Below are 45,403 nucleotides of genomic sequence, written 5' to 3'. Positions count from 1 at the left end.
TTTTACTGTGATCCTGCACCGGTTGTCCGAAGATTGCCTGACTTCGGACGGCTTCCCACTTAATTTCACGTCCGCTGTCTGAAGTTGGTGCAGCTTTAGACTTTTCTAATTGTAATCAAGAAACAGTTGTCCGAAGTTCCGGTGACTTCGGACTATTTTTACTTATTACCTATCAGTTTGTCTGAACTTTATTTCAATCAAGCTAGGACTGCTTAATTGTAAAACTCATGCCCTTCTAAAAAGTGACAAAAAGCCTCGTTTTATTTTTAGGATTTGGACATATATTTGTACAAAGCCCGATTCTTTACCACTGGAATTGTTATTTATTCATGCACCAAGAAATTTTCGAAACGGGAGGGTTTTCTGTGTTACGAAGAAGGCGATGGAAGGTGCGGTCCAATAGAGGTCCTCTTCCATTAAAATATGTCGTTTTGATTACCTTTATCATTTTCTCGCTTTTAACTGTAGTCAGCTTAATCATTATTAACAGAAATCTTGAACCGACACTAATGAATATCGCCGAGACCCGGGCACGCCAATTTGCGGCACAGGCCATCAATGATGCTATCGATAAACATATTTCGCAGAATGTGGATATTAATGAGTTAATTGTTAAGCATGAAAATGCGGGTGAACCAAGCTACAGCTTCAATCCGCAAATATACAACAAGGTCATTTCCGATGCACAGAATCGAGTACAAACCTATTTAGATTTAGTAGAAGCTGGGGAAATTGAAAAACTGGAGGATTTTAGGAATGATATCAATATAGATAAAGAAAAAACCAAAGATACCCGCGGTATTGTCTACCATATCCCATTAGGCATGGCGACAAAAATGACATTATTTTCAAACCTCGGACCAGAAATACCTGTCCGCCTGCAAATTCTAGGTGACGTGAAATCCGATGTGGAAGCAAAAATTGCGGAGTCAGGCATAAATAACACTTTTCTCGAAGTCTATATTAATGTGAAAGTTCATATGACAGTCATTATCCCGCTCATTGAAAAGCCTATTGAAGTCGCCAACCAAGTCAGAATAGGCGACCTTTTCCACCCTGGCAAAGTCCCGCAATACTATAACGGCACCGGGACAGGCAACCCAGTCGTCATCCCTCCACCACAATAACGCGTTAACCAACTGGGGGCCTGTCCCCCACCAAACTAACGCATTAACGCATTGGGGGTCAGGCCCCCTACCTATTAACGTGTTAACGCATTGAGGGTCAGGCCCCCATCGCGTTAAAGCGAGGGGGGCCTGACCCCTTTTTATGGTTTATTTTGTTTGGCCTTCGTTGGATGCATAGTAGAATTTTGCAGTGATAGAACCGTCTTTATTTTCGACGATGTCTGTGACATGGATGCCTGAATCAGCTGGTGTTGTGCTGTTGCCCTTCCAGAAGTAGTAGGATCCTGTGTGTACATTTCCAGACACTGGTGTGATTTCACTGCCAGTCTTAAAGAAGTCGCCAGCATCGCCGCGGTTTTTGTTCTTTTCCAAATCATATTTTCCATCAGCCTGAAGGACTGACAGGCCATAGTGAGTAACAACTGTACCGTCTGCAGCTGTTTCCGATTGATTGTATTGGAAACGTTTATTCATCCAGTTTTCAACATTGTTTGGACGGAAGCCTGCTGTCTGGTATAGGCTGATTATATTTTCATCCACATGCCAAGCCACTAACCCATGGGCATCTTTCCCTTGGCGGATCATCCCTTTATTAAAGCCGTCCTGCTGAAGATTTTCAAAAAGGAAGTATTCTGTTCCATTGGAGCCTGGAACCTCCATTTTGACAATGCCATTATCCGCATTCGCTTTATTAACAGCTGGTAAAGTAATTTCCTTAACTCCATCCTCAGGCTTTACTACGATTGGATCTGCCCAGCCAAGAAATACTTTTGAGAATGGATCAAAATGTGTTGGCGAGTTCCCTGAATAGGCCGCAGCATCTGGGTAGCGCATCCATGAACCTCCAGCCATCATTGAATAGTTGCCGACACCTTCAGAGCTGTAAACCGTATCATAGAAATCAGGCAATCCTAGTGCATGTCCAAATTCATGTGCATACACACCGGTTTGTGCCGGGAATGGACCGGTCTCTTTGGCAGGATCATACGAATCTGTTGCTGGATCATAGCCGGCTACGTTTCCGCCGATGGCAGGCTGAACGTTATAGTTATTTACAATAACGCCATCATAGGTCATGTCTTCAGCAACTGTTTTATTAACCCAATCCTCTTCGCTCATACCCGCATGGGCATCTGCTGGTATACCCGTTTCATAGTATTTGCCATAATATAAAGCACTTAACAGATTCCATTTATGTGACCAAATTTGTGCTGGGTCTCTGCTGAACTCAGCTCCAGTTGCTTCGTGAACAATGAATACGTTTGGCACTTCGCCGTTTTCCGCATATTTAGAGAAGTCAACTTGATCATCGGCAGCTTTTAATACGTCACGGACAAATTCACCCATGTGTGCATCGCCATTGACGTTGCCGATCTCATACTTGCCATTTTCCGCATATGTTCCTTCCTGATCAAGATAATAGGAAGCGCCCTTCGGCAGTTCTACCCAGGTAAATTCCGTATTTTCCTTACGTACTAGATTGGTTTTTCCATTACTGGACTCTTTATACACATTCTGCATGGTCCGGTCAGTCGGAGCATTTTCGCCATTATATTGTGCGTATTGTTTAAACTGTTCCAGTTCATATGGATTATATTCTGTTCCAAAAATTAAATCCTCATAATAATGGGCTGGAACTTGTCCAGGCATATCACCTATTGGTTCATCACCATCTTTATATTTTGCTAGTATAACAAGTACAGGAATATCCCCTTCCGCCTTCCTATAGGCTACATGGCTATCCCCTGCCTGCTGAAACTTTTTCCCTTGATTAGCTATCCTCTCAGCAGGATCAGCTTTTGATAAATCAATGCCTAGCCTTTTCGCCTGTTCAGCAAGCTCCGGGGAAGCACCCACATGATGAGCCAGGCTTAGCTGGTATGTATTTTTTTCCTTCACTGGGGCATCTGCACTGATTGATGACCCTCCTGCAAAAATCGTACTTCCTACTAATGCTAATGATAGAGCAGAGCTAGATAGAACCTTTAACAAATACCTCACTCCTTCAAAATTCTGTTATATTTTCAATAATATAGATTTTTCACCCTATTCTGAATAGTGTAAAGGAACCTATTCTAGAAAAATATTCTATGAATATTTGATTATATTTTTTATAAACACCTATAAAAAATATATCCTTTTTCCTACAACCGCTAATTTTCCAAGTACATAGTATAATAAAAAAGCGAGGGAAATCCCCCGCTCCTATCGTATTTGGCTTATGATTTACGAACTAAGATAGATTCCCTCCAAATAAATGAGTCAAACTTTAGTCAAGCCAGCAGGAATGGAACCCATGTCTGATAGGAACAATCCCCTATTTCAATGAAATTGTAAATTCTTCATCACTGCCTGGCGTTGGAAGCCGCCCGTCATGCTGATTTACTAGCAAGATATTACTAATTACCAGATTATTTGGTGTGCCTGCTGCATTTGCAAACTTAAAGGAGTAGATTTTTTCTTGTCCCGCACCGATTTTCTCCATATGCGGAAATTCAGCCTTGAATCTGCCTTCGCTCGTTTCAAGCGTTGCTATTCCTGCTCTTCCCCAGCCAAAAGCCACATCAAATTCCTCATTCTTATTTTCCACTCTCATTTCTAAAGAGTATCCATCACTATGTTTTTCTAGAGAGAAGTTTGAAAAAATAAGATTGCTAGTGACGTAAGGTTCAACAGATGAAACGTCCAGAATGTTGGATGATGAAGCGCTTTTTTCAGCCGGGGCTTCTTTAACAACTTCTGGTTCTGAATCTGTCTTTTGTACTTGTACAAGTTCGTTTTTCACTTCTTCTTTAATCTCATTTTTTAAATCATCTTTCATTTCTTGTTCAAGCTCTGCTTTTACTTCCTGGCGAATCTCTTCTTCTGTTTTTGCCGTTACTTCTCCCTTAGAGCATCCCGCAAGCAATCCTAGCAGCATTAAACTTCCTAATACTAATTTTAATTTCATTTTTACAAATCTCCTTTTTTGTCAAAGTTACCTTTTAATCAATGCTTTCGCTTTATTTAACACTTCATGGTTTATTTTTCTTTTTGAGCTATGCGTGGTTAAATACGTTTGCAATTCATTTGATGATGTAAAAACATTAGTTCGTTCTGATGTTACATTTACATTGGCTTGAGGATTCGAGAAATAGACGGCCCCCTCAATCCAAAGATTTATCCCGTTTTGCTTAAAATAGCTGGATAAAATATGTACTTGTCTTCTTACTTGCTTAACAGGGTTTCTCATTTCCTTTGTGTATTCTCCGCCTTTTCTTCCCACTTTGTGCTGAATCCAGGAGTGATCCTCATCTCTTCCTTGGATGGTGCCGTTATGATTTTTTACCTCAACGACAAAGACGCCATTTTCACCCACAATCACATGATCAAGCTCGGCCATTCCTTCATTTGTTGAAAGCTGAACAGAACTAAACACCTCATAACCTTTGGGAAGTTCTCTCAGAATACTAGAAGTTCGCTCTTCCCCTTTAATTCCAGCACTTAGAACGGAGTATTTTTTCCAAAAGAATATAGCAGCCCAAAATAGCATGACCGGAAAAAGATGAAAAATCCCTTTAAAGTAAAATCCCTGTATAAAAGCCACAAAGTATACAATTGGTGCAATCGCTAATAAAATAGAAATTAATAAATAGTTGTTCGCCTTCGTTTTTAGTGCGTTTTTCCCTTTATGGATGGTTGCCATAAAATATCATCCCTTTTTGCTAAAATAAAAAGACTGCTTGCATAGGCAGCCAAGCAGTCAGATAACAATACAATACTGTATCGGTAACCCGACGATCATCGTTCTGTCTCACAGAACATTAGACTCGTGGCTTTGCGTCCCGCCCTTTCGGATGGTTTGCCATTTACTCTATTAAAATTGGTGATGGTCATTAAATGAGTGATCAAACCCTTGATCATGACCATGATAGTAATGATCAATAATGGGATCCAAACCTACATTTTGAAATGGATCCATTGATTGATCCATCATTTGCTGAAGATTCATTTGGTCAATTAGCTGGTTTTGCAAAGCGAAATCCTGCATTTGCTGTAAATCCATTTGCTGCATTTGATCGATCATATCTTGATTTAGCTGCTGCTCGAGTTCGAGCTGCTGAAGAAACGCAATACTTGCCGTTCCGCCAACACCTGCAGCAGCTAAACTTGCTCGACGGGATAATGTGTTTTTTCTTTTAGCTCTTTTAATAATAAAAATAATAGTACCGAAAATAATGATTGGCAGTAAGTCCATTATAAATCTCCCCCTAAACGTTCTTTGTTTGTTAATTTTATTATCACTTAGGGGCCTATTATTTTCTGTAATCCAAACTACAAAATTATACTTTTTTTGAAAAATAGATTAATTAATCTTCAATAATACCCTCTTCAAAATTAGCCATGTCCTTAATAAGAATTTTCTTATTCTGCAAAGTAATCCATTCTTCTTGCTGTAATTCGGCCATGATTTTTGAAACAGTCTCCCGAACAGCCCCAATTAAATCGGCCATTTGCTGATGGGTTAATTTATAATTGATTAATAGTCCGTCTTCTGTATGTATTCCATAATCCTTCGCCAGTTGAACAATTAGTTTATAGACTCGTGTTCGCACATCAAAAAATGTTAAATGCTGAATTTTATCATTTGCTCGCCTTAACTTTTCCATTGTTAGACTCAACAACTTAATTAACAGTTGCGGGTTTCGCATTAACAATGACTTCCATTCATTTTCCTTTAAGATAAATAATGTCGTATTTTCCAGAGCAACAGCAGCCGCTGATCTGCTATTATTCGGATCTAGCATTGCCATTTCCCCAAAGTAATCCCCATTATTTAGTAAGGAAAGAATCGATTCCTTTCCATTCGTTATTCGATAGATTTTTACTCTTCCTTGTTTGATTAGATAGAATTCTGTCCCTACATCTCCTTCAAGAAAAATATGGCCTCCCTTTTTTATATTTTTTTCGATAAAAAGAGATCCTAGTAATTCATATTCTTTTTCATTCAACCCCGCAAAAAAAGGGACATTTAACATAAATTGAGCATCCATTTTTTCCATTTCTCCCATAACAATAGTATTATCTTACTATTATATAGTTAAAATGAACTATGAACCACACCTCTGCTGATTTCCTCCCAAGCAAATACAAAACGAACGAATATTTTTTTCATCCGTTCGTTCCAAGTTCAGTTACTATAAATAAATAGAAGAATTTGCCCGAAATGAAGCAATTGATCGATCATTAGCCCTTTCCCCAGTGGATTAAGCTTTTTAAAAATCCCCACTGGTTTTGCTTTTAAATAGTCAACAGCCGCATGTACAAAGAATAGCCACGCCAGATCCATTCCATCTATAGCAAATCCTAGCAGATACCCCGCTGTTGCTATACAGCCTGTCCAAATTCCAGCATGAACGGACAGCAAATACAAATTCTTCCCCTTTGTTTTTGATAAAAATTCCCCCTGCAGCGGAAAGTCTCCTATTAGATGCGCAAATATAAGAATGATGAAGGTCAAACAACCACCTCATTGTTTATGGAACTAATAGATTTAATTATGTATGATAAATATAGGTTTTTTCTGTAATCTGGGTTACAAAAACATCAGAAATATTTTATCTATTAGGCAGGGAGCATGAATGACAGATAACGAATTATTAAAGGCAGCAAAGAAATTACGTTTTCCTAAACAGCTTGAAAAGGAATTTATTGATCGATATGACACCAAAACAGTGAGTTATGGGAAATGGGTGATCCCTATGGCATTTATCGCAACTCTTTCTCTGCCATTAATTGATGTCCTTTCTTTTGAAAGCAGTCTGCAAATGGTTCTTTTAATAAGATTTCTATCCTTTGCAATGTTCCCAATCTCGTATCTATTAAACAGTTCGCCAAGGTTTTCTAGATACTCACAAATATACAATTCAATGAATATTATTATAGTTAGCACGGGGTTTTATATTATTTTAGCCATAAGCCCTCCTGGAAGTTTTGCCTATAATCACTATTACATAGGTACATTCTTACTAATAGCAGTTACTTACACCACAGCAAGACTTCGCTTTTTTTATGCTAATATAGTTGTTTTCATTATTTTTACTTCTTATATATATGTAATGATTTTTCATCAGCAAGCACTCATTGATCCGAGTACAAAAAATATATTAATCAATGTTTCTATATTCCTTGTGTATTTCATATGTCTTTGCGGTCTGACAGGCTATTTTTTCGAATATTATAGCCGCAGGGAGTTCGTCCATCTTAAAATGGTTAAGCAGGAAAAGGAAAGATCTAAAGAATTATTATTGAATATCCTGCCCCAGCATATTACGGAAGGATTGCTGAAAGAACAAAGAACAATTACCGAAAGGCATTCAAATGTAACAGTCCTTTTTGCTGACTTAGTAGGCTTTACTCCATTTACCCGAACAATTGAACCCGATAAACTACTCTTTTATTTAAATCAAATCTTTACACATTTTGATGATTTAACAGAACAATATGGCTTAGAAAAAATAAAAACCATTGGCGATTCCTATATGGTTGCATCTGTCGGAGCCCAGCGTGAGAAAGGAATGGATCCGGCCAAAAACGCAGCACGGCTGGCCCTTGATATGCAAAGCTATCTAGCGGAATTAAGCAAAAGCTCAAACATTCCTTTATCTCTAAGGATTGGCATCAACTCCGGCCCAATTATCGCCGGGGTTATCGGAAAGAAGAAATTTACTTATGATCTTTGGGGAGACACCGTAAATATTGCTTCACGGATGGAGTCTGAAGCGATTAATGGGACTATTCAGGTTACAGAATCCACCTACCACTTGCTTGCAGATTCCTTTCAGTTAACGGAAAGAGGAATAATTATGGTTAAAGGGGTTGGGCCTATTAAAACTTATATCCTGCGAGAGGCTAGGGACCTGCCTAAGGGCACTCATGCCTTGTCCAAATGAACCAATACTGAAATAATCTATGATTATTTGTGGGCCTTTTTTTAGTTCTATGTACTATTCCTGCTGCACCCATAGATTGGTATGAATATACTTTTATGGAAGCTCCTGTTTGCAATACAGTATGTCCACTATTTATAATTACTGATATCTCATATACTATTGCGGGGTGCTCCAGGAACATGTCGTTTATCTTATTATTTTTAGGTTTTGGGCTCTTAATCGCAGGGGCAAATTATTTTGTTGAAGGTGCTTCTAAAATTGCAGGATTTCTTCAGATTTCCCCGCTCCTAATCGGACTGACCATCGTCGCCTTTGGAACAAGTTCTCCGGAGGCAACGGTTAGTATCTTAGCCGCATTAAAGGGTAATGCCGATGTGGCTATCGGTAATGTTGTCGGAAGCAATATATTCAACATTACTCTTGTTGTTGGAGTAACGGCGATTATTTTTCCGTTAAAGGTTGAAAATGAAACGCTTAGGAAGGAAATTCCTTTCACGTTGCTTGCAAGTGCTGCTTTGCTGATTTTAATCAGTGACCGGTTTTTGGAGTCTGTCAGCACAAATATTGTTACAAGAAGTGATGGTTTAATCCTTTTATTGATTTTCTCAGTCTTCCTTTACTATCTTTTTGAGGTAGCAAGAAAGAACCGGAATGATACCCAAATACAAAAAACACAAGTTTCATCAGGCATCTGGGCAAAGCACATTATTTATACCGTCTTAGGTCTTGGGGCAATCATTTTTGGCGGGGACTTAGTCGTTGATCATGCAACTGAAATTGCCCTTTCCTTTGGAATGAGCGAGACATTAGTTGGGTTAACGATTGTTGCGGTAGGTACTTCCTTGCCGGAGCTGGTAACATCAATTACGGCTGCCATTAAAAGAGAAAGTGAAATCGCTTTAGGAAATATTGTTGGCAGCAATATCTTTAATATCTTATTTGTTCTTGGTGCAGCGGCTGCCATTTCTCCTCTTGGAGTCGATTCGAAAATTTTTATTGACCTGGCTATCATGATTTTAATCACCTTCCTGCTGCTGATCTTTTCCAGGACCTATTATAAGATTGGAAAATATGAAGGATTGATTCTAGCCTTGGTTTATGTTGGCTATCTCATTTACATCATCATTAGAAATTAAGCTATGGAAGCTCTGTGAATATTCAGCCCCTTATTTGAATAGGTATTCTTGTAGACATCTTTGACACTTTAAAAAAGGGGCGGTAAACCATGCCGAAATACAGTCATCAAGTGGAAGTTAATGTACCTATTCAAACGGTCTGGAAATTTGTCAGCAATATTGACAATTGGGCTCCTCTAGTGCCGGGCTATATTGATCACAGCATCATTAGCGAAAAAGAATCAACCTGGTGCTTTAAGAGCGATATGGGAATTATGAAGAAAAAGATCGAACTGAAAGTAGATATTACCAGCTGGCAGGAGCCTTCTGCAGTTACTTTCAACCTGAAAGGAATCAACGAAAAGTTTACAGGCCACGGCTATTTTAAAGCAAAGCCTTCAGGCTCAAAATCGTTGATGATTGGACATCTCGATATTACTGCTGAAGGAATGATGGCGAAAGTAGCGAATTCCATTTTGACCACCTCCCTTCCCGAGACCACTGCAGAACTGACGGAGGCGGTTTCAGCCAAATTAGAAGAACAATATCATATGAATACAAAATAAAGAACCCCTTCATTGGAGTTCTTTATTTTGTATATTTATTTGCATAACTTGAAGCGACAAAGGCCTCCGGTTTTATTTTTGGCTCAACCCCCATCGATTCCATCCTTGAGACCATTTCCTTTACAAAAGCCCTTGTCTTATTTCTTTTTCCGGCACCAATATCAATATGGCCCTCCATGGTAAATGTCGCTCCTTGGAAAATATATGGAAGAACAATTTCAATCAGCTCATTCTTCTTTTCCATCGTAAAAAGTGCGACAATTTCCTCTGTTAGTGAGGTTTCATAAGAAATTCGTTCATGCAAATGGAGCATTTTCCTTGGAATAACCGTTTTCCTGATACATGCCCATGCACCTTTTCCCTTATTCTGAATGACAATTCCTGTTATGAAAACCGTACGGTCACAATGAACCTGTGAATCTGTTCCGATCATTAGCCGAAAATGTCCGCGAGGATCCCTATTCATAAACTTTATTATTCTAGAAAAAACATCCGCAAACGTTAAATCCCTTTCCCACAAATTTTTAAACCGATACATATCTTGATCAGCATTCACCTGATATCACCACATTATGATTTTGTATGAATCGATCGGCAAAACACCATCCCCAATAGACAAAATAAACAAGTCATCATTTCTTTTTAAAATTGGCTTTGTACTTTATTATATTGACCATGATGGTTCAAGTTGTTATTTTTTTTGATTTTTTTACTGTTGGAAGCATTCCCTTAAGGCACGAGCATCTTTGAATGATTTTGGGATTGGTTATGCTACTATGGAAGAAATAATATGAAAGAGGTGCGATATGAAGATTGAAGTTTGGTCAGATTTTGTTTGTCCTTTTTGTTATATTGGCAAGCGCCGATTAGAATTAGCATTAGAGCAGTTTCCATATAGAGACCAAGTAGAAGTTGAATTCAAAAGCTTTGAGCTAGATCCGAATTCTCCTAAATATGATGGCAGAAGTATTCACGAAGCCCTGGCTGCCAAATACGGCATGAGTGTTGAACAGGCAAAACAGTCAAATGAGGGACTTGGCAGACAGGCTGCAACAGTCGGATTAACTTTTAATTTTGATGATATGAAGCCTGGAAACACGTTTGATGCCCATCGCTTAGCAAAACTGGGAAAGGCTCAGGGCAAAGAAGCGGTTTTAACTGAAAAACTGCTGCACGCCTATTTTACAGAGTCAAAAAATATTGGTGATCATGAGACACTTGCAGATCTAGCGGAATCAGCGGGAATCGACCGCAATGAAGCCTTAAAGGTTCTTGAGGATTCCTCACAATACGGAAATGATGTTCGAATTGATGAAGCACTTGCCCAGCAATACGGTATAAGCGGAGTACCATTCTTTATTATTAATTCAAAATACGCCATTTCCGGAGCCCAGCCATTAGAAACATTTTCAAACGCCTTAAATAAGGTATGGGAGGAAGAATCTGCGGCGTCTCCAAAATTCCAGGACCTATCCTCAGAACAGGGTGCTTCCTGCACAGATGATTCTTGCATCATCCCTGAAAAGAAAAATTAAATATCCATTTTCATACCCCAAACGCAGGAGAAACCTGCGTTTTTTTATTTGCCTATTAGCCCCTCAATAGTTCCTTCTGCTCAATTTTTAATATTCTCATGTTGAAAACTAAAATAAATCAAACATGAATATTTTGTGACCCGTGTCACGTAAAACTGTGTCTGATTTTTGTAACCTATATATGAATCACGGTTAGTCAATGCATTGGTCTATTAATTCATAAAAAGTTTAATTTTTTGCATGGGAGGTTTTAAAATGATTCAAACAGTTGCTTGGGTAGTCAGTTTGATCTTCATGGTTTTAATCGCTCTAGTTTTTGCTGTTGTCGCTTTCAAATCAAAAGAAAGAAGAGAGTATGAACCAATTAAAAAGAAATGGTATAAGGCTCGAACCGTTTATGGAACAGCGCTGGTAATCGTTTTGTTAACGCTTACTATTTACACACTTCGAGACCTGCCGTATAACCAGCCAGTATATGGCGCAGAAACAGAACCAACAGTCGTTAATGTAGAGGCCATGCAATTTGCATGGAAAATGAGCCAGACAGAATTTAAGGTTGGCGAGCCTGTCGAATTTCATGTTACAAGCATAGATGCAACCCATGGGTTTGGAATTTATGATGAGAACATGACAATGCTTGCCCAGACACAAGCAATGCCAGAATACACAAATAAGGTTTATATCACATTCGATAAACCGGGAACATACGAAATCCTATGTTTGGAGTATTGCGGACTTGCTCACCATTTGATGATTCAAAAAATAGAAGTTACTGAATAACATTGTGGGGGTGTTATCGTTGATTACAGCAAATTCAGATGTGAAATTGAGAAATAAACAAATATCAACTTATTTAGTTATTGGCGGAGTCGTCATCGGGGCAATGATGATATTCGGGATTTTAATGCTTTTGGCTCAAGGCGGGGTTATTGATGTGCCTCCTGCTGCTTTTTACCAGTTCCTAACGATACATGGAACAGGAATGGTTGGCGCCGCAGCACTAGCTGCAGCTGCTGTCATGTGGTACTTCTTATCTAAATATGTTCTATTGTCTCTGAAGGTTTTTAAGTTAAATTTAGTATTATTTTTAATTGGCGTTGTCATGGTTATTATCGGGATCTTTTCATTTAAGTTTGCAGGGGCATGGACGTTCCTTTATCCATTGCCTGCACTATCTGGCCATGCATGGGGTGTGGCAGGTGCATTATTATATCTTGGCGGAATGCTGATTCTCGGGGTTGGATTTTTATTGCTTTATATCGATACCGGCCGTGCGATTATTAAAAAATACGGCAGTCTTGGCAAAGGTTTAGGCTGGGATGTTATTTCCGGCAAAAAGGCTGAAAAAGACGCACCTCCTCCAGCAGTTGTCGCAAGCACTATGGTGACAATCGTCAATACTACTGCTTTAACAGCTGGTGCTACAGTATTAATTATGAATATGATTAATGTCATTAATCCAGCATTTACATTTGATCCATTATTAGCAAAAAACCTAACTTATGCTTTTGGACATATCTTTGCAAACTCTATTATTTACATGGCAGTTATTGCTGTATATGAAATTCTCGCAGAATACACAAACCGCCCATGGAAATCTAATAGGCCATTTTTAATTGCATGGACAATGTCTACTGCCTTTACTTTAGTTATCTACACACACCACCTGCTAATGGACTCTGTTATGCCAAAATGGATGCTAATTATGGGGCAGATCCTATCTTATGCAAACGGGATTCCAGTTCTTGTTATTACAGCTTACGGCGCATTAATGATCGTTTATAAGTCTGGAATTAAGTGGGATATGGCATCAGGACTGATGTATCTTTCTATGTTTGGCTGGGTGGTAGGTGTTGTCCCAGCTATCGTGGATGCTACGATCGTAGTAAACCATGTCATGCATAATACTAAATGGGTTCCAGGCCATTTCCATATGTACATGGGATTAGGCGCATTATCAATGATTTTTGGGTTTATTTATTACTTAGCTAAGGTTGATAAAGGTTTGAGAACTAAAGAAATCGACAATGTTGGACTTGTCTGTTACACACTTGGAATCATTAGCGTAAGCGCAGGATTCCTAATGTCTGGTGCACTCAGCACTCCAAGAAGATGGGCTACCCATTTTCCAGAGTGGATGGCACCTGCTGTATTCGGTGCATTTGGCGGGATTCTAGCCGTTCTTGCCGTAACCATTTTTGTCATCTATTTTATTCGTTATATTATGGCAAGGGGTACGACAGGAAGCGATTTAAATGAAAAGAAATTGGCGTAATCTAACAGCTGCTGTTTTATCGGTCGTATTAGGATGTGTGCTGTTTTATTTTGGCACAGACGGTTTCCGGGCATTTACTGCTGAAAGTGCCCGGACTTATAAATTGCTTCAGAACCAGCCCGAATTTCCTAATGTCACCTTAGAGGACAGTAAAGGACGGGTGTATCCTTTTTCAGACTTTGAAGGTAAGTATGTAATGCTGACCTTTATTTATACAGCTTGTTCTGATATATGCCCTAAAATTGAAACAAATTTAGCAGAAGTATATAAGCAAATACCAAGCAAATATCTTGATAAGGATATCGTTTTTCTTAGTATTAGCTTTGATCCTGACCGTGATGATCCTGCTACACTTGAAAAATATCGATCATATTTTGGCAGTGACGGTGATACGTGGAGAATGGCAAGAATTACAAAAGAAGAAGAATTAAATGGGCTGCTGAACGAATTCGGTGTCACAGTAATTCCTGATGGCGAAGGCGGCTTTACACATAATGCTGCCTTTTATTTAGTAGGGAAAGATGGAAGTTTAAAAGAGGTCATGGATTTCACAAAAATTAGTGAAGCAGCAAGTTCGGTTACAGCACTGCTTGAAAATGAAGCGGAGGTAGTATTAAAATGAAGCAGCCTGGATTTGGCGTCATCATATTAGGTCTACTCATTCTGCCGCCTATCAAAGACTATTTAGAGTCCTATATGCTTCTTCACATGCTTGTCCAGCTTCCATTACTCATTCTTTCAGGATGGCTAATCGGAAAGATCACAGAACATAAATCGATGAATTTTTTAGGTATCTGGAATACCAACGGAGTTCCAGGTATTATCCTTTTTGTCTTTATAACCATGTATTGGATGCTTCCTCGAGCACTAGATGAAGCCGTTACTATCAGCTATATAGAAATCTTTAAATTTGTTAGTCTGCCATTAGCAGGATTTTTTCTTAGAGATAGCTGGGAGAAAATTCAGGCACTTGGAAGAGGGTTTATATTTTTAAACTACTTGTCCATGTTTGGTTTAATGGCATGGCTGTATATTGATTCTCCCATTCAAATATGCAATAACTATTTAGAAACACAGCAAAAAGCTTTAGGATGGGGATTTTTAATCATTACAATTGGAATGGTTTTGTATATTCTGCAGGCTGTTTTTACGGATCATGCAGAGGAAGCAGAAGCATAATACTAAAATTTTGAAGGGCTGCTTGGGAGGTCAAATGATAACTCTCCTAAGCAGCCCTTTTAGATAGTATCTTTATTTATTTATTAACGGATAGTGGCAGGCCGCAAAATGTCCAGGCAGGTGCTCAGTTAGTTCTGGCGCTTTTTGCTTGCAAAGGTCTGTTGCATATGGACATCTTGTATGGAAGTGGCATCCGCTTGGCGGATTGGCTGGGCTTGGCAGATCTCCAGTCAATTTTATATGCTTCTTCTCAAACTCAGGATTTGGCCGCGGAATTGCTGAAAGCAATGCCTCTGTATATGGATGTGTTGTATTTTCAAAAAGAGAATCACGATCGGCAATTTCTACTATTTTCCCAAGATACATAACGGCAATCCGGTCACTAATATGCTTTACTGCAGGCAGTCCATGTGCAATAAATATATAGGTTAAATTATATTTTTTCTGTAAATCTTTTAATAGATTAAGTATTTGCGATTGTATCGAAACATCAAGTGCAGAAACCGGTTCATCGCATACAATTAACTTTGGATTCAGTGCTAGTGCTCTTGCGATTCCAATCCGCTGTCTTTGTCCGCCGCTAAACTCATGCGGATAGCGATTGTAGTGGTGCTCACCGAGACCCACTACCTCAAGAAGTTCAATCACTTTCTGTTTAATTTCTTTTCTAGAAGAATAAACTTTATGAACTTTTAAAGGTTCACCAATTAATTCCCCAACTGTCATCCTTGGGTTTAAGGATGAAAAAGGATCCTGAAAGATGATTTGAAGATCACGGCGAATTTTTCTCGTTTCAGTCTTATTTAATTTGCTTAAATCCTGGTTTTCAAACCAGATTTCACCTTCTGAGGGTTCCAAAAGTCTCAAAATCATTTGCCCAGTCGTTGACTTTCCGCAGCCAGACTCCCCTACAATTCCGAGGGTCTCACCTTGTTTTACATAGAAGTTAAGGCCATCAACTGCACGGACTGTTGTTTGTTCATTTGAAAATAGCCCTTTTTTCGAAACGAAGTGTTTTTTCAGCCCTTTGACTTCAAGAAGTACTTTCTCTTCCGTTTGTACTGACATGCCATAACCTCCTTACGTATTGAAACATCGTCTCTTATGAGAGTCGTTTATGTTCTCTAATGTTGGCTTACTTAATTTACATTGCTCTGTTGCAAGCGGACAGCGGGGATGAAATGCACATCCCTGCGGCATATCCAGAGGGTTTGGCACTGAACCTGGAATCGAATCTAAATATTCCTGCTGAACTTCTAGTTTAGGAATAGATTTGATTAGCCCTTGGGTATATGGATGCTTCGGGTTAGCGAAAATCTCTCCAACGGGTGCTTCTTCAACCACTTCGCCGGCATACATAACCACTACCCGGTCGGCCATTTCGGCTACAACACCTAAATCATGAGTAATAAGAATAACTCCTGTATTAGACTCATCTTTAAGCTCTTTCATTAAGTCTAAGATTTGCGCCTGGATCGTTACATCCAATGCTGTTGTCGGCTCATCAGCAATTAAAAGTTTTGGATTGCAGGATAGAGCCATCGCAATCATAACCCTTTGTCTCATTCCGCCGGAAAGCTGATGAGGGAAATTACTAAATACCTTTTCAGCGTTTGGAATTCCCACGCGGTTCAGCATTTCAATACTTTTTTCCTTTGCCTCACTTTTAGAAAGGTTTTGGTGAACCCGGAAAACCTCACTCATCTGGCTGCCAATGGTAAATACCGGATTTAGCGAGGTCATTGGCTCCTGAAAGATCATTGAAATTTCATTTCCGCGAATTTTACGGATTTGTTTTTTATTCAATTCTAATAAATTCTTGTCTTCAAATAGGATGCTTCCCCCTGTTACTTTACCAGGAGATGCGATTAAACCCAGAATAGATAAGGAGGTCACGCTTTTTCCGCAGCCGGATTCCCCAACTACCGCAACAGTTTCTCCTCTATTTACTGAAAAGCTGATATTCCGCACTGAAGTGACCGTTCCGCCTTCAGTCTGAAATTGAACCTGCAATTCATTGATGTCTAATAAATTTGTCGTCACAAGATCACCCCTACCCCTTCTTTGCTTTCAAACGAGGATCAAGTACGTCACGCAGCCAATCGCCAAGGAAGATAATGCCTAGTACGGTAAGGGTAATAGCTATTCCTGGGAATGTGGCTATCCACCAGCTTGTAGCCAAGTATTCTCTTCCATCACTAAGCATTAATCCCCAAGAAACGTCTGGCGGCTGAATGCCTAATCCTAAAAAGCTTAATGATGCTTCTAAAATAATTGTTGAGGCAACATTGAGTGTCGCGATAACAATAAAGGAAGAAATAACATTTGGAAGAATATAGGTTATAATAATTCTGCTGTCCTTTGCTCCGATTGCTCTAGCCGAGCGAACATAGTCTCTTTCTTTTATACTTAACGTTTCACTTCGCACCATCCTTGCATAGGTGACCCAAGTGATTCCGCCGAGAACTAGAATTAAAGACGTAAGACTTGGCCCCATAATAGCCAAAACAATTAACATAAATAAGATGTTTGGAATAGCCAGGAAGGAATCTACTAATCTCATAATCACAGTATCTACAAATCCGCCATAAAAACCAGAAATCAATCCCATAACCATTCCGATTACACCTGCTAATAATACGGCAGATACCCCTACTAATAAAGAAACCCTTGAACCAACAATAATCCGGCTCAGAATATCTCTTCCAAGGTTATCTGTCCCTAAAATATGACCAGCTACACCGCCATCCATCCAAACTGGAGGCTTTAGTCTGCTCGCTACGTTTGTTGCAGCCGGATCATACGGCGCCAGGAAAGGGGCAAAAATAGCTGCTAAAACAACGAGGACAACAATAATGAAACCGATTGTTCCTGTTTTGCTTTTAAAAAGTGATGAAAAAAACTTTGAAGCTTTTCCCGCTTCCTTTGGTTTTTTAATAGCTTGTTGAGCTATTTTTTCCGTTTGAGTTGGTAAAGACATATTATCCCCCCTATCCCTTAATCATATTTAATTCTTGGATCTAAATAGCGATAAGCCAAGTCAGCAAATAGGTTACTGAAAATAACAAATAGTGCAATAATAAAGGTTGCTGCTTGAACAACAGCCATATCACGTGCGTTTACGGACTGAATGAGAAGCTGTCCCATTCCAGGCCAAGCAAAAACGGTTTCTGTAATAAGTGTTCCGCCTATTAATGTTGAAGTCTGCAGCGCCATAATTGTAACAACTGGAATTAGAGCATTTCTAAATCCATGCTTATTAATGACAATTGCTTCAACTAATCCCTTTGCTCTTGCTGTCCTTATATAGTCTTGTCCAAGGATATCCAGCATGCTGGATCGAATTAATCTTGTCATTTCAGCTGCTATGCCAGTACCTAAGGTTATAGCCGGCAATACCAAATGGGCAAATGTTCCGCGTCCGGAAACTGGCAACATACCTAAAGAAACTGAAAATAATAATATAAGCATGATGCCTAGCCAAAAGTTTGGCATAGCTTTCCCAAGAACAGAACTTCCTGTAATGAATAAATCGAAGAATGAATTTCTGCGAGTAGCGGAAAGAATTCCTAATGGTATGGAGATAATGATTGCAACGATCATTGCTGCGACAGCAAGCTCAAGTGTTGCTGGCAAGCGCTCAAGTATGATTGGCAGGGCAGGTTCTTGATATTTAAAAGAATCTCCAAAATCTCCTTGTACTAAATTCCCTAAGAAGATCCCGTATTGTACAATAAGCGGCTTATCCAATCCCAGCGCCACCCTCATAGCTTCACGTTCTTCCTCTGTTGCATCCATTGGGAGTGCGAGTGAAACAGGGTCACCCGTAACATTTACTAATATAAAAACAATTAAAGTAACAAGGAATAAAACTGGTATAATCTGCAGCAGCTGTTTCACTATAAATTTTTTCATCTTTTCACCTCTTCGTTTTACGTTTTCAAAGCAGCCTCTTTTATGAGGTGATTTTCTGGAAAGAAAAGGCCCCTTAGCAAATTAAGAGACCCTTTCTCCTTAGAACCTATTATTTTACTTTTTCAATTTCATCAACGATATACCACTCATCAATATGCGGTTCGTATGTTAAGTTGTCTTTAATACCAATAAATTGGTCTAATGTGTACAAGTAAATACGCGGACGATCATTTGCTACAATCTCTTGAACCTTTTTATATTGCTCAGCGCGCTCTTCAGGGTTCATATTGTACATAGCATCGTTTAGAAGTTTATCAACCTCTGGATTGTTGTAATCTGTTTCCCCTTTTGTCACCTTAGATTCAACTAAGCCTAATGGATTAGAAGCATCATTTAGAGAATTGGCATAACCAATTAAGTAAATTTCCTTAAATGTTTTGCCTGTGTACAACTCCATGAATTTACTCCACTCAAATGGCTCAAGTGTTGCGTTAATACCAACTTCAGCTAACATTGACTGAATTAATTCAGCTGATTCTTTATCCTTTAGGTAACGGCCATTTGAAACACTTAGTGTGATATCAACGCCATTTTCATACCCAGCTTCTTTTAATAATTTTTTTGCTTTTTCAGGGTCATAAATGTCTTGTCCGAATAATTTTTCGTTACCGCCAGTGGCAATTGGCGTTACACCTGTGCGGGTAATTGTACCTGAGCCGCCATAAAGTGTATCTACGATTAGTTGCTTATCGATAGCAAGCTCCACAGCTTCACGAACAAGAGGATCTGCTGTTGCATTTCCATCAGTCATACGCATAACAAGCTGCATAATACGCTGAGTCGGACCTGAAATTACTTGTGTACCCTCATTATCGTTAATACGATCCCAGTCAGTAGGCGCAATATTTACAGCCATATCGATTCCGCCAGTTAGAAGTTCTGCAACACGGGTAGAATCTTCAGGAATCACGCGGAAAACTACTTTTTCCCACTTCGGATCATATTTATAGTAATTTTCATATTTTGCAAGTGTTAGACGGTCATCTTTCTTCCATTCAACAAATTTATATGGGCCAGCACCGATTGGGTTTTTCAAGAAATGCTCCCAGCCATTTTCTTCGATATATTTTGCTGGAAGAATTCCAGAACCTTGTCTAGAAATACGGTTTAATAGAACTGGGTCTGGACCGTTAGTAATAATTTGGAACTTGTGGTCGTCAATAATCTTTACTTCTTTAATTTGTTTAAAATATTTGTTTTCAAGAAGTGTTTCATCTTTGGCTGCACGCTCTAATGTGAACTTAACGTCATTAGAAGTAACAGGGTCTCCATTATGGAATGTTGCTTTAGGATTTAAAGTAAATTCCCAAGTTAATTCATCAATGTTTTTCCAAGAATCTGCTAGATCTGCAACAAAATTTCCGTCACGATCTTTTTCAAGCAATGAATCGAACATATTCACGTGAATGGCTTGTGTTTGTGTCGCTTGGTGGTTGTGAACGTCAAAGCTAACCATATCAGCGCTTGTTCCAATAGTTAGAACATTATCATTTTCGTTGCCTTTCTTTTCTTTCGAACCATCTGTGCTTGCTTTATCACCGCCGCCACCGCAGCCAGTGATTACCAGCATTAATAGCATAAATACAATAAAGCTGACATTTCTAAACTTTTTCATGGTATTCCCCCCTGTATTTATTTTTATTTATTTAGATAATTCAATGCCAGTTGAACCAATGCAGCGGATCCAAGCGGCAGAATATCATCATTAATATCAAACATTGGATGATGCAGCGGATAAGTTACATCCTTCATGGCACCTAATCGGAAAAATACTCCAGGAACCTCTTTTGTATAGTAAGAGAAATCCTCTCCGCCCATTGATGGCCTCATGTAGTTGAATTTATCATTGCCAACCAATTCAATTGCGGTCTGTTCGAGCAGGTCAACCATCTGATCATCATTGATGACGCTTGGGTAACCCATGTCATAATCAAATTCATATGAAGCCCCAAATGCCTCAGTGATTCCTTTAATGATGCTTTCCATTTTCCCAGGCATTGCTTCACGAACTTCTGGATTTAGCGTTCTAACTGTTCCAATAAATGTTACCTCTGGAGCAATAATATTCGTTGCTGTTCCGCCTGTAATCTTACCAATTGTTAGAACTGCTGGGTCTAACGGATCAATTTGCCGGCTTACTACATGCTGCAATGCCGAAATGACTTCTGCAGCAATGGTAATGGAGTCTACTGTTTGATGAGGTCTTGCGGCATGTCCGCCGACACCAATAATTTTAACCTCAAATGTATCCGCTGCAGCCATCGCCTGATTTCTAACAACTGCTAGTGTTCCGGATTCAATGAGAGGATCAATATGTAATCCTGCAATAGCGTCTACCTTCGGATTTAAAAGTGCACCATCCTCCATCATTGCTGGAGCTCCGCCCAACCCTTCCTCAGCTGGCTGAAAAATGAATTTAACGTTTCCTTTTTCCGGCACAGGCATTTCAGACAGTAGTTTTGCTGCTCCCATCAGCATGCTTGTATGTGAATCATGTCCACAAGCGTGCATTTTGCCAGGAACCTTTGATTTATAATCGACAGTTTTTCGATCTTCAATTGGAAGGGCGTCCATATCAGCTCTCAGAGCAATTGTCGGACCCTCGGTTTTCCCGCGGATTACGCCGACTACTCCAGTTTTCCCGATATTTCTTTCAACTTCGATCCCAAGAGATTCAAGGTGTTCTGCCACAATTTTCGAAGTCCGCACCTCTTCGAATCCTAATTCCGGATGCTGGTGAAAATCGCGTCTCCACGCTTTAATTTGTTCCCTAAGCTGAAAAGCCTTTTCTAGTACTTCTGATTTGGTCAGTGTTTCTGAAGACATCTTAACCCCTCCTTATTATTCTAATAAACTAAAATTACTATAAAGAAATTCAATTCTATCTCTTTTAAATTATCAAAAAACTTTATGTTGTTGTTACTATACCGCATTGAAGTAGGTGCGTCAATTACTTTTTTAAAATAATATTTCTGCTATTTTATTATTCTATTTATTCAAGTAATCCAACGTCACACTTGCCATTGTTTTTGCCCCAACCAGCATAGCTCTTTCATCGATATCAAATTTCGGATGATGGTGAGGGTATTTGGCACCTTTTTCTTCATTCCCTGCACATGAATAGAAAAATGCCCCTGGAACATGCTGCAAATAATAAGCAAAGTCCTCTCCGCCCATGATCGGATTGATTTCAATAATATCTTCAGGAGCTGCCACAGCCTTTGCAGCTTCCACAACCATTTGCGTCTCCTCAGGATGGTTCCATAACGATGGATAGCCGCGTGTATAGGTATATTCACAAGAGCCTCCTGCTGACGCACACACCCCATTGGCCACCCTGCCAATTTCTTCTTCAATTTTTGTTCTTACTGACTCATCAAAGGTCCGAACCGTTCCTTCAATAACAGCCGTGTCTGCGATGACATTGAAAGCATTGCCTGCATGAAAAGATCCAACCGTTACAACCGCTGATTCCAATGGATTAATTCTCCGGCTGACAATCGTCTGCAAGCTATTCACGATTTGGGTTCCAGCAACTAATGCATCAACCGTTTCATGCGGGTATGCCCCATGTCCGCCTTTTCCAATCACCTTAATCCGGAACTTATCAGGCGCAGCCATGGTCGCTCCGCTTCGATAGGCAATTTTCCCATAAGGAACTGTTGATCTCACATGGGTACCGAAGATTACATCCACATTTTCCAGACAGCCATCTTCTATCATGGCAATCGCTCCGCCAGGAATCACCTCTTCTGCATGCTGGTGAATGAAGACAATGTTACCTGCAATCTCGTCCTTGACACTTGCCAGCGCTTTTGCCAAACCCAATAAAGCAGCCGTATGTGCGTCATGTCCGCAAGCATGCATGACACCATCAACTTTTGACTTATATTCAGTTTCCTTCTCATCCTGAATTGGCAATGCATCAAAATCAGCTCTTAGTGCAACAGTCTTACCTGGTTTCCCGCCTTTTAACGTGGAAACAACGCCTCTGCCGCCTACTCCAGTTCTAACCTCTAAACCTAGTTCCTTATGAAAATCAGCAATTTTCTTTGGTGTACGCACTTCCGTAAAAGAAAGCTCCGGGTTCATATGCAAATCCCTGCGAATTTCAACCATTAAATCATAATTGTCTTCAATTAATTTGAAAACTTTACTTTTCATAATAAAACCCCCTAACTATATCGGAATAATTTGAGACACGAAACTACAAATTCTAGTTTAGTGCTTTAAAGCTTTTTAGTACCGCGATAAATGTCGAAAAAGGAAGTTTTTTACGACTTTTTAGTTATTTAGCAATAAAGATACCATTTTTATTGCTTTTGCGCAATAAAGGAATTCGACTTTTCGAAAAAATATAATATACTTGAATACCATTAATATTATGGAATATTCTGAAATATTTAGTTGTCGATCAGATATATCTATTGTTCGAAAGGAAACCTTTCTCCATTTAAAACGTAAGCATAGCACTAACTTTATCGAAGGGGATGTTCGAATGGGAAACATTATTATTTTTTCACTCATAGCTGGCTTATCAGCTTCTTTACTTTTAATTCCCTTTTCAAATTCAAAAGAAGAAAGCAAGCGCCTTACTCCAGCTGCACTAATCTCTCTTATTATTTTGATTGTTGCTAGCGTGTTTTTGTTCTACTATGTTACAAGTTTTGACAGAAACCTAAGTTCCTTATGGATTTTCGCCATCTTTATAACCCTTTTGGGTTCGCTTCTCTCCTCAGGGAAAGAACGATTAATTAAGGGAGTGTTATTTTTTGCCAGTCTCCTTTTAGGTGTATACTTTATGACTGCTTTCCTGTTTAATGCTGATGATAAATATGAGATGGCAAAAATGAAAGTGGAAACAGAAATTGAAGTGTTTAGTGAAAGCGAGACGCCAGCAAGTGTTCCACCTAAATTTGCTCGGAATAAAATGAAAAAGTCCTTTGGACAAGTTCCCAATACAAGCTATTACGAGCTTGGAAGATTACAAATCCAAAAAGTAGATGGAAAATATGTTTATATTGCCCCTGTTGAGTTTTCTGGTTTTTTCAAATGGCTGAACGGAAAAAGTACTCCAGGCTATTTTACAATCAGTGCAACAGACTCCACAGCGAATCCTAAATTTATCAAAGCCGATATGGTCTATACACCATCCTCATACTTTAATAAAAACATCGAGCGCCACATCCGCATGCAGTATCCAGAGGAAATTTTTTATGGCGATGTGCAGCTCGAAATTGATGATAATGGAAAGCCATATTACATTAGAACCTACGGCAGCTTTGTTTCTGCCAGGAATGGATTTGAAATGAAAGGAATTGTCGCAGTGGATCCGAAAAACGGAGACACAAAGCAATACCCCTTAGCCAAAGTTCCTGAATTCATTGATGGAGCAGTCTCTCCTGAGGCCGTAAGCCTGCAGAACAGTTACTTTGGAAATTATATCCACGGATTCTGGAACAGCAAGTTCGGCAAGAGAGATGTCAAACTCCCTTCTGATGAAGGAACCGAATCCAATGTAAGCCCAATATTTGACGAAAAAGGGGTCATGTATTATTTCACTGATTTCACGAGTCCGAAAGAAGGAGTGGACTCCATGCTCGGCTATTCTTTAACAAATTCAAGAACAGGTGAAGCAATATACTATACCGGTAATCTTGAAGAATCGTATATGGATTCTCAGGGAGCATTACAAATCATCGAAAAGAAATTCATTGAAAAGAAATGGGAAGGCGAAATGCCAATCTTATACAACTTCTATGGAGAAGCAAGCTGGCTCACAGCTGTTCTTGATTCCAACGGTTTCCTGCAAAACTACTTTATTGTTTCTGCGGCTAATCCGGAAATCTCCGTTTACGGCAATACACCGAATGAAGCATTAAAACAATATAAAACAGCTTTGCAAAAAGGCGGCGGAACTGTTGACGGCACCTCAAAAGCCGAAGAAAAACAAACAAGCGGCACTGTCCTGCGGGTTTATAAAGAAAAATATGGAGAATATACATTAGTCTCCTTTCTCTTAGATAACATGGAAAATTATATTGTCTCATCCGAAAACAGCCCACTTTCTATTTATTTAAAAGAAGGGGATCATGTCACAGTTACCTTCTTGAATACCGGAGAAGAATTCCTGCCCGTAAAAAAACTATCTATTAAGGGATTTGAATAAACACAAAAACACGATGGCCTAATCATGTCCATCGTGTTTTTGTATTATTGTATTAATATATTATTGGCTGTGTTAAAGCATAATGTTCATTTAACCACTTAGTTGATCTTCGCTGCAGGCGCGTAGACTCCTGGGGGATCAGCGTTGAAGCGAGACCCCGCAAAAGCGCAAGCGACGAGGAGGCTCGCAAAACGCCCCTCGGAAAGCGAAGCGCCTGGAGAGGAAATCAACGGACAAAATTAACAGAGCCATATTATTAAATAATAATTATTTTTGAAAATTACCCAGCATATTAAAGAAGTGGGTTAGGAAATCATAAAAAATCCTTGCTGTCGGAAGCATTTCCCGTTCTGTTGGAATAATTACGCCAACCGTTCTTGTTACTTGTGGTTCAATAGAGGATACTTTCACCGTATGCCGCGGCAAACTGTCAATCAGTGTAATCTCTGGAATAAGTGTCACACCCAACCCAGCCGATACAAGACCTTTGATCGCATCAATATCCTCCCCTTCAAATGTTACATTTGGCTGGAATCCTTGCTGCATACAGGCATTAACGGTGATTTCACGCAGGATGAATCCAGTTGGAAAGAGGATAAAAGAATCATCTCGAAGTTCGCTTAATTTTAATGATTTCTTATTAGCCAGCGGATGATTGACCGGCAGGAGAACCACCATTTTTTCAGTAAATAAAATGGTTCCTTTTAGGTTTTTTTCATCCTTTGGAACAGGACCAAGGAGGGCCATATCAATATCTCCTCTTTTTACCCCCTCAATTAAATAATGGTAAGAGCCCTGCTTCAGCTGGTATTTCACATCTGGATGCTGTTGGCGGAAGCCTGAAATAGCAGTAGGCAATGTGTAGGCAGCCAGACTGCTTGGGAATCCGATTCGAATCGTCCCTTTATCAGGATCTAAATATTCATCAACTTCTCGTTTTGCATTTTCAATAACAGTCATGGCCTCTTCCATATATTCCAAAAAAACTTTTCCGATTGGAGTCAGCCGGACATTTCTTCCCTCCCGAAAAAAAAGATCCACCCCTAATTCCGCTTCTAAATTAAAAATTTGCCTGCTCACTGCAGATTGCGCAACATGAAGCGCATCAGCGGCTTCCGTTACATGTTCCCTCTTTGCTACTTCCATGAAATATTGAATTTGCCTTAGCTCCAATTCAGTCACCTACCCAATCTATCTCATTGTGGCATTGATTTCATCTATAATTCATATTGTTAAGATTATTTTTTCATTATAAAATTCAATTAACGATAAATACAATCACTTTATTGAAAGTTGTAATATTTTTATTTTTCCACTTGTTTTTTCATACATTCATATACAGAAGGGACTTGATAGTTATGCAAACTTTAGAGGAAGTGAAAAAGAACGAAACAAAAGCAGCCGTTGATTATGTAAATACAGTTTTTGAAAAGGTAAAGAAAAGAAACCCTTATGAAGCTGAATTCCATCAGGCTGTAGAAGAAATCTTCGACTCTTTAATTCCTGTATTCTCAAAACATCCAAAATATATGGAACATAACATTCTTGAAAGAATTGTGGAACCTGAAAGAGTTATTACCTTCCGAGTACCATGGACAGACGATAACGGTAATGTACAGATAAACCGCGGATTCCGTGTCCAATACAGCAGTACTCTTGGTCCTTATAAAGGTGGCCTCCGCTTCCATCCTACAGTAAGTACCAGCATTGTAAAATTCCTCGGCTTTGAACAAATCTTCAAAAACTCTTTAACAGGCCAGCCAATCGGCGGTGCTAAGGGTGGATCTGACTTTGATCCTAAAGGAAAGTCAGATAATGAAATCATGCGTTTTACCCAAAGTTTTATGACTGAACTATGCAAACACATCGGGCCAGATGTCGATGTTCCAGCTGGAGATATCGGCGTTGGCGCAAGAGAAATTGGCTATATGTTCGGACAATATAAGCGATTAAAAGGTGCTTATGAGGCTGGAGTATTAACAGGAAAAAATATAAGCTTCGGCGGAAGCCTAGCTCGTACAGAAGCAACAGGCTATGGACTTGTTTATTTTGTAAAAGATATGCTTGCAGATAAGGGTTATAGCTTTAACGGAAGCACAGTTGTTGTATCTGGTTCAGGAAATGTGGCTATTTATGCCATCCAAAAAGCACAGGAGCTAGGTGCTAAGGTTGTAGCCTGCAGCGATTCAAACGGATATATTTATGATGAAAGCGGAATTAATTTAGATACAGTGAAACGCTTAAAAGAAGTTGAAGGAAAGCGTATTAAAGAATATGTGAACGAACATCCACATGCCCAATATGTGGAAGGCTGCACTGGCATTTGGTCAATTCCTTGTGACATCGCCCTGCCATGCGCCACTCAAAATGAAATTGACGAGTGCTCAGCTAAGGTTCTTGTCGAGAACGGAGTAAAAGCTGTTGGTGAAGGAGCAAACATGCCTTCCTCTTTAGAAGCAATTGATGTATTCCTAAAGAGTGATGTCCTATTTGCACCAGCTAAAGCAGCTAATGCTGGCGGTGTAGCTGTTTCTGCTTTAGAAATGGCACAAAACAGCGCTAGAATCGGCTGGTCTTTCGAAGAAGTAGATGAGAAGTTACATGAGATCATGACCAATATTTACCGAAACAGTGTTAAAGCTGCCGAAGAATACGGCTATCCAGGTAATCTTGTTATCGGGTCAAACATCGCTGGCTTCCTTCGTGTTGCTGATGCAATGATTTCACAAGGAGTCGTTTGATTCATAATCATGACTTAAAAAGAATGCTTTCTATATAATAGAAAGCATTCTTTTTTTATTTCTCTTTTATAATACTGAAAACTGCCAATATATACTATGTTGTCAATATATTTTTGAAAAATTTAAGAATCGAAATTTTTGTCGAATAATGTTAAACTTATAATAGATTTTTGCAATATAGTAATTTTTAAAAATATGATTTGGAGGTTTGTCAATGACAGATACAGGACTTCAGCTGGTTGCCATTGGTGTTTATATGGCTATTATGATTTTTATCGGCTGGTACTCATATCGCAAAACCAGCAACTTAACTGATTATATGCTTGGCGGCCGCTCACTTGGCCCTGCGGTAACAGCACTAAGCGCAGGTGCGGCAGATATGAGTGGATGGCTATTAATGGGGTTGCCTGGCGGTATTTATGTAACCGGTTTAGCTGATGCATGGATTGCAATCGGTCTTACAGCAGGAGCTTACTTAAACTGGCTTCTAGTTGCACCAAGATTGCGCACCTACACGCAGGTAGCAAACGATTCAATTACTATACCAGGCTATCTTGAAAATCGTTTTAAGGATAATACAAAATTATTGAGAATTGTATCCGGAATCGTTATTCTAGTGTTCTTTACTTTTTACGTTTCTTCCGGAATGGTAGCAGGCGCTGTCTTTTTTGAAAGCTCCTTTGGCTACAGTTACCACACAGGTCTTTTCCTTGTTGGTGGCGTAGTCGTTGCTTATACATTATTCGGCGGGTTCCTTGCTGTTAGTTATACCGACTTTCTCCAAGGCCTAATGATGCTAGTTGCCCTTCTTCTTGTTCCAATATTAGGACTTTCACAGACTGGCGGATTTAGCGGCACGTTTGATACAATCCGTGAAATCGATCCGAAAATGCTCGACTTATTCAAAGGAACAACATTTTTTGGAATCATTTCTGCTTTAGCCTGGGGACTTGGCTACTTTGGACAGCCTCATATCATCGTCCGTTTTATGGCTATTACATCTGTTAAAGAAACTAAGAGCGCACGCCGTATCGGGATTGGCTGGATGGTCTTCTCTTTAATTGGAACCATTATGACTGCTTTTATTGGAATCGCATTTTTCCACAATAATTCTCAATACACACTTGATAATCCTGAGGCTGTATTCTTAACATTAGGTCAGATATTCTTCCATCCGCTATTTGCCGGATTTTTACTTGCTGCTGTACTAGCAGCCGTTATGAGCACCATTTCTTCACAATTAATTGTTACATCAAGTGCATTAACAGAAGATTTGTATAAAGTTTTACTCCGAAAAAATGCAACTGATAAAGAATATGTATTCTTTGGCCGTATGGCTGTATTAGCGGTTGCTATTATTGCCTCCGTTCTTGCATGGGAGCAAAACGATACCATCCTTGGACTTGTTGCTTATGCTTGGGCAGGCTTTGGCGCTGCATTTGGTCCAATCATCCTTCTAAGCTTGTATTGGAAGAAGATTACTCAGTGGGGTGCCCTTGTCGGAATGATTGCTGGTGCACTTACAGTAATCATCTGGAAGAACATTGGCCTAGGCGACACTTTATATGAAATCGTACCTGGATTTGCAATAAACCTAATACTTGCTTATATCGTGAGCTTAGCTACCTATCGTCCAAACCCTGAAATTGAAAAAGAATTTGACGAAAGCGTTCGCTTGCTAAAAGGTGAATAATTTATTAAAAAATCCCCACTGTCGATAATAGGACAGCGGGGATTTTTTTAGCTATTCTTTAGTTCAAATTGCTGTTCAAATGCCGACCAATTGATGGTCTTTTCTAAAATGATCGAAATAAGCACACCCATGATTAATCCATTAGAGATAAACGGCTGAATGAGAACAGGCAAGCTTTTAAATAAAGATGGGTTCATATTCATTAAGCAGATGCCAATTAATACTGGAGCGGCTAAACGAAAAATAGTATTAGAATTAAATACCTTTCCATTAAGGCTGCCAAAAGCCGTGCCAAATAGCTGCAAATAAGCAACAAAAAGAACAGCATTTCCTACAGTAAGAGGCATTTCAGCTAAAAAGGAGCCCAGTGCCGGTATAAACCCAATAATGGTCAGAAGCCCCCCGCCGATGATAAATGGCTTCTTTTCCAAAATTCTTGTGCTTTGCAAAAAACCTATAGATGAAGTAAATGGCGTATATTGAACAAGACCAAAGCCCGTCCCAAAAACCGAAAAAATACTTGTAATAAAAATCGAATTTCTATACTGCTTCTGGGACACTTTCTTTTTATAAAGGTTTTCAGCAGCACTAATAGATGCAATGGTATTGCTCAAGTTCATCATTCCAGCAAAAAAGGCTATAGCGACAATCCCCCATTCTAGATTGGGTGAACCTAATGGAAATAGACTGAAAGATATGTCTGCTGCTTGCGCTGTTTGATTTGCTGGGCTGAAAAACAACAAATCATAAACAATCCAGCCAATAATCAAACCTATTAATATGGAAAAGTTACTGATCACCGCATTACCTTTAAGCTTCAGCAGGCTGACAAAAATCACAAGGACAATGGAAAACAAGCTTACAGGAACATCGATGGTCCCCTGCTCATTCACTTTCATCATGCCTTTGAAAAAAATTAGTACTAACTGAAAGGTTAATAAAAATAAATAGACCGACATAACCATCGGACTAAAAATGGACTGTAATAGTGAAACTCCATTAAATGCCGCAAGGATTATCGTAACCAGACAGGCCAGCAATATCCCCGTTGCAATACCCCCGCCAACCGCTGTATAGCTCATACCTAAAGACGGTGCGGACAGACCTAAATTTAGAATAAGTCCCCAAAGCAGCCCCGAATGGCCTTCCATTAACGGGAACTTATGGCCAAGCCATCCTTGAAAAATACAAGCCATACCAGTAAAAATCAGCGACATTTTCAGCATCATTGCCATCGTATCGGCGGGAAGCTGAAATGCGTTTGCCACGGAAATTGGAATCATTACGGTATTAGCAAAAATAAAAAATAGCCATTGAACAGAGGAAAACATCGTCATAGACGAAAAACATTTATTCATTCATGTCACCACTTTCTAGTTCGTTTTCCCTTCAATGTTTTTAAGGACGGATTCTATTATAATACAAACTTATTGCTTTGTTTAAAAATATTATAGCCAGTCTTGTTTTCCTGTACTTTTTCCATATAAAAAGCCGTCCCTTAATGGAAACGGCATGACGAAATATTATACTCTCATTGTCACTTTCGGTCTGGAAACCCAGTGGCCATCTGAAACTTCAACAAGCTCGGATTGACTTAATTGATATTTATCTTCATCGGTCTGTTCTTCCATTAATACTCTTTTTTTCTTTGCTTCAATTTTCGGATCTGGAATCGGAATAGCTGAAAGCAGCTTTTTCGTATATTCATGCTGCGGATTTGCATAGAGCTCTTCACTTTCAGCTAGCTCAACAATTTTTCCTGCAAACATAACCGCCACACGGTCACTGATATGCTTTACCATGGATAGGTCATGTGCGATAAATAAATAGGTCAGACCAAGCCGATGCTGCAGATCCTCCAAAAGCTTAACAACTTGGGATTGAATAGAAACATCCAGGGCGGAAAGCGGCTCATCGCAGACAATGAATTTAGGTTCAACCGCCAGTGCGCGCGCAATGCCAATCCGCTGACGCTGTCCGCCTGAGAATTCATGGGGGTATCTCAAGGCGTGCGAGGGCTCAAGGCCAACCATATCCAACAGCTCCTCTACCCTCTTTTGCCGCTCTGCTTTGGTGCCTGTTAGCTTATGAATATCGAGCGCCTGTCCAATAATATCTAAAACCTTAAAACGCGGATTGAGCGAAGCATAAGGATCCTGGAAAATCATTTGCATGGACTTGCGCATAATTTTCATCTCATTTGGATTTAGGCGATTAACAGGTATACCCTGGAATAAAACCTCTCCCCCTGTTGGTTCGTGGAGACGCAAAATAGCTCTCCCAGTTGTTGACTTTCCTGACCCTGATTCCCCGACAAGTCCAAGGGTCTCCCCCGGCTTAATCTGAAAGCTGATATTATCAACTGCCTTAAGAATATTCCCTTTCCCCAGATCAAAATATTGTCTCAGGGAGCGTACATCAAGCAGCGGTTTATCTTTATCAACCCCTGTTAATATGAGCGGTGCAGGCTTTGTTTTTTTCTTTTCATTCAGTCGAGGCAGCGCATTTAAGAGCTTTAATGTATAAGGATGCTTTGGATTTTCAAATATCTCCTCCGTTGTCCCAGTTTCAACAATCTCACCCTGCTTCATAACCACAACACGGTCACACATTCCTGCCACAACACCCAGATCATGTGTAATAAGGATGATGGAAGTGCCAAAGCGGTCCTGCATATCCTTCATTAAGTTCAGTATCTGTGCCTGAATGGTTACATCCAGAGCAGTTGTCGGTTCATCAGCAATCAATAGTGTCGGACGGCAGGCAAGTGCGATAGCAATCATAACCCGCTGCCGCATCCCCCCGGAAAATTCATGAGGATATTGTGTATAGCGCTCTTCACTGTTGCGGATGCCTACTAATTTGAGCAATTCAATTGCCTTCTCTTTAGCTTCCTTCTTTGATAGCTTTTGATGCTTAACCAGACTTTCAGCAATTTGCCTGCCTATCCTGATCGTTGGGTTAAGTGAAGTCATCGGATCCTGAAAGATCATCCCGATTTCCCGGCCGCGGATGCCTTCCATTTCCTTTTCTGATTTACTCGCCAGATCTTCTCCTAGAAAAGTAATTTCCCCATCTTTCACAAACGATGGCGGTGATGGAAGAAGTCTCATAATAGATCGGGCGGTCACGCTTTTTCCGCTCCCGGACTCACCTACAATCCCCAGTGTTTCTCCTTTATTTAATTCAAAACTAACGCCGCGAACAGCTTCGAATTCTTTATCGTTTGAAAGAAAAGATACACGCAGATCTTTTACTTTTAAAATAGGTTTCAAGTTAACTACACCTGCCAATAATATTATTTCAGTTATATTGACTTTTCTATTCTACTAGAATTAAAATATACTATATCGATCGGAATAATGCAATTTAACTTCATTCATCCTAAGAGAGGAGGTTACGGTTACATAGTGGAGGCTGCTAAAAGAATAGAACCAAATAGCAAAAGAGGAAATTTGAAATTTTCCGAACTAATTAGCCGAACATATAGTAAGATGCAGCCGCATCCAGTCTATAAATGGCTTACCATCATTCTTGGCTTGCCCGTTCAGCTTGTTATTTATTTTATCTATTTAAACAAGAGAAATAAGGATGCCTGCTCTTCTATTTTAGAAGAGACAAAGCATACTTTGCTTGCTGCTGGATATAAAGAAGACTTGAAATTTCAATACAAAGAACAAATCTTGAAAAAAGAAGCCTTTTTCGGACAAAAATCAAGTGATAACGAGATTGATAAATTGGCAAAACAGTGGGCGGAAGAGCAGTTTCAAAATGTGCTGCAGGAAAAAGTAAATACTATATTAGAGCAGCGCGGTGAAAAAAGAATTACCTTTGAAACAGTCTTTCAATCGCTCATTAATACTCCTAAATTTTTAGCTCTGTCGTTTTTGCCTGGATTGCCTATGTATCTTCTAATTCTACTATACAGTAATCCATATATTAAATATATTTTTGAAAGAATTTTCATGAGTTTATTTGTTATTTTAGGTGTTGCCTTTTTTGTTTTCACTATTTTATACATTTCTCCATTTGATCCTGCAGCAAACATCCTTGGAGAAACAGCAACAAAAGAACAGATTGCAGCCTTTAATCATTTATACGGGCTTGATCAGCCTTATTTAACCCAACTTTGGAATACAATAAAAGGGATTTTCACCTTCGATCTTGGGTCATCCTTCTCAGGCAATGAGGAAGTCGCTTCAAGTATTGCAAGGAAGTTTCCGATTACGTTCATCCTGGCCATCATCTCATTGGCTATGGCTGTTGTCATTGCCATACCCATTGGAATCGTATCAGCAACGAAACAGAATTCATTTTTTGATTATACCTTTATGTTTATTGCCTTAATAGGATTATCGATTCCTAACTTTTGGCAGGGCCTTATTTTCATTCTTAATTTTTCAATTAAATTGCAATGGCTCCCTGCAACCTATAGCCCGCAGGACATCCTTTCTATTATTATGCCGGCGGTTGTATTGGGTACAGGCCTAACTGCTTCCATTGCAAGGATGACTCGCTCCTCGACACTAGAAGTTATTAATGAGGATTATATTTTAACTGCCAAATCAAAAGGTCTTACACAAGCCCAGGTACTGTGGAAGCATGCTGTGACAAATGCAATGATTCCGGTTATTACGGTCATCGGCTTAATGTTTGGGGGAATGCTTGGCGGCGCGGCTGTAACAGAAAAGGTATTTAACATCAGCGGGATCGGAAGCTATATTGTTGACAAACAATTTATTCCCGATATACCTGCCATCATGGGCGGCGTTGTCTATATTGCCATAACCATTTCATTAATTAACCTATTAATTGACATCTTGTATGCGTTTTTTGATCCGCGTATACGTTCAAAGATGAAACAGTATTAAAGCAGGTGTCGTGATGTACAGTATCGTAAAAGGAAATGAAAGTTATATAAAAAAGCATGCACTTAAATTATCTCCTGAATATACACAGGCCAACTTTACATGGATTACAACGCTTGCACTGACGATAGTCTTTTTAATAAGCAGCATTGACTTTTCCGGTCCATCGCTAAAAAACAATGTGTTTATTGTATTTGCCGTTTATGCGCTGTTCACCTGTCTTCAGGGATTAACAACCTTCCTTATTAAAAGGGATTTGCAATATCACGGAATTATACAAAACCGGACAAGAAAATTTGGGTATGTTTTGCTGCTAAGCATTTTAACAGGCAATATTTTCATAGCCGCCTTTGCTTTCCAGCTTATTAAGAATAATAAAACAGCCCAATACACCTTTGCAGCTTATATGCTGCTGACGCAAGTTTTTATCATGGCGATTTCAGCACTAAATCTATTTAAACCATATGTATCCGATACATTTTTACCGGCAATGTTTGCATTATTCATTATCGCTTTGTTTCAGCTGATTGCATTCATTTTCATTGCAAGAGATAATACCCCAGCGAAAAGCGCCCGGTGGAAAACCACTTTGGCTTTTCCCCTAATTCTGACCGCAGCTACCGGCAATCTCTTTGCCCTGGCACTCGGTTTGCATTTTCTAATACAAAAAAGAAAAGAAAATCAGCCGGATTCAGGAAAATGGGTTCGTATCTGGGAGAAAATCGCAGGAAACACAACATCCATGCTTGGTTTATTTTTTATCGTTCTTACTTTTTCCATATCCATCTGCAGTTACCTGACATTTGATTACGATATGGCGATTGAAAACAATTACAGTGCAATTCTTCAGGAGCCAAACCTTGCCTACCCGCTTGGGACAGATAATTTCGGACGCGATTTATTTTCGCGAATTGTCTTCGGCGCAAGGATCTCATTAATTGTCGGATTCCTGTCAACGGCCATCCCTTTTATCATCGGCGGCATACTTGGAGCCATCTCAGGCTATTATGGGAAACAAACTGATAACATTATCATGCGTTTGCTTGATATCTTATATGCTATTCCAGGAATCCTGCTTGCGATTGTTATTATCGCAGCTTTCGGTTCCAACACAATTACGCTTGTAATTGCCCTAAGTGTCGGCTCCATTCCGACTTACGCCAGGACCATGCGCGCCAACGTCTTAATGGTATCAAACTATGAATATGTTGATTCTGCGCGTGCACTTGGGGATAGCAATCTATCTATTATTTTCAGACAGGTTGTTCCTAACTCCATGGCCCCAATGATAGTCAAGGCAACATTGACTATTGGCGGAGCCGTTATCGCGACAAGCAGCTTAAGCTATCTCGGACTTGGAGTAGAGCCTCATATTCCTGAATGGGGGAATATTTTAAAACTAGGAAGCACCTATCTAGAATCACATTCTTATTTAGCCATCTATCCGGGCCTAGCGATTATCGCTCTAGTTCTTTCCTTTAACTTTTTAGGAGATGGACTGAGAGATGCTTTAGATCCGAAAATGGATTAATAAACATAAATTTTAGGGGGAAAATTTTGTGAAAAAGCTAATACCGCTTCTCTTTGCCTTTGTTTTAGTGCTGGCTGGATGCGTTCAAACAAAATCTGATCAAAAAGCATCAGATTCAAAATCTGGCGGCAATTCTGGCGAGCAAGCAGAAATTGAAGTTCTAGGAATGGCCAGCAGCGAGGAAGATATGAATATCGTCCGCGACCAGCTGACCAAAAACGGCTTTAAAGTAAAATTAAACATTCAGCCAGACTACGGCAGCTTTAAAGCACAGCAAGATGCAGGGAATTTTGATGTAGCCGTATCAAGCTGGACAACCGTAACAGGTAACCCAGACTACGCGGTTCGTTCCCTTTTCATTTCAGGCGGGGACTACAGCATCCAATCTGATCCTGAAATTGATGACCTAATCAATAAAGCTAGTACGCAAACTCAGGAAGAATACGTGAACACGTATAAAGAATTTGAACAAAAGCTTGTATTTGACAATGCCTATATTGCACCGCTTTACAGCTCTTTAAAAACTCAGGCTGTCAATAAAGATATTTTAAATCCTGAAACTGTCAGACTTTCAAAATCCCGTTCTTTAGCGTGGGAAACGATTGATTTTAATGATGCAGCTAAGCGTGACAGTGATCCGCTTATCCTATCACAGACAATGCCTACTTTTACATCTCTTGACCCAATTAAGGGTAATGACGGTTCGATCAACATGGTTAATACAAACATGTATGTTCGTCTAATCAACTTAACTGATGATGATAAAATTACAGCAGACGGATCACTTTCCCGCAACTACAGTATTGGAGAAGGAAACGAAGAGTATTACTTTCTATTAAGAGATGACATTAACTTTGCCAAAATCACTGATAAAAAAGCGGTTGATACTGGCGAGCGCGTTGGTGCTGACGATGTTATTTTCTCTCTTAACCGTGCGAAGGATAAAAATTCTGTACCTGACCACCGCACATACAGCTTGCATGAACACATCAAAGATGCTGAAGTTGTAACTGATCTAGCAGCACTTGATCAAATCAAGCAATCTGGCAGCGATGAAACTGTAAAAGCATCACTAGAAAAAGGCTTAGATACAAAAATCACTGAACTAGTAGCTGACAAGACTCAAGCGAATAATGGTGAAGGGAAATACCAGGTTGTGAAAGTAACAACCACTGAGCCATTCCCTCAAGTACTGAATTATTTAGCTCACCAGTCAGCTGGTATCGTTTCTAAAAAGCAAGTCGAAAGCATCAACACCTATGATGTAGCAAGCTTTGATGTCAACAAAGACATTCCTTACGGAGATCAAAATACAGTAACCGAAGGCGATAAGTATAACAATACTCTATATGCCAGCGGTCCATATATCCTTTCTTACAAAAATGACTATGAAGCCATTTTCTATAAAAACCCTGGCTACATGAAAGGCACAGAAAATGAAGCAAAAATCAGCACAGTTAAGCTTCGTTTCATCAAAGACATGGATAGCTCTATTTCTGCTCTGCGTAATGGAGAAATCTACGTACTATACGGCGTACCAGCCAACAAACAAGATTTAATCGAAAGCGACAGCAAGCTAACGCTGCAGAGCATTCAAAGCAACGCTGTAACTTATTTACTATTCAATACATCTAACCGTGAAGTAGCTAAGAGCGCGGACCTAAGAAAAGCGGTTCTTTACTCCATCAATCAAGATGAAATTTTAAGCTACTACCACGACAAAGCATTCAAAGCCGTTTCCACAGTAAGCCCACTTGTTGACACAGGCAACGAGCTAAAGGCAGATCCAGAAAAGGCTAAGGAATTCTTGAATAAGTATCTTGAAAGTAAATAATGATAAAAAACCAGCTCCCTTTTATATAGGGGCTGGTTTTTTTATTTAGGGATAAATTGTCCATGCTTTAAGATGATTCCTTCAAACTTTTGAATATGCATTTCTTGGGCATCGTTCCGGGGGTTCCGTGCCCGAGATCCGTGAATTCTACCCTTCTCGGGAACGGTTCAGACTCTTGCGTTCCCTCAAACCTCTAAATCCACTATTCTCGGGAACAGATCGCCTCCTGAGTTCACTTAAAACAAAAATCCTCCACTCCATTTTCTATGTTATACTTTTACAAGCATTAAACAGTATTTGCATTAAGGTGGTAATAAGACCATGAGTAAGAAAAAGCGTAATTCGCCAGCATCTAAGAAGGAGCCCTTCACACTATCTGACACTTTACTTTTGACTATTTTACCTATCGTTTTTGGAATAGCAGGGATTGCCGGAATTGACGCAGCACAGCCAGTGACAGGATTTATCATTGGTTCATGTGTGTTTCTTGTTATTCTTGCGTTTGCATTTCCCTTCTATTCAAAAAGGAATGAAATCTACTATAGTAAATTAAGAGAAGATACGATACTCGGCATATCATTATTTTTTATGCTTCTTCATCTAAATATTCCATCCCTCTATTTAGTAAGAGAAAATCTCTTCTGGTTCCTTCTGCTTATATTTATATGGCTTGTAACCTGCTCAACGATTGGAATCGTTTATTTAAAAGCAAAAGGGAAAATTTCCTCTTCTAAATATGACAACATAAAAAAGTATTATAACTATTTCTTTCTATGGATAGGAATAATCAGTTGCATCGCCTTCATTTTAGCAACACTTGGCTATAATCGAGTCCGGTCCCAAAATGAGGATATGCAGCCGCCAGCCGAGTTCTTTTTCGGCGAGGTTACCGGCAATATCATCATTATGCTGTCATTTTCATTAGCAATGACAATCATTTATGGCTACGGGTTTTTTATGACTTCGGAGAGGATTATGAACAATCTGAAAGAGAAGCAATTAAAGAATGCTTAATACAATATTAAAAGGCAATAAAAAAACCCTTAATGGTTTTTCACCACTAAAGGTTTTTTTCGCCAAAATATTGATGCTGAAACATACACATTCTGATGGCATTGTGATACTCCCCATCAACAAAAAATTCGTCAATCAACTCTCCTTCAAATTGAAAGCCAACCTTTTCATAAATATGAATCGCCTTTTCATTATTTTTATCTACGATCAAATAAAGCTTATACATATTCAATACGGAAAAAGCATAATCCATCGCAAGCATAGTTGCTTCCTCCGCATACCGATGACCTTGATGTTTTGGGTCAATAATAATCTGAAATTCCACTCTTCGATGGATATAATCGATCTCCACCAGTTCAACGAGCCCAACCATTTCACCGGATTTCTCTACGATAAACCGCCGCTCACCCTGATCATGAATATGCTTGTCGTATAAATCCTGTAATTCTACAAAAGCCTCATAGGGTTCCTCGAACCAATATGACATGACATTCGCATTAATATTCAGCTTGTGAATAAATCTTAAATCATCTCTTTCCAGCGGCCTAATTCTTACTTCATCGTTCATCAAGTTCCATCCTCCGACTCTTGTTTGGTAAATATCCTGCTATAACTAGTATATTCAAAAAATGGGCAGAGTCAGAACAAAAAATGAAAAACATTTGCACCTTCATTATCCTTAAAATTACAGCAACAATTCACGGTGAGTTTGGGAAGATTAATTAGAAAGCCGCATTTCCATTTTCCAGGAATGCGGCTTTCCAAGTTTTTTTCTAATTACCTGCTGTTACATTTTCCCCTGATTTTATTTCAACCCCAGCTATTTCCTCAATATATTGAACGATGGCTGTATGGTCAAGCTTTCCTCCGCCTCTTGCCTTGGCTAGTTGCCAAAGCTGATAGCAGGCACTCGAGACAAAGGAAGGTACCTCACTGTTGTTGACCAATTTTGTAGCAATAGAGATATCTTTGCACATGAGGTCGATTGTAAAACCAACTTCGAATTTTCTGCTCAGCACCTGCTGAGGGAATTTAACTTCACTTGAAAAGCTTCTTCCGCTGCTTGAATTAATAACTTCAAGCATTTTATCCGGGTCTAATCCAAGCTTTGTGCCAACTGCCAGCATCTCACCCGTAATAGCCAAAGTTGTTGCTGTCAGCATATTATTTAATGCTTTGATGGTATGGCCGGCCCCGAGCTCACCAACATGAATAATATTTGACCCCATATCCTGGAATAATGGATTGAATTTCAAAAACGTTTCCTCATGTCCTCCGACCATAATGGCCAATGTACCATCCTCAGCCTTTTTAATTCCGCCGCTTACTGGTGCATCAAGCATGCTGATCCCATAATCACTTAACCTCTGGCCAATTTCCTTTGTGACATCAGGCTCAGAGGTTGTCATATCAATCAGTGTGCTCCCTTGCTTAAAGCCTTCTAATAATCCATTTTCGCCAAGGACTACATTTTTGACAATCTGGGCATTTGGCAAAACAGTTATCACGACCTGATTCGCTGAACTTAATGCTGATGGCGAATCGAAAACAGTTGCTCCTAAATGACGAAAAGTGTTTAATGCACTCTGATCTAAATCATAAACCGAAAGTTCATGTCCCTTTCTTATCAAGTTTTTTCCTATTCGGCCGCCCAAATTTCCTAATCCGATTAAACCAAGCTTCATTGCCCTCACCGTCCATCATACATATTGATAAATCCATGTTACTAATGGCTTGCTGCAGGAAATCTGGGTTGTCGATTGCAGCCAAATGTTATTCGGCATCAACATATTTTTCTAGTATACTTAATGCCCGCTCCTCTTTCCTTTTTAAACTTGTGAAAATTCTCGTTAAATCTTTATCCTTTAAGCCTTTTAAAATTTCATTATATTCCGCTACCGAACGTTCCATACTGGTTGGATGCGATAGTGAAATATAACGAAACGGAATTAGTTGGCTATTTATTTTCATATATAAATCTGAAAGAACCTCGTTATTTGAAAAGACAAAAAACTTAAGCTGCAGTTCTTCCAAAAGACTGAAACATTTCTTAATTTCTTTTTCCTTTAATGTTTCTTCCATTTGAACAATGATCCCTTCAAGCTGTTGTGATTGTTCATCCGTATAAAGGGTCATCAATTTGGTTAAAGCAATTTCTAATAAGCGATAAACAACCTCATAAAGATCAAATAATTCTTTTTTTGTTCTCTTTTTAACAAAGACACCCTTCCTGGGAACCCTTTCGACAATCCCATCCCTTTCAAGGATAAACAAGGCCTCCCGAATCGGTGCTCTGCTAGTGCCAAATTCTTTTGTCAATTCAATTTCTAATAATCTATCTCCCGGTTTAAGCTTGCCTTCAGATACCCTGATAGCAATCGCCTCCGAGATCCTTTGTGACAGTGTGGCATTATCAAAACTCATACATTTACTCCATCCCTAGTTTGTTTGATGTATAGATTACAGATCTACGTAAATCATACCATCTTTAATTTCAACGGGATAGGTCTTTACCTTTCTTTGACTAATGCCAAAAAGCGCGTCACCTGATTGAATATCAAATTCCCAGCCATGCCATGGACACTTAAGAACCTTTCCTTCAAGGCCAAATACAAATTCTTCAGGCTGACTTGGAAGCATGGTCCCGCATAAAGATCCCTTGCATATTGGTGCCTGTTTATGCGGGCATAGATTTCTAACGGCATAGGCTTTTCCGTCCTCATAAAAAACGCCTACTGAAATACCATTCACTTCTTTTATTAACGCTTTTCCTTTTGGTACTTCTCCAATTTCTCCGATACAATACGCCATGTTTATTCGCTCCCCCTTTTGCCAAATTATTTTAAATTAAATAGTTCTGCTGCATTATCATAGAAGATCTTTCTGCGCAAATCTTCATCCAAGTGCCTAAATGTATTATCAGGAAAATCATTATCCCAATGAGGATAATCTGTACTAAAAATGAGTGTTTTATCTGCATGCATCATTTCAAAAATTTGTGTTAAATACTTGCTCTTTTCCGGTTCCTCTGCTGGCTGGGAAGTAAATCGGACATGTTCTAACAAATATTGACTTGGTTCTTTCTCAAGCCATGGAACCTCTCTTCTGAAATTGCGCCAGTTCTGATCCATTCTCCACATAACAGATGGAACCCAGCTATAGCCAAATTCAGCTACTAATACCTTTAGCTTTGGAAAGCGTACAAATACTCCTTCAAACACCATACTAACTAGATTTCCATATGCAACTTGCGGAAAGTCCGTATGTCTTTCTATATAGCTCCTCGGCACGCCTCCTGCCATGGCCACACTTGTAGAAAAGCCACCTTCTGTTCCTGTTGGATGGATAAGTATTGGCAACCCTAATTCTTGGGCAGCTTCATATATAGGATAATAGTAGCTATTTCCCATCAAGATATTAAAAAGCGGCATAAATACAGCAACTACCCCTTTTTCTTTTCCGACTCTCCTGATTTCTTCTGCAGCCTTTAATGGATCATGAACCGCCACACACATGGCTAACTTATATCGGGAATCCACAGTCAGCCATTCATTCAGAAAATAATCGTTGAAAGCACTGGCTAAGGCAGTGGCTTCAATAGGATTTGGATACGAAACCAGCTTTCCCGCCTGAACGGATGACAAGATAGCATGCTCAATATTATAGCGATCCAATAAGTCCTCAGCCATATAGACCGGATCCGAGCCTCCTGCCCCACCGCCTGGAGGAATCGTATCAAGACGGATGGAAGTTGACTTTTCAAGAGGCGGACGGAGCGGATGATCCGGCAATCTCATTCTCCCATCAAAATGTGCCCACATCGCCTTGCTTAAATAAGGTTTTAACCCTTCAATATCACCATTTATCCAAGGATGAACATCCGCATCGATGATTTTTTCAAGATTTTTTTCTGTCATTTTTATAACCTCCATATCCTCTTTAAAATATATTGTCGACAATATACATTTAGACACAAGAAGAAAAGAATCTTTCATGACCTTTTCCTCCTGTGCAGCCAATTCTAATTACTTACTAATCATATGCTGACTTTTACTTGCTGAGGTATTCATTTTCCAATGTACCAAAAACAAAAGAATAAATATGCTGATGCCAATCAAATCTGTCATGATCCCTGGAATTAACATTAATAGCGCTGAAATAAAGGCTATAACTCTTTCAATCAAATTGATATCTGAAATTATAATTCCCATGGTCGCCATTGCTAAAATAGTTACTCCAATCAGGGCAGTTACAACACTTAAAATTATTTCTAAAGGGTTTCCTTGCATTAAAAGAACAGAGTCTAAAATAAACATAAATGGAATGATAAAAGCTGTTAGTCCAATCCGCATACTATACATGGCTGTTTTCAGCCAATCCCCCTGCGAGATTCCGCAGGCAACATAAATCGCTGCACATACCGGAGGTGTTATGGCTGAAAGTACAGCAAAATATAGTAAAAACATATGTGCTGCAATACCTTCGATGCCGAGGTTAATTAATGCAGATCCAACAACAGATGCCGAAAGAACGTAAGCCGCTGGTGTAGGAGCACCCATTCCTAGAATAATAGTAATCAGCATCGCCAGGACAAGTGCCAGCATAAGATTTCCTTGGCTTAAGGACATCATAACTAAAGAAAATTTCACTCCCAGACCGCTTGTATTAATGGTAGTTACAAGGGTTTGAGCAACGGCGATCAGCATGACAATCGTTACCATGCTTTTTGCACCGCGATCCAAACCAATAATGATCTTTTTGAATGTTTCTTTAAAGTCCTTTTTCGACCTGACATTACAAATCAAATACAAAACGATTGTTCCGATGTACATCGTATAGCCTGCTTTTCCAGCTGTATAACCAGAAAATAATAGAGCAACTAACAAGATTAATGGGAAAAATAATGGTACGAATGTTCTCCAGTTAAACGCTTGCTTCCATGTTGGAATTTCTTCCTTTGGCAGCCCTGTTAAATTATTTTTTCTTGCATAAAAATAAATGGAAATCATTACGGATATAAAAAATAACAGTGCAGGAATCAATGCAGCTAGCATAACGTCTACATAACTTATTCCAAGAAGCTCAGCCATTAAAAATGCACTCGCTCCCATGACTGGAGGCATGATTTGTCCGCCTGAAGATGCTACAGATTCTACGGCACCTGCGAAGTTTTTGTTATACCCTAATCTTTTCATTAATGGGATTGTAAAGTTCCCTGTCGTTGCTACGTTTGCGACTGTACTCCCGTTAATCGTTCCAAACATAGCACTTGTTAATGTAGCTAGCTGTGCCGCTCCGCCTTTCCATCTCCCAGTCAGTTTTACACCTAAATCAAAAATCGTACTTCCTAAACCAAGACTCAAAATGAGTGACCCATACAAAACAAAGATGACTAATATGTTCGTTGAGATGGACATTAATTGTCCCCAAATCCCCTGTGTTCCAAGCAAGAATGTCTGCATGAGACGTTCATAGCCTATGCCGGCATGCTTCCATATTCCAGGGAAAGCCGGGCCCATCAGCGCATAAATAATCCCGCTTAGGACAAGAAAAGGAATAAACCACCCTAATACCCTTCTGGCCCCTTCTAAAACGATGATTAACAGAATGGTAGCCATAACAATATCTGTCGTATTATAAACACCATGCTGTTCGATAATCCTCGGATAAATCGTTATAACATAAACGGTTACGATTGTTGCTAAAATAATTAGGAAAATATCAAACCGAAGCATCCATTTATTGTTTTTGAGTTTAGAGGAAGCTGAAAAAATTAGAAAACAAATAATTGTGGCACCAAGCAGATGGAGTGATCGCTGAATGATTCCAGGCAATGTTCCAAACCCCATCGTATAAATATGGAATAAAGCCCATATTAGTGCGATGACCCCAATAAAAACGGTGTAACCTTTGGTAAGACTGCGACTATTCTTTTTTGCCTCTTCATCATCAGCAAATAATTCTGCTAACCTATTAACTAGATTACTCATTTTATCCCCCCTTTAAAAAGATTCCCCTTGTAAGTGTTTCCCTTACAAGGGATGAGATTTTTAACCATTATTTAACTTCTTCGTATTCTGGAGGAATTAACTCTTCTGGAACGTCATACCCTTTACTCTTTAAAAATTGAACAGTTCCTGCATGAAGGGGAATAGCAGATTGTAATGTCAGCTCAGGAATGTCTACATTTTCTGCAGCTGAGAAAGAATTCAGCCATATCTTCTTTCCTTCATCAGACCACATGGCTTCCCACATTTTGTATCCAGTCTCTTGGGATACAGAGCTGTCCAAAAGAATGCTCATTGTAAACTGAACCGTACGAACATCCTGGTCGATACCATCATATGAGCCTTTAGGAATAACGGCCTCACCGATATATGGAAGCTTTTCTCTAATTTGTTTAATCTGTTCCTCTGAAAGACTTAAAAGATTTAGCTTTTGCTCAGATAAAGCTTTCTGTACATAGGAATCAGGAGGAGTTCCAGTTTTAGTCAAGCCCGCAATCCTTCTATCCGCAAAGGCTTCCTGTGCATCAGACATACTTCCTGCATATGACTTCGGCTCAATACCAAGTATTTCAAAAACCGACGTTGTTACTTTTTCTGTTGAGGTCCCTGTCCCTCCAAAGGAAAATTCCTTACCATTCAAATCAGTAAAGTCCTTTACATCTGAGGCTTCAGAAACAATAAAATTAAATGGTGACGGAACAAAGTACCATAGTGCCCTCATATTTTTATTTTCAATATCCTTAAAATCGCCTTCACCGAAATAAGTCTGATAATCACTTGGCGATGTTCCTAATGCCATTTTTCCTTCACCTTTACTCATCCGCTGCATATTGTCACTGGA

General features: G+C 39.4%; 40 protein-coding genes and 1 riboswitch (1 of these 41 running past the window's edge). Of the genes, 16 read left to right on the top strand and 24 right to left on the bottom strand.

Translation table 11 applies throughout. From position 1 onward, the window contains the following. The first annotated feature begins 365 nt into the window (after nt 1-365). Complete coding sequence (gene yunB, locus AC1Q59_RS10000; RefSeq protein WP_492365668.1) at nt 366-1,127, top strand: sporulation protein YunB; 762 nt, start codon at nt 366-368, stop codon at nt 1,125-1,127. Between the two features lie 147 nt (nt 1,128-1,274). On the opposite strand, the gene AC1Q59_RS09995 is transcribed toward yunB, so the two are convergent. The 6 genes from AC1Q59_RS09995 to AC1Q59_RS09970 form a co-directional block, all read right to left on the bottom strand. Further along, on the bottom strand, nt 1,275-3,119 hold the full coding sequence (locus AC1Q59_RS09995) for a M6 family metalloprotease domain-containing protein (RefSeq protein ID WP_492365667.1): 1,845 nt from the start codon (nt 3,117-3,119) through the stop codon (nt 1,275-1,277). A gap of 325 nt (nt 3,120-3,444) precedes the next feature. Then, complete coding sequence (locus tag AC1Q59_RS09990) at nt 3,445-4,077, bottom strand: hypothetical protein (protein WP_492365666.1); 633 nt, start codon at nt 4,075-4,077, stop codon at nt 3,445-3,447. A 27-nt stretch (nt 4,078-4,104) separates the two neighbouring features. Further along, complete coding sequence (locus tag AC1Q59_RS09985) at nt 4,105-4,812, bottom strand: nuclease-related domain-containing protein (protein ID WP_492365665.1); 708 nt, start codon at nt 4,810-4,812, stop codon at nt 4,105-4,107. A gap of 79 nt (nt 4,813-4,891) precedes the next feature. Then, nucleotides 4,892-4,983: riboswitch (cyclic di-GMP riboswitch) on the bottom strand. Then, the gene (locus tag AC1Q59_RS09980) at nt 4,984-5,364 is read right to left on the bottom strand and encodes a hypothetical protein (RefSeq protein WP_492365664.1); all 381 of its coding nucleotides are present in this window, start codon (nt 5,362-5,364) and stop codon (nt 4,984-4,986) included. Between the two features lie 112 nt (nt 5,365-5,476). Next, nucleotides 5,477-6,160: a Crp/Fnr family transcriptional regulator gene (locus AC1Q59_RS09975; RefSeq protein WP_492365663.1), complete on the bottom strand. Its 684-nt coding sequence runs from the start codon at nt 6,158-6,160 to the stop codon at nt 5,477-5,479. Nucleotides 6,161-6,297: 137 nt separating this feature from the next. Continuing rightward, nucleotides 6,298-6,627 (bottom strand): DUF3307 domain-containing protein, encoded by a 330-nt coding sequence (locus tag AC1Q59_RS09970; RefSeq protein WP_492365662.1) that lies wholly within the window; start codon nt 6,625-6,627, stop codon nt 6,298-6,300. Between the two features lie 121 nt (nt 6,628-6,748). Between AC1Q59_RS09970 and AC1Q59_RS09965 the strand changes: the two genes are divergently transcribed. The 3 genes from AC1Q59_RS09965 to AC1Q59_RS09955 all read left to right on the top strand — a co-directional run bounded on the left by AC1Q59_RS09965 (nt 6,749) and on the right by AC1Q59_RS09955 (nt 9,740). Then, a complete protein-coding gene (locus tag AC1Q59_RS09965; RefSeq protein ID WP_492365661.1) occupies nt 6,749-8,059 on the top strand; it encodes an adenylate/guanylate cyclase domain-containing protein in 1,311 nt (436 codons plus the stop codon). Between the two features lie 179 nt (nt 8,060-8,238). Further along, nucleotides 8,239-9,195, top strand: coding sequence for a calcium/sodium antiporter (locus AC1Q59_RS09960; RefSeq protein ID WP_492365660.1), 957 nt, complete (start codon nt 8,239-8,241; stop codon nt 9,193-9,195). 89 nt (nt 9,196-9,284) lie between these two features. Further along, a complete protein-coding gene (locus tag AC1Q59_RS09955; protein WP_492365659.1) occupies nt 9,285-9,740 on the top strand; it encodes an SRPBCC family protein in 456 nt (151 codons plus the stop codon). 22 nt (nt 9,741-9,762) lie between these two features. Here the strand turns inward: AC1Q59_RS09955 and AC1Q59_RS09950 are convergent, their stop codons facing one another. Next, a complete protein-coding gene (locus tag AC1Q59_RS09950; protein WP_492365742.1) occupies nt 9,763-10,278 on the bottom strand; it encodes a ribonuclease H-like YkuK family protein in 516 nt (171 codons plus the stop codon). Nucleotides 10,279-10,546: 268 nt separating this feature from the next. Between AC1Q59_RS09950 and AC1Q59_RS09945 the strand changes: the two genes are divergently transcribed. The 5 genes from AC1Q59_RS09945 to AC1Q59_RS09925 all read left to right on the top strand — a co-directional run bounded on the left by AC1Q59_RS09945 (nt 10,547) and on the right by AC1Q59_RS09925 (nt 14,729). After that, nucleotides 10,547-11,275 (top strand): DsbA family oxidoreductase, encoded by a 729-nt coding sequence (locus AC1Q59_RS09945; protein ID WP_492365658.1) that lies wholly within the window; start codon nt 10,547-10,549, stop codon nt 11,273-11,275. 255 nt (nt 11,276-11,530) lie between these two features. Continuing rightward, nucleotides 11,531-12,055 carry a cupredoxin domain-containing protein gene (locus AC1Q59_RS09940; protein WP_492365657.1) on the top strand — a complete coding sequence of 175 codons (525 nt, stop codon included), beginning with the start codon at nt 11,531-11,533 and terminating at the stop codon, nt 12,053-12,055. A 19-nt stretch (nt 12,056-12,074) separates the two neighbouring features. After that, entirely contained in the window at nt 12,075-13,550 is a 1,476-nt protein-coding gene (locus AC1Q59_RS09935) for a cbb3-type cytochrome c oxidase subunit I (protein WP_492365656.1), read from the top strand. Then, nucleotides 13,531-14,172, top strand: a complete 642-nt coding sequence (locus AC1Q59_RS09930) for an SCO family protein (RefSeq protein WP_492365655.1) — start codon at nt 13,531-13,533, stop codon at nt 14,170-14,172. The genes AC1Q59_RS09935 and AC1Q59_RS09930 overlap by 20 nt, the downstream gene beginning before the upstream one ends. Further along, nucleotides 14,169-14,729, top strand: a complete 561-nt coding sequence (locus AC1Q59_RS09925) for a hypothetical protein (protein ID WP_492365654.1) — start codon at nt 14,169-14,171, stop codon at nt 14,727-14,729. The genes AC1Q59_RS09930 and AC1Q59_RS09925 overlap by 4 nt, the downstream gene beginning before the upstream one ends. A 72-nt stretch (nt 14,730-14,801) precedes the next feature. On the opposite strand, the gene AC1Q59_RS09920 is transcribed toward AC1Q59_RS09925, so the two are convergent. The 7 genes from AC1Q59_RS09920 to AC1Q59_RS09890 all read right to left on the bottom strand — a co-directional run bounded on the left by AC1Q59_RS09920 (nt 14,802) and on the right by AC1Q59_RS09890 (nt 22,868). Then, the gene (locus AC1Q59_RS09920) at nt 14,802-15,797 is read right to left on the bottom strand and encodes an ABC transporter ATP-binding protein (protein ID WP_492365653.1); all 996 of its coding nucleotides are present in this window, start codon (nt 15,795-15,797) and stop codon (nt 14,802-14,804) included. Between the two features lie 12 nt (nt 15,798-15,809). Further along, the gene (locus tag AC1Q59_RS09915) at nt 15,810-16,772 is read right to left on the bottom strand and encodes an ABC transporter ATP-binding protein (protein ID WP_492365652.1); all 963 of its coding nucleotides are present in this window, start codon (nt 16,770-16,772) and stop codon (nt 15,810-15,812) included. A gap of 10 nt (nt 16,773-16,782) precedes the next feature. Then, complete coding sequence (locus AC1Q59_RS09910; RefSeq protein WP_492365651.1) at nt 16,783-17,709, bottom strand: ABC transporter permease; 927 nt, start codon at nt 17,707-17,709, stop codon at nt 16,783-16,785. A gap of 17 nt (nt 17,710-17,726) precedes the next feature. Further along, nucleotides 17,727-18,644: an ABC transporter permease gene (locus tag AC1Q59_RS09905; protein WP_492365650.1), complete on the bottom strand. Its 918-nt coding sequence runs from the start codon at nt 18,642-18,644 to the stop codon at nt 17,727-17,729. A gap of 109 nt (nt 18,645-18,753) precedes the next feature. Continuing rightward, on the bottom strand, nt 18,754-20,319 hold the full coding sequence (locus AC1Q59_RS09900) for an ABC transporter substrate-binding protein (RefSeq protein WP_492365649.1): 1,566 nt from the start codon (nt 20,317-20,319) through the stop codon (nt 18,754-18,756). A gap of 23 nt (nt 20,320-20,342) precedes the next feature. Continuing rightward, the gene (locus AC1Q59_RS09895; protein WP_492365648.1) at nt 20,343-21,530 is read right to left on the bottom strand and encodes a M20 metallopeptidase family protein; all 1,188 of its coding nucleotides are present in this window, start codon (nt 21,528-21,530) and stop codon (nt 20,343-20,345) included. Between the two features lie 162 nt (nt 21,531-21,692). Further along, nucleotides 21,693-22,868, bottom strand: a complete 1,176-nt coding sequence (locus AC1Q59_RS09890; protein ID WP_492365647.1) for a M20 family metallopeptidase — start codon at nt 22,866-22,868, stop codon at nt 21,693-21,695. 334 nt (nt 22,869-23,202) lie between these two features. Here AC1Q59_RS09890 and AC1Q59_RS09885 point away from each other — a divergent pair, with 334 nt between their 5' ends. Continuing rightward, nucleotides 23,203-24,873, top strand: coding sequence for a DMT family transporter (locus tag AC1Q59_RS09885; RefSeq protein WP_492365646.1), 1,671 nt, complete (start codon nt 23,203-23,205; stop codon nt 24,871-24,873). Nucleotides 24,874-25,140: 267 nt separating this feature from the next. Here AC1Q59_RS09885 and gltC read toward each other — a convergent pair whose 3' ends face one another. After that, nucleotides 25,141-26,046: a glutamate biosynthesis transcriptional regulator GltC gene (gene gltC / locus AC1Q59_RS09880; RefSeq protein ID WP_492365645.1), complete on the bottom strand. Its 906-nt coding sequence runs from the start codon at nt 26,044-26,046 to the stop codon at nt 25,141-25,143. Between the two features lie 185 nt (nt 26,047-26,231). Between gltC and gdhA the strand changes: the two genes are divergently transcribed. Beyond that, complete coding sequence (gdhA, locus tag AC1Q59_RS09875; protein WP_492365644.1) at nt 26,232-27,614, top strand: NADP-specific glutamate dehydrogenase; 1,383 nt, start codon at nt 26,232-26,234, stop codon at nt 27,612-27,614. A gap of 214 nt (nt 27,615-27,828) precedes the next feature. Beyond that, nucleotides 27,829-29,307, top strand: a complete 1,479-nt coding sequence (putP, locus tag AC1Q59_RS09870) for a sodium/proline symporter PutP (protein WP_492365643.1) — start codon at nt 27,829-27,831, stop codon at nt 29,305-29,307. A 47-nt stretch (nt 29,308-29,354) separates the two neighbouring features. Here putP and AC1Q59_RS09865 read toward each other — a convergent pair whose 3' ends face one another. Together AC1Q59_RS09865 and AC1Q59_RS09860 are read right to left on the bottom strand one after the other, a co-directional pair. Then, entirely contained in the window at nt 29,355-30,665 is a 1,311-nt protein-coding gene (locus AC1Q59_RS09865) for a uracil/xanthine transporter (RefSeq protein WP_492365642.1), read from the bottom strand. A gap of 165 nt (nt 30,666-30,830) precedes the next feature. Beyond that, a complete protein-coding gene (locus tag AC1Q59_RS09860; protein WP_492365641.1) occupies nt 30,831-32,582 on the bottom strand; it encodes an ABC transporter ATP-binding protein in 1,752 nt (583 codons plus the stop codon). Between the two features lie 219 nt (nt 32,583-32,801). On the opposite strand from AC1Q59_RS09860, the gene AC1Q59_RS09855 reads away from it, so the two are divergent. From AC1Q59_RS09855 to AC1Q59_RS09840, 4 genes are all read left to right on the top strand, one after another. Continuing rightward, entirely contained in the window at nt 32,802-34,178 is a 1,377-nt protein-coding gene (locus AC1Q59_RS09855; protein ID WP_492365741.1) for an ABC transporter permease, read from the top strand. Nucleotides 34,179-34,191: 13 nt separating this feature from the next. Continuing rightward, nucleotides 34,192-35,706: an ABC transporter permease gene (locus AC1Q59_RS09850; protein ID WP_492365640.1), complete on the top strand. Its 1,515-nt coding sequence runs from the start codon at nt 34,192-34,194 to the stop codon at nt 35,704-35,706. A 28-nt stretch (nt 35,707-35,734) separates the two neighbouring features. Continuing rightward, nucleotides 35,735-37,540 (top strand): ABC transporter substrate-binding protein, encoded by a 1,806-nt coding sequence (locus AC1Q59_RS09845; RefSeq protein WP_492365639.1) that lies wholly within the window; start codon nt 35,735-35,737, stop codon nt 37,538-37,540. Nucleotides 37,541-37,861: 321 nt separating this feature from the next. Beyond that, entirely contained in the window at nt 37,862-38,554 is a 693-nt protein-coding gene (locus AC1Q59_RS09840) for a hypothetical protein (protein WP_492365638.1), read from the top strand. A gap of 46 nt (nt 38,555-38,600) precedes the next feature. On the opposite strand, the gene speG is transcribed toward AC1Q59_RS09840, so the two are convergent. The 7 genes from speG to AC1Q59_RS09805 form a co-directional block, all read right to left on the bottom strand. Next, a complete protein-coding gene (gene speG / locus AC1Q59_RS09835) occupies nt 38,601-39,122 on the bottom strand; it encodes a spermidine N1-acetyltransferase (protein ID WP_492365637.1) in 522 nt (173 codons plus the stop codon). Between the two features lie 205 nt (nt 39,123-39,327). Continuing rightward, on the bottom strand, nt 39,328-40,239 hold the full coding sequence (locus AC1Q59_RS09830; protein ID WP_492365636.1) for an NAD(P)-dependent oxidoreductase: 912 nt from the start codon (nt 40,237-40,239) through the stop codon (nt 39,328-39,330). 88 nt (nt 40,240-40,327) lie between these two features. Next, nucleotides 40,328-40,978, bottom strand: coding sequence for a GntR family transcriptional regulator (locus AC1Q59_RS09825; RefSeq protein WP_492365635.1), 651 nt, complete (start codon nt 40,976-40,978; stop codon nt 40,328-40,330). Between the two features lie 36 nt (nt 40,979-41,014). Then, complete coding sequence (locus AC1Q59_RS09820) at nt 41,015-41,365, bottom strand: Rieske (2Fe-2S) protein (RefSeq protein ID WP_492365634.1); 351 nt, start codon at nt 41,363-41,365, stop codon at nt 41,015-41,017. Between the two features lie 26 nt (nt 41,366-41,391). Further along, nucleotides 41,392-42,471 (bottom strand): amidohydrolase family protein, encoded by a 1,080-nt coding sequence (locus AC1Q59_RS09815; protein ID WP_492365633.1) that lies wholly within the window; start codon nt 42,469-42,471, stop codon nt 41,392-41,394. A 108-nt stretch (nt 42,472-42,579) separates the two neighbouring features. Continuing rightward, nucleotides 42,580-44,544: a TRAP transporter permease gene (locus tag AC1Q59_RS09810; RefSeq protein WP_492365632.1), complete on the bottom strand. Its 1,965-nt coding sequence runs from the start codon at nt 44,542-44,544 to the stop codon at nt 42,580-42,582. 67 nt (nt 44,545-44,611) lie between these two features. Beyond that, nucleotides 44,612-45,403, bottom strand: partial view of a TAXI family TRAP transporter solute-binding subunit gene (locus AC1Q59_RS09805; protein ID WP_492365631.1) — the 3' portion only. Its footprint extends 219 nt past the window's final position; only the last 792 of its 1,011 coding nucleotides appear in the window; its start codon lies off the right edge, out of view; it ends in the stop codon at nt 44,612-44,614.

Source organism: Cytobacillus sp. MT66, assembly GCF_058792595.1.
The sequence above is the reverse complement of the archived record's forward strand: the minus strand, read 5'-3'. Positions and strand labels throughout refer to the sequence as shown.

Bases quoted from the DNA above. Each gene is read 5' to 3' on its own strand.
- AC1Q59_RS09990 (WP_492365666.1), bottom strand. From the start codon at position 4,077: ATGAAATTAAAATTAGTATTAGGAAGTTTAATGCTGCTAGGATTGCTT.
- AC1Q59_RS09985 (WP_492365665.1), bottom strand. From the start codon at position 4,812: ATGGCAACCATCCATAAAGGGAAAAACGCACTAAAAACGAAGGCGAAC.
- AC1Q59_RS09980 (WP_492365664.1), bottom strand. From the start codon at position 5,364: ATGGACTTACTGCCAATCATTATTTTCGGTACTATTATTTTTATTATT.
- AC1Q59_RS09975 (WP_492365663.1), bottom strand. From the start codon at position 6,160: ATGGATGCTCAATTTATGTTAAATGTCCCTTTTTTTGCGGGGTTGAAT.
- AC1Q59_RS09965 (WP_492365661.1), top strand. From the start codon at position 6,749: ATGACAGATAACGAATTATTAAAGGCAGCAAAGAAATTACGTTTTCCT.
- AC1Q59_RS09960 (WP_492365660.1), top strand. From the start codon at position 8,239: ATGTCGTTTATCTTATTATTTTTAGGTTTTGGGCTCTTAATCGCAGGG.
- AC1Q59_RS09955 (WP_492365659.1), top strand. From the start codon at position 9,285: ATGCCGAAATACAGTCATCAAGTGGAAGTTAATGTACCTATTCAAACG.
- AC1Q59_RS09950 (WP_492365742.1), bottom strand. From the start codon at position 10,278: ATGTATCGGTTTAAAAATTTGTGGGAAAGGGATTTAACGTTTGCGGAT.
- AC1Q59_RS09945 (WP_492365658.1), top strand. From the start codon at position 10,547: ATGAAGATTGAAGTTTGGTCAGATTTTGTTTGTCCTTTTTGTTATATT.
- AC1Q59_RS09940 (WP_492365657.1), top strand. From the start codon at position 11,531: ATGATTCAAACAGTTGCTTGGGTAGTCAGTTTGATCTTCATGGTTTTA.
- AC1Q59_RS09930 (WP_492365655.1), top strand. From the start codon at position 13,531: ATGAAAAGAAATTGGCGTAATCTAACAGCTGCTGTTTTATCGGTCGTA.
- AC1Q59_RS09925 (WP_492365654.1), top strand. From the start codon at position 14,169: ATGAAGCAGCCTGGATTTGGCGTCATCATATTAGGTCTACTCATTCTG.
- AC1Q59_RS09920 (WP_492365653.1), bottom strand. From the start codon at position 15,797: ATGTCAGTACAAACGGAAGAGAAAGTACTTCTTGAAGTCAAAGGGCTG.
- AC1Q59_RS09910 (WP_492365651.1), bottom strand. From the start codon at position 17,709: ATGTCTTTACCAACTCAAACGGAAAAAATAGCTCAACAAGCTATTAAA.
- AC1Q59_RS09905 (WP_492365650.1), bottom strand. From the start codon at position 18,644: ATGAAAAAATTTATAGTGAAACAGCTGCTGCAGATTATACCAGTTTTA.
- AC1Q59_RS09900 (WP_492365649.1), bottom strand. From the start codon at position 20,319: ATGAAAAAGTTTAGAAATGTCAGCTTTATTGTATTTATGCTATTAATG.
- AC1Q59_RS09895 (WP_492365648.1), bottom strand. From the start codon at position 21,530: ATGTCTTCAGAAACACTGACCAAATCAGAAGTACTAGAAAAGGCTTTT.
- AC1Q59_RS09890 (WP_492365647.1), bottom strand. From the start codon at position 22,868: ATGAAAAGTAAAGTTTTCAAATTAATTGAAGACAATTATGATTTAATG.
- AC1Q59_RS09885 (WP_492365646.1), top strand. From the start codon at position 23,203: ATGGGAAACATTATTATTTTTTCACTCATAGCTGGCTTATCAGCTTCT.
- gdhA (WP_492365644.1), top strand. From the start codon at position 26,232: ATGCAAACTTTAGAGGAAGTGAAAAAGAACGAAACAAAAGCAGCCGTT.
- putP (WP_492365643.1), top strand. From the start codon at position 27,829: ATGACAGATACAGGACTTCAGCTGGTTGCCATTGGTGTTTATATGGCT.
- AC1Q59_RS09865 (WP_492365642.1), bottom strand. From the start codon at position 30,665: ATGAATAAATGTTTTTCGTCTATGACGATGTTTTCCTCTGTTCAATGG.
- AC1Q59_RS09855 (WP_492365741.1), top strand. From the start codon at position 32,802: ATGCAGCCGCATCCAGTCTATAAATGGCTTACCATCATTCTTGGCTTG.
- AC1Q59_RS09850 (WP_492365640.1), top strand. From the start codon at position 34,192: ATGTACAGTATCGTAAAAGGAAATGAAAGTTATATAAAAAAGCATGCA.
- AC1Q59_RS09840 (WP_492365638.1), top strand. From the start codon at position 37,862: ATGAGTAAGAAAAAGCGTAATTCGCCAGCATCTAAGAAGGAGCCCTTC.
- speG (WP_492365637.1), bottom strand. From the start codon at position 39,122: ATGAACGATGAAGTAAGAATTAGGCCGCTGGAAAGAGATGATTTAAGA.
- AC1Q59_RS09830 (WP_492365636.1), bottom strand. From the start codon at position 40,239: ATGAAGCTTGGTTTAATCGGATTAGGAAATTTGGGCGGCCGAATAGGA.
- AC1Q59_RS09825 (WP_492365635.1), bottom strand. From the start codon at position 40,978: ATGAGTTTTGATAATGCCACACTGTCACAAAGGATCTCGGAGGCGATT.
- AC1Q59_RS09820 (WP_492365634.1), bottom strand. From the start codon at position 41,365: ATGGCGTATTGTATCGGAGAAATTGGAGAAGTACCAAAAGGAAAAGCG.
- AC1Q59_RS09815 (WP_492365633.1), bottom strand. From the start codon at position 42,471: ATGACAGAAAAAAATCTTGAAAAAATCATCGATGCGGATGTTCATCCT.
- AC1Q59_RS09810 (WP_492365632.1), bottom strand. From the start codon at position 44,544: ATGAGTAATCTAGTTAATAGGTTAGCAGAATTATTTGCTGATGATGAA.